The 57,039-nt window shown below is 72.9% G+C and carries 49 protein-coding genes and 1 riboswitch (1 of these 50 running past the window's edge); of the genes, 30 read left to right on the forward strand and 19 right to left on the reverse strand.

Annotated features, from left to right (window positions below; translation table 11 throughout):
- From FXF51_RS00260 to FXF51_RS00310, 11 genes are all read left to right on the forward strand, one after another.
- A protein-coding gene (locus FXF51_RS00260) for a hypothetical protein (protein ID WP_262379217.1) crosses the window boundary here: on the forward strand, positions 1–400 show its 3' portion. 14 nt of this gene lie to the left of the window's left edge; 400 of the gene's 414 nt are visible here — the last part of the coding sequence; the start codon falls outside the window, past its left edge; its stop codon occupies positions 398–400.
- 10 nt (positions 401–410) lie between these two features.
- A complete protein-coding gene (locus tag FXF51_RS00265) occupies positions 411–998 on the forward strand; it encodes a phosphoribosylanthranilate isomerase (protein ID WP_148432153.1) in 588 nt (195 codons plus the stop codon).
- Entirely contained in the window at positions 991–1,938 is a 948-nt protein-coding gene (locus tag FXF51_RS00270; RefSeq protein ID WP_148432154.1) for a GNAT family N-acetyltransferase, read from the forward strand. The genes FXF51_RS00265 and FXF51_RS00270 overlap by 8 nt, the downstream gene beginning before the upstream one ends.
- Before the next feature lie 206 nt (positions 1,939–2,144).
- Positions 2,145–2,726, forward strand: coding sequence for a CDP-alcohol phosphatidyltransferase family protein (locus tag FXF51_RS00275; RefSeq protein ID WP_148432155.1), 582 nt, complete (start codon positions 2,145–2,147; stop codon positions 2,724–2,726).
- Between the two features lie 4 nt (positions 2,727–2,730).
- Positions 2,731–5,247: a mannose-1-phosphate guanyltransferase gene (locus FXF51_RS00280; protein ID WP_148432156.1), complete on the forward strand. Its 2,517-nt coding sequence runs from the start codon at positions 2,731–2,733 to the stop codon at positions 5,245–5,247.
- A 267-nt stretch (positions 5,248–5,514) separates the two neighbouring features.
- Positions 5,515–6,027: an FHA domain-containing protein gene (locus tag FXF51_RS00285; RefSeq protein WP_148432157.1), complete on the forward strand. Its 513-nt coding sequence runs from the start codon at positions 5,515–5,517 to the stop codon at positions 6,025–6,027.
- A 52-nt stretch (positions 6,028–6,079) separates the two neighbouring features.
- Positions 6,080–6,733: a MerR family transcriptional regulator gene (locus FXF51_RS00290; RefSeq protein ID WP_222871055.1), complete on the forward strand. Its 654-nt coding sequence runs from the start codon at positions 6,080–6,082 to the stop codon at positions 6,731–6,733.
- 132 nt (positions 6,734–6,865) lie between these two features.
- Entirely contained in the window at positions 6,866–7,336 is a 471-nt protein-coding gene (locus FXF51_RS00295) for a bifunctional nuclease family protein (RefSeq protein WP_090771501.1), read from the forward strand.
- Positions 7,337–7,483: 147 nt separating this feature from the next.
- Positions 7,484–8,104, forward strand: a complete 621-nt coding sequence (locus tag FXF51_RS00300) for a MerR family transcriptional regulator (RefSeq protein WP_148432158.1) — start codon at positions 7,484–7,486, stop codon at positions 8,102–8,104.
- A gap of 144 nt (positions 8,105–8,248) precedes the next feature.
- Positions 8,249–8,346, forward strand: a riboswitch (glycine riboswitch).
- A 181-nt stretch (positions 8,347–8,527) separates the two neighbouring features.
- On the forward strand, positions 8,528–11,356 hold the full coding sequence (gene gcvP / locus FXF51_RS00305; RefSeq protein ID WP_148432159.1) for an aminomethyl-transferring glycine dehydrogenase: 2,829 nt from the start codon (positions 8,528–8,530) through the stop codon (positions 11,354–11,356).
- A gap of 288 nt (positions 11,357–11,644) precedes the next feature.
- A complete protein-coding gene (locus tag FXF51_RS00310; protein WP_148432160.1) occupies positions 11,645–12,454 on the forward strand; it encodes a tetratricopeptide repeat protein in 810 nt (269 codons plus the stop codon).
- 27 nt (positions 12,455–12,481) lie between these two features.
- Here the strand turns inward: FXF51_RS00310 and FXF51_RS00315 are convergent, their stop codons facing one another.
- Entirely contained in the window at positions 12,482–12,823 is a 342-nt protein-coding gene (locus FXF51_RS00315; protein WP_148432161.1) for a hypothetical protein, read from the reverse strand.
- Between the two features lie 81 nt (positions 12,824–12,904).
- Between FXF51_RS00315 and FXF51_RS00320 the strand changes: the two genes are divergently transcribed.
- Positions 12,905–13,495, forward strand: a complete 591-nt coding sequence (locus FXF51_RS00320; protein WP_148432162.1) for an alpha/beta family hydrolase — start codon at positions 12,905–12,907, stop codon at positions 13,493–13,495.
- 227 nt (positions 13,496–13,722) lie between these two features.
- On the opposite strand, the gene FXF51_RS00325 is transcribed toward FXF51_RS00320, so the two are convergent.
- Together FXF51_RS00325 and FXF51_RS00330 are read right to left on the reverse strand one after the other, a co-directional pair.
- Positions 13,723–13,914, reverse strand: a complete 192-nt coding sequence (locus tag FXF51_RS00325; protein ID WP_148432163.1) for a DUF5999 family protein — start codon at positions 13,912–13,914, stop codon at positions 13,723–13,725.
- Between the two features lie 200 nt (positions 13,915–14,114).
- Entirely contained in the window at positions 14,115–14,675 is a 561-nt protein-coding gene (locus FXF51_RS00330) for a TetR/AcrR family transcriptional regulator C-terminal domain-containing protein (protein ID WP_187414074.1), read from the reverse strand.
- A 136-nt stretch (positions 14,676–14,811) separates the two neighbouring features.
- Between FXF51_RS00330 and FXF51_RS00335 the strand changes: the two genes are divergently transcribed.
- Positions 14,812–15,189: a hypothetical protein gene (locus FXF51_RS00335; RefSeq protein ID WP_262379222.1), complete on the forward strand. Its 378-nt coding sequence runs from the start codon at positions 14,812–14,814 to the stop codon at positions 15,187–15,189.
- A 98-nt stretch (positions 15,190–15,287) separates the two neighbouring features.
- Here FXF51_RS00335 and FXF51_RS00340 read toward each other — a convergent pair whose 3' ends face one another.
- The 3 genes from FXF51_RS00340 to FXF51_RS00350 all read right to left on the reverse strand — a co-directional run bounded on the left by FXF51_RS00340 (position 15,288) and on the right by FXF51_RS00350 (position 18,371).
- Entirely contained in the window at positions 15,288–16,649 is a 1,362-nt protein-coding gene (locus tag FXF51_RS00340; RefSeq protein ID WP_148432166.1) for an RNA polymerase sigma factor, read from the reverse strand.
- 176 nt (positions 16,650–16,825) lie between these two features.
- Positions 16,826–17,179, reverse strand: coding sequence for a hypothetical protein (locus FXF51_RS00345; protein WP_148432167.1), 354 nt, complete (start codon positions 17,177–17,179; stop codon positions 16,826–16,828).
- A 43-nt stretch (positions 17,180–17,222) separates the two neighbouring features.
- Entirely contained in the window at positions 17,223–18,371 is a 1,149-nt protein-coding gene (locus FXF51_RS00350; RefSeq protein ID WP_148432168.1) for an AMP-binding protein, read from the reverse strand.
- A 13-nt stretch (positions 18,372–18,384) separates the two neighbouring features.
- Between FXF51_RS00350 and FXF51_RS00355 the strand changes: the two genes are divergently transcribed.
- Positions 18,385–18,945: a hypothetical protein gene (locus FXF51_RS00355; protein ID WP_187414075.1), complete on the forward strand. Its 561-nt coding sequence runs from the start codon at positions 18,385–18,387 to the stop codon at positions 18,943–18,945.
- A complete protein-coding gene (menD, locus tag FXF51_RS00360) occupies positions 18,942–20,603 on the forward strand; it encodes a 2-succinyl-5-enolpyruvyl-6-hydroxy-3-cyclohexene-1-carboxylic-acid synthase (RefSeq protein ID WP_148432170.1) in 1,662 nt (553 codons plus the stop codon). Before FXF51_RS00355 ends, menD begins: the two co-directional genes overlap by 4 nt.
- 137 nt (positions 20,604–20,740) lie before the next feature.
- Here the strand turns inward: menD and FXF51_RS00365 are convergent, their stop codons facing one another.
- Together FXF51_RS00365 and FXF51_RS00370 are read right to left on the reverse strand one after the other, a co-directional pair.
- Positions 20,741–21,637 (reverse strand): 5'-3' exonuclease H3TH domain-containing protein, encoded by an 897-nt coding sequence (locus FXF51_RS00365; protein WP_148432662.1) that lies wholly within the window; start codon positions 21,635–21,637, stop codon positions 20,741–20,743.
- 58 nt (positions 21,638–21,695) lie between these two features.
- Entirely contained in the window at positions 21,696–22,901 is a 1,206-nt protein-coding gene (locus tag FXF51_RS00370) for a PP2C family protein-serine/threonine phosphatase (RefSeq protein WP_148432171.1), read from the reverse strand.
- A 156-nt stretch (positions 22,902–23,057) separates the two neighbouring features.
- Between FXF51_RS00370 and FXF51_RS00375 the strand changes: the two genes are divergently transcribed.
- The 6 genes from FXF51_RS00375 (at position 23,058) to FXF51_RS00400 (ending at position 30,480) form a co-directional block, all read left to right on the forward strand.
- Positions 23,058–24,170, forward strand: coding sequence for a M24 family metallopeptidase (locus FXF51_RS00375; protein ID WP_222871056.1), 1,113 nt, complete (start codon positions 23,058–23,060; stop codon positions 24,168–24,170).
- Positions 24,171–24,303: 133 nt separating this feature from the next.
- Positions 24,304–25,065, forward strand: coding sequence for a protein phosphatase 2C domain-containing protein (locus FXF51_RS00380; RefSeq protein ID WP_148432172.1), 762 nt, complete (start codon positions 24,304–24,306; stop codon positions 25,063–25,065).
- A gap of 96 nt (positions 25,066–25,161) precedes the next feature.
- Positions 25,162–28,128 (forward strand): helix-turn-helix transcriptional regulator, encoded by a 2,967-nt coding sequence (locus FXF51_RS00385; RefSeq protein WP_187414076.1) that lies wholly within the window; start codon positions 25,162–25,164, stop codon positions 28,126–28,128.
- A gap of 122 nt (positions 28,129–28,250) precedes the next feature.
- Entirely contained in the window at positions 28,251–29,117 is an 867-nt protein-coding gene (locus FXF51_RS00390) for a terpene synthase family protein (protein WP_148432174.1), read from the forward strand.
- Between the two features lie 257 nt (positions 29,118–29,374).
- On the forward strand, positions 29,375–29,968 hold the full coding sequence (locus FXF51_RS00395; protein ID WP_148432175.1) for a GTP-binding protein: 594 nt from the start codon (positions 29,375–29,377) through the stop codon (positions 29,966–29,968).
- Positions 29,969–29,991: 23 nt separating this feature from the next.
- Positions 29,992–30,480, forward strand: a complete 489-nt coding sequence (locus tag FXF51_RS00400; RefSeq protein ID WP_148432176.1) for an Lrp/AsnC family transcriptional regulator — start codon at positions 29,992–29,994, stop codon at positions 30,478–30,480.
- On the opposite strand, the gene FXF51_RS00405 is transcribed toward FXF51_RS00400, so the two are convergent.
- The 3 genes from FXF51_RS00405 to FXF51_RS00415 are packed head-to-tail and all read right to left on the reverse strand — an operon-like array spanning position 30,477 to position 33,932.
- Complete coding sequence (locus FXF51_RS00405) at positions 30,477–31,460, reverse strand: N-acetylglucosamine kinase (protein WP_148432177.1); 984 nt, start codon at positions 31,458–31,460, stop codon at positions 30,477–30,479. The genes FXF51_RS00400 and FXF51_RS00405 overlap by 4 nt on opposite strands.
- On the reverse strand, positions 31,460–32,719 hold the full coding sequence (locus FXF51_RS00410; RefSeq protein ID WP_148432178.1) for a 6-phospho-beta-glucosidase: 1,260 nt from the start codon (positions 32,717–32,719) through the stop codon (positions 31,460–31,462). The genes FXF51_RS00405 and FXF51_RS00410 overlap by 1 nt, the downstream gene beginning before the upstream one ends.
- Before the next feature lie 16 nt (positions 32,720–32,735).
- On the reverse strand, positions 32,736–33,932 hold the full coding sequence (locus FXF51_RS00415; protein WP_148432179.1) for an ROK family transcriptional regulator: 1,197 nt from the start codon (positions 33,930–33,932) through the stop codon (positions 32,736–32,738).
- A gap of 308 nt (positions 33,933–34,240) precedes the next feature.
- Between FXF51_RS00415 and FXF51_RS00420 the strand changes: the two genes are divergently transcribed.
- From FXF51_RS00420 to FXF51_RS00445, 6 genes are all read left to right on the forward strand, one after another.
- Positions 34,241–36,433 carry a HelD family protein gene (locus FXF51_RS00420; protein WP_222871057.1) on the forward strand — a complete coding sequence of 731 codons (2,193 nt, stop codon included), beginning with the start codon at positions 34,241–34,243 and terminating at the stop codon, positions 36,431–36,433.
- Positions 36,434–37,042: 609 nt separating this feature from the next.
- Positions 37,043–38,941 (forward strand): apolipoprotein N-acyltransferase, encoded by a 1,899-nt coding sequence (gene lnt / locus FXF51_RS00425; protein WP_262379223.1) that lies wholly within the window; start codon positions 37,043–37,045, stop codon positions 38,939–38,941.
- Positions 38,938–39,687, forward strand: a complete 750-nt coding sequence (locus FXF51_RS00430; protein ID WP_148432181.1) for a polyprenol monophosphomannose synthase — start codon at positions 38,938–38,940, stop codon at positions 39,685–39,687. The genes lnt and FXF51_RS00430 overlap by 4 nt, the downstream gene beginning before the upstream one ends.
- Before the next feature lie 120 nt (positions 39,688–39,807).
- Positions 39,808–40,338 (forward strand): FxsA family protein, encoded by a 531-nt coding sequence (locus tag FXF51_RS00435; RefSeq protein ID WP_148432182.1) that lies wholly within the window; start codon positions 39,808–39,810, stop codon positions 40,336–40,338.
- A 69-nt stretch (positions 40,339–40,407) separates the two neighbouring features.
- Complete coding sequence (locus FXF51_RS00440; RefSeq protein WP_148432183.1) at positions 40,408–42,927, forward strand: molybdopterin oxidoreductase family protein; 2,520 nt, start codon at positions 40,408–40,410, stop codon at positions 42,925–42,927.
- Positions 42,924–43,406, forward strand: a complete 483-nt coding sequence (locus FXF51_RS00445; protein WP_148432184.1) for a hypothetical protein — start codon at positions 42,924–42,926, stop codon at positions 43,404–43,406. Before FXF51_RS00440 ends, FXF51_RS00445 begins: the two co-directional genes overlap by 4 nt.
- A 69-nt stretch (positions 43,407–43,475) precedes the next feature.
- On the opposite strand, the gene FXF51_RS00450 is transcribed toward FXF51_RS00445, so the two are convergent.
- The 5 genes from FXF51_RS00450 to FXF51_RS00470 form a co-directional block, all read right to left on the reverse strand.
- Positions 43,476–43,820, reverse strand: a complete 345-nt coding sequence (locus FXF51_RS00450; protein ID WP_043625492.1) for an RNA polymerase-binding protein RbpA — start codon at positions 43,818–43,820, stop codon at positions 43,476–43,478.
- A 250-nt stretch (positions 43,821–44,070) separates the two neighbouring features.
- Positions 44,071–44,463: a VOC family protein gene (locus FXF51_RS00455; protein WP_148432185.1), complete on the reverse strand. Its 393-nt coding sequence runs from the start codon at positions 44,461–44,463 to the stop codon at positions 44,071–44,073.
- Complete coding sequence (locus FXF51_RS00460) at positions 44,460–45,227, reverse strand: ArsR family transcriptional regulator (protein ID WP_148432186.1); 768 nt, start codon at positions 45,225–45,227, stop codon at positions 44,460–44,462. Before FXF51_RS00460 ends, FXF51_RS00455 begins: the two co-directional genes overlap by 4 nt.
- Before the next feature lie 34 nt (positions 45,228–45,261).
- On the reverse strand, positions 45,262–45,924 hold the full coding sequence (locus tag FXF51_RS00465; RefSeq protein WP_148432187.1) for a response regulator: 663 nt from the start codon (positions 45,922–45,924) through the stop codon (positions 45,262–45,264).
- A gap of 28 nt (positions 45,925–45,952) precedes the next feature.
- Positions 45,953–47,098, reverse strand: coding sequence for a sensor histidine kinase (locus tag FXF51_RS00470; protein ID WP_148432188.1), 1,146 nt, complete (start codon positions 47,096–47,098; stop codon positions 45,953–45,955).
- A gap of 218 nt (positions 47,099–47,316) precedes the next feature.
- On the opposite strand from FXF51_RS00470, the gene FXF51_RS00475 reads away from it, so the two are divergent.
- Positions 47,317–47,715, forward strand: coding sequence for a DUF6223 family protein (locus tag FXF51_RS00475; RefSeq protein WP_187414077.1), 399 nt, complete (start codon positions 47,317–47,319; stop codon positions 47,713–47,715).
- Positions 47,716–47,765: 50 nt separating this feature from the next.
- Here FXF51_RS00475 and FXF51_RS00480 read toward each other — a convergent pair whose 3' ends face one another.
- Positions 47,766–48,806, reverse strand: a complete 1,041-nt coding sequence (locus FXF51_RS00480; RefSeq protein WP_148432189.1) for a LacI family DNA-binding transcriptional regulator — start codon at positions 48,804–48,806, stop codon at positions 47,766–47,768.
- A gap of 39 nt (positions 48,807–48,845) precedes the next feature.
- On the reverse strand, positions 48,846–50,189 hold the full coding sequence (locus tag FXF51_RS00485) for a DUF1996 domain-containing protein (protein WP_148432190.1): 1,344 nt from the start codon (positions 50,187–50,189) through the stop codon (positions 48,846–48,848).
- A 218-nt stretch (positions 50,190–50,407) separates the two neighbouring features.
- Here FXF51_RS00485 and FXF51_RS00490 point away from each other — a divergent pair, with 218 nt between their 5' ends.
- Together FXF51_RS00490 and FXF51_RS00495 are read left to right on the forward strand one after the other, a co-directional pair.
- Positions 50,408–53,389: a discoidin domain-containing protein gene (locus FXF51_RS00490; protein ID WP_148432191.1), complete on the forward strand. Its 2,982-nt coding sequence runs from the start codon at positions 50,408–50,410 to the stop codon at positions 53,387–53,389.
- Positions 53,390–53,435: 46 nt separating this feature from the next.
- Positions 53,436–54,230, forward strand: a complete 795-nt coding sequence (locus tag FXF51_RS00495; protein WP_222871058.1) for an ATP-binding cassette domain-containing protein — start codon at positions 53,436–53,438, stop codon at positions 54,228–54,230.
- 4 nt (positions 54,231–54,234) lie between these two features.
- Here FXF51_RS00495 and FXF51_RS00500 read toward each other — a convergent pair whose 3' ends face one another.
- Positions 54,235–57,036, reverse strand: coding sequence for an AfsR/SARP family transcriptional regulator (locus FXF51_RS00500; RefSeq protein ID WP_148432193.1), 2,802 nt, complete (start codon positions 57,034–57,036; stop codon positions 54,235–54,237).
- Positions 57,037–57,039 lie beyond the last annotated feature (3 nt).

Genomic DNA, 57,039 nt, shown 5'->3' on the forward strand with positions numbered 1-57,039 from the left:
AACCGTCACCATGCCCCGGCCTGCGGGCCGGGTCTCCTCCGGCCTCCTCTACAGCCTGCGCGTCGCCGTCACCGCCCAGGCGGCGGCGCTGCTCGTCGCCGCCTCCTTCGCCGGCCAGGCGGTCGAGTCCGAGCCGATGATCGAGGCCCACGTCCTGGCCGGCATGGCCGTGCACCTCGTCGCCCTCGTCCAGATCGTGCTGGCCGTCCTGGTCTGGCGCCCGGGACGCGGCGCCGGCTGGCCCGCCCTGGCCAGCGTCGCGCTGTTCGTGGTCGGCATGCTCCAGCACGTCACCTGGCTGTGGCTCGGCGCCCACCTGCCCGCGGGGGTGACCCTGTTCGGGCTGATCACCGCCGTACTGGTCTGGGCATGGTCCCCGGCAGCGGCCCGCCGCCGCTAAGGTCGGAGATGTGTATGTGAAGATCTGCGGGCTGCGCGAGCCCGGGCACGTGGCCACCGCCGTCGAGGCGGGCGCCGACGCGATCGGGTTCGTCATGACCAGGAGCCCGCGCCGCGTCACGCCCGAGCGCGCCGCCGAACTGGCCGCACTCGTCCCGGAGCACGTGCTCACCGTCGGCGTCTTCCGCGGCGAGGACCCGGAGACGGTCCGCGCGGCGGCGCTCGCCTCCGGGGTGCGCGCCGTCCAGCTCCACGGCACCCACCCGCACGGCGACTTCACCGCGCTCAAGGACCTCGGCGTCACCCTCATCCGGGCCGTGGACGCCCAGGCCGACCTGCGCTGCGGCGCCTACGACGAGGACCTGCTCCTGGTCGACGCCCCCCACGCCGGCTCCGGCCAGCCGTGGGACTGGGCCGCCGTGCGCGGCAAGGCGACCGGCCGGTGGCTGCTCGCCGGCGGCCTCGCCCCCGGCAACGTCCGCGAGGCCATCGAGGCCGCCGGCCCGTGGGGGGTCGACGTGTCCAGCGGCCTGGAGAGCGAGCCGGGAGTCAAGGACCCGCGGCTGATCGAGGAGTTCCTCCGGAGCGTCCGTGGATGAACTGGCCAGGTGGCCGGCGCTCGACCGCGGTGGCGCGGCGGCCGACCTGGCGCGCGCCCTCGCCTTCCTGCACGGCTTCGCCCGCCGGCGGGCGCCGGTGGTGGTGCCGGTGCCGGGCGGGTTCGGGGTGCTGGACGATCGCTTTCCCGGCTCGTACGACGACAACAAGCTGATCATCACGACGGACGGCAACGCCCTTGGCGAGGGCACGGCCGGTGAAGGTCCAGGCGGGGCGGCGACCGGCACAGGCCCGGGCGGGGCGGCCGTCGGCGGGAGTCCGGGCGGGGCGGCCGGTGAGGGGCTGGCCGGTGAGGGGCTGGCCGGGGCGATGCCGGCGGGCGAGGAGCAGGCCTGGCGGCTGATGGCGGCGGCCGACGAGGTGCTGGCCGAGCGGCGGCACCGCCTCGTGTGCGTCGACGACGACCGGCTCGGCACGGCCTGCGCGCCCGCGTTCGCCGCCGCCGGCTACGAGCACGAGACGAACCTCGTGATGGTCTTCCGCGGCCAGCTCCCGCACGACCCGCCACCGGCGGAGCGGCTCGATACGGCGGAGCTGGAGCCGGTGCTGCGCCGCGACTGGCGCCGCACGCTGCCGCAGGCCCCCGAGGAGGTGATCGACGGGCTCGCCCGGCGGGTGGAGGCCCGGCTGCGGGGCGCCGACACGGTGGGCTTCCGCGGCGTGCGCACCCCGTCAGGGGAGATCGCCGCCCGCGCCGACCTGTACGCGCACGGCGGGGTCGCCCAGATCGAGAGCGTCTTCACCGGCGAGGAGCACCGGGGCCAGGGGTACGCGCGTTCCCTGATGCGGTCGTTGCTGGCCGAGGCGCGCGACGCCGAGCTGATCTTCCTGCTGGCGGACGCCGGCGACTGGCCGCGCCACTTCTACGAACGTCTGGGCTTCACCGAGGTGGGCCGCACCCACGCCTTCCTCCGCACCTGACCCCCGGGCCGCCTGCGCGCTTCCGCAGGCTGTGCGCCCCACGCGTTGCGCGCCCCGGGCCGCCGCGTGCTGCGAGGCGCACGCCGCGTGCTGCGAGGCGCACGGCCGGGGCGCACGGCGCGTGAAGGCGGCGAGCCGGGTGGCCTGGGAAAGCGGGGGTGGGAGGCGAGCGCTGCCGCGCAGTTCCACGCAGTAGGGTCTGCTGCGTGAGCGAAACTTCCGCCGAGGACCGGATCTGGACGGTTCCTAACCTGCTGAGCTTCCTGCGCCTCCTGGGCGTCCCCGTGTTCCTCTGGCTGGTTCTCGTGCCACAGGCCGACGGCTGGGCCATCGGCGTCCTGGCGGTGGCGGGTTTCACGGACTGGCTCGACGGAAAGATCGCTCGGGCGTTCAACCAGACGAGCAAGCTGGGCCGGCTCATCGATCCGGCGGCGGACAAGCTCTACGTGTTCGCGACGATCTTCGCGTTGCTGGTGCGGGAGGTCATCCCGTGGTGGCTGGTGGTGGTCATCCTCGGGCGTGAACTCTTGGTCGCGAGTTTCTTCCCCGTACTTCGCAAATACGGGTATAAGGCACTTCAGGTGCATTTCCTGGGCAAGGCCGCCATGTTCAACCTCATGTACGCCTTCCCTCTCCTCTTCCTTGCCTCCCACACTGGGTGGTATGCCGAAATAGCCCGGATTGTCGGGTGGGCCTTCGCGCTCTGGGGAACGGGCCTGTACTGGTGGGCGGGGGTGCTGTATGTGGTACAGGTGCGCCAACTCGTAACCGCGGCCAAGAAGGGGTGATCGGGTGAAGGCGGTCGTCATGGCGGGCGGGGAGGGCACTCGGCTGCGTCCCATGACCGCCAACCAGCCCAAACCCCTGCTCCCCGTGGCCAACCGCCCGATCATGGAGCACGTGCTGCGCCTGCTCAAGCGGCACGGCGTCACCGAGACGGTGGTGACGTTGCAGTTCCTGGCCGCGCTGGTGCGCAACTACTTCGGCGACGGCGACGAGCTGGGCATGAGCCTCCAGTACGCCACCGAGGACGTCCCGCTCGGCACCGCCGGCAGCGTGAAGAACGCCGCCGACCGCCTCCGTGATGACCGATTTCTGGTGATCTCCGGAGATGCCCTGACGGATATTGATTTATCCGACATGATCCGTTTTCACCGGGAAAATGGGGCTCTCGTTACCATCGGCCTCAAACGGGTACCGAACCCCCTCGAATTCGGGATCATCATCGTGGACGACGAGGGCCGCGTCCAGCGCTTCCTGGAGAAGCCCACCTGGGGCCAGGTCTTCTCCGACACCGTCAACACCGGCATCTACGTCATGGAACCCGAGGTGCTCGACGCCGTCGCCACCGGCGAGCCCGTCGACTGGTCCTCGGACGTCTTCCCCGCCCTCCTGGAGCGCGGCGCCGCCATCTACGGCTACGTCGCCGACGGCTACTGGGAGGACGTCGGCACCCACGACAGCTACCTCAAGGCCCAGGCCGACGCCCTGTCCGGCAAGGTCGAGCTGGACATCGGCGGCTTCGAGCTCTCCCCGGGCGTCTGGGTCGCCGACTCGGCCTCGGTCGATCCCGACGCGGTGCTCAAGGGCCCGCTGCTCATCGGCGACTACGCCAAGGTCGAGGCGGGGGCCGAGCTGCGCGAGTACACCGTGCTCGGCAACAACGCGGTCGTCCGCGAGGGCGCGTTCCTGCATCGCGCGGTCGTCCACGACAACGTCTACCTCGGCCCCGGCGCCCACCTGCGCGGCTGCGTCATCGGCAAGAGCACCGACGTGATGGCCGGCGCCCGCATCGAGGAGAACGCCGTCATCGGCGACGAATGCGTCATCGAGGCCGAGGCGTACGTCTCCAGCGGCGTGAAGGTCTACCCGTTCAAGACCATCGAGGCCGGCGCGGTCGTCAACACCAGCGTCATCTGGGAGTCGCGCGGCCAGCGCAACCTGTTCGGCCCGCGCGGCGTCAGCGGCCTGGTCAACGTCGAGATCACCGCCGAGCTGTGCGTGCGCCTGGCCAGCGCGTACGCCACCACCCTGCGCAAGGGCGAGTACGTGGTCACCTCCCGCGACTGCTCCCTGGCCGCCAGGGCGCTGAAGCGGGCCGTCATCGGCGCGCTCACCGCGGGCGCCATCAACGTCCTCGACCTGGAGGCCGCCCCGCTGCCCGTCACCCGCTTCCACACCGCGCGCGAGTCGGCCGCGGGCGGCATCGCGCTGCGCACCACCCCCGGCGACCCGCAGAGCGTGGACATCGTCATCATGGACGACCGGGGCGCCGACCTGCCGCCGGTCGCCCAGCGCAAGCTGGAGCGGGTCTTCTCCCGGCAGGAGTTCCGCCGCGCGTTCCCCGGCGAGATCGCCGAGCTGGCCTATCCGGCCAGGGCGTTCGAGGACTACAGCCACGAGCTGCTGCGCAACGTCGGCGTCGGCGGCGTCCGGGACATGAAGGTGGTCGTGGACTGCGCGGGCGGCACCTCCTCGCTGGTGCTGCCCACCCTGCTCGGCCGGGTCGGGGTGGAGGTGCTCACCGTCAACGCCCGCCTCGACGACGTCTCGCCCACCGAGACGCTGGCCGAGCGCCGCCGCGACCTGCAGCGCCTGTCGGAGCTGGTCAGCAGCTCGCGGGCGGCGTTCGGCGTGCGCTTCGACCCGGTCGGCGAGCGCATCGGCCTGGTGGACGAGAAGGGGCAGCTCATCAGCGAGGAACGGGCCCTGCTCGTCGTGCTCGACCTGGTCGCCGCCGAGCGCAGGGGCGGGCAGGTGGCGCTGCCGGTCACCACGACGCGCGTCGCCGAGCAGGTGTGCCGCTTCCACGGCGTGCAGGTGCAGTGGACCTCCACCGCGCTGGACGCCCTCACCTCGGCCGCCGCCGGCCCCGACATGATCTTCGCGGCGGACGGGCGCGGCGGCTTCGTGGTGCCGGAGTTCAGCCCCGCGATCGACGGGATGGCCGCGTTCATCCGCCTGCTCGGCCTGGTCGCCCGCACCCGGCTGTCGCTCAGCCAGATCGACGCCAGGATCCCCGAGGTCAAGCTGCTCAAGCGGACCGTGCCCACGCCGTGGGCGGCCAAGGGCGCCGTCATGCGCTCGGTCATCGAGGCGGCCGAGTCCGAGGTCCAGCAGGGGGAGCGGGGGCATCGCATCGACACCACCGACGGCGTGCGGGTGACCCGCGACGACGGGAGCTGGGTGCTGGTGCTGCCCGCCGCCGCCGAGCCCGTCACCGATCTGTGGGCCGAGGCGGGGGACATGGACGGCGCCCAGGCACTGATCGAACGCTGGGCCCGGATCGTGGAACAGGCCGCGGGGTGATAGCGTCACACGCTGTGATCGGAAAGGGTTTACCGGAGATGTGCCCAGGGAGTGCCGCAAGATCGTAATGTAGAAACGCGCGGCGGCATGGACCACGGGGCGGGGGCGGCGGTAACTTTGTCTGCGTCCAAACCAACGTGCAGCGCCCCGCCTTGACCTTTGCCGCTGATCAGCGTAAGTTGCGGCATTCGCAAACTTGAAAAAGCGAAGCGAGGCGCGCCCTGAGCACCGTCGCCGCGTCTTCGCGGTAGGAGGCCGAGCCGATCGATGCCGAGCGTCTACTGCACGCAGTGCGGGCACGCCAACCCCGAGGATGCCCGTTTCTGTTCCCGCTGTGGGTCACCGCTGACCAGACCCGAGGTCTCCGGGGATACCACATCGACGATCTCCGTCGCGGGAATCGAGGCGTACGAGGCTGAGACAGGCGACATGCTCCTGGCCGAGCGGGCGCTGGTCGAGCAGTTGCCGCCCGGAACGGCGTTGCTCACGGTGACCAGGGGGCCCAACCAGGGGAGCCGCTACCGGCTCGACAAGGACCTGACCACCACCGGCCGCCACCCCGAGAGCGACATCTTCCTCGACGACATCACGGTCTCCCGCCGGCACGTCGAGTTCTACCGCCTGCGCGGCGGCCAGTTCTCCGTGCGCGACGTGGGCAGCCTCAACGGCACCTACGTCAACAGGGAGCGCATCGAGGAGGTCCCCCTGCACTCGGGGGACGAGGTGCAGATCGGTAAGTTCCGCCTCCTGTTCCTGATGCGGGGCAACTCCGGCGTATGAGCGGGTGCGGTGAGCGACTCACGGTGACGGGCGGCCGTCCGCGGGAGGCGGTATGAGTTCTCAGGCTGCGCGCTCGCACATGAGCATCGGGGAGGTGCTCGCCCTGCTGCAGGGCGAGTTCCCCGACGTGACGATCTCCAAGATCAGGTTCTTGGAGGGCGAGGGCCTGATCGAGCCCGAGCGCAGCCCGTCCGGCTACCGCAAGTTCACGCACCTGCACGTGGAGCAGCTCCGCTTCATCCTCACCGAGCAGCGTGACCACTACCTGCCGCTGCGGGTGATCAAGGACAGGATGGCCGAGAGCTTCGGCCGCCCGCGCGCCCTTCAGCAGACGCAGGAGATCAGGCTCAGCCGGGCCGAGCTGCTGGAGGCCGCCGCGATCGACGAGGAGACCCTCGCCGAGCTGGAGGACTACGGCCTGCTGGCGCCGGTGGCCAGGCGTTACGACGAGGAGGCGCTCAAGGTGGCCCGCACCGTGGGCGCCCTGGCCCGTTTCGGCCTGCACGCCCGCCATCTGCGGGCGGTCAAGGCGGCGGCCGAGCGAGAGGCCGGGCTGGTCGAGCAGACGGTCGCGCCCATACTCAAGCGGCGCCGCCCGGGAGCCATCGGCGAGGCCGACGAGGTCGCCAGGGAGCTGTCCACTCTGCTGCTCGACCTGCACGCATCCCTTGTGCGCACGGGTGTCCGATCGGTCCTGGGACGTTGAGACCGTAGCGAGCTGGGAGGCGGAGGCACATTCCAGGCCCCCCGGGTGTTACGTTGAATTGCGAAGCCAAGTCAGCAGAAGCGATGATCGAAGAGCTGTGCCGGGTGACCGGTCAGGAATACGGAGCAGCCCGTGTTGCAGATGGAGGTCGTGGGCGTTCGAGTAGAAATGCCCACTAATCAGCCGATCGTCTTGCTCAAGGAGGCACACGGGGAGCGGTTCCTTCCTATATGGATTGGCATGACCGAGGCCACGGCCATCGCGCTGGCCCAGGCGGAGGAGCCTCCGCCGCGGCCGCTCACCCACGACCTCTTCCGCGACGTGCTGAGCGCGCTGGGCGTCGGCCTGCGCGCCGTCAACATCGTCGCCCTGCGCGACGGGATCTTCTTCGCCGATCTGGTGTTCTCCAACGGCGTGGAGGTGAGCGCTCGTCCCTCCGACTCGATCGCGCTCGCCCTGCGCACGGGGGCCCGCATCTTCGCCAGTGAGGAGGTCGTCCAGGAGGCCGGAGTGATCATCCCGGACGACCAGGAGGACGAGGTGGAGAAGTTCAGGGAGTTCCTTGACACGATCACTCCCGAGGACTTCGGCAGGGCGGGGTAGGTATTTCAGTGCATTTACGCTTCACGACGCGCCGAGCCGGATCGTTGACTGAGCATGGTCACGGTCCTACGGTGCAAGTGAAACCCGTGGTCGCCCTTTATGAACCCCCAGATCAGGCCACGGGATGAGAGAAAGCCGGAGGTCCGCGTGGCGGTCAGCAGCGGCGAGGGAAAGACGGCCGGCCAGGAAGATCCGGTGCGGCGCGAGAGCGCGCGGCAGCGTGCCGGGGAGCAGGGTCTGCTCTTCGACGAGCAGCCGACGGCGCTGCCGGGCGACATCGGATACCGCGGGCCGACGGCCTGCGCCGCGGCCGGCATCACCTACAGGCAGCTCGACTACTGGGCGCGCACGGGCCTGGTTGAGCCCACGATAAGGGCGGCGCACGGGTCGGGCTCCCAGCGGCTCTACAGCTTCCGCGACATCCTGGTGCTCAAGGTCGTCAAGCGGCTCCTCGACACCGGGGTGTCGCTGCAGCAGATCCGCACGGCGGTGCAGCACCTGCGTGACCGCGGAGTCGCCGACCTCGCGCAGATCACGCTGATGAGCGACGGCGTGAGCGTGTACGAGTGCACCTCGGCCGACGAGGTGATCGATCTGCTCCAAGGCGGCCAGGGCGTGTTCGGCATCGCGCTCGGCCGGGTCTGGCGGGAAGTCGAGGGGTCGCTCGCGGAGCTGCCGGGGGAACGCGCGGCGGTCGAGGACACCGTCCCGGCCGACCATCCCGCTGACGAGCTGGCCCGCAGGCGCCGCGCGCGCCGCACCGGCTGACCTCTGCCGCGCTGTACTTCTCCCGTGCTGTACTTCTCCCGTGCTGTACTTCTCCCGTGCGCTCGTGCGGTGTGCCGGTGGCCGGAAGCGGTCCGGTGAGCCGTCGTCCGGGCATGGCGTAGTAATCTAGGACAGCAAGGCTGACGACCCCGTGCGGGAGAGTCCCCGGGCACCTGGTCCCGGGGCGCCGAAGGAGCAACCCTCCCCGGAATCTCTCAGGCATCCAGTACCGCTCGGGTGAGGCAACTCTGGAAAGCAGGCGCACCCGCCAGGCGCGCCTCACCGACGGTGCAAGCCCCACCGGGGGTGAAGCTCTCAGGTCGTGGCGCCGCCGCACATCGCGGGGCCGCGCTGACAGAGGGGGAGATCCGGCACTCGTCCGCGCCCTGGCGCCGGTCTCCATAGCCTCGGGAGGCACACCCCATGACCGATCTGTCAGCTCCGCCCTTCTCGTCCAGGCACATCGGCCCCTCTGAGCCCGACCAGCAGCGCATGCTCGAGGCCGTGGGCTTCGAATCCGTCGCGGACCTGGTGGCGGTGGCCGTCCCCGAGGCGATCAGGGCCAAGGACAAGCTCAAGCTGCCCGCCGCGATCGGCGAGGCCGAGGCCATCGCCGAGCTGCGCGCCCTGGCCGGGCGCAACCGGGTGCTCACCTCCATGATCGGCCTGGGCTACTACGACACCGTCACGCCCGGCGTCATCCGCCGCAACCTGCTGGAGAACCCGGGCTGGTACACCGCCTACACGCCGTACCAGCCGGAGATCTCGCAGGGCCGCCTGGAGGCGCTGCTGAACTTCCAGACGGTCGTCTCCGACCTCACCGGCCTGGCCGTCTCCGGCGCGTCCCTGCTGGACGAGAGCACCGCCGCGGCCGAGGCCATGACGCTGGCCCGCAGGGCCGGCAAGTCGAAGAGCGACGTGTTCGTGGTGGACGCCGACGCGCTGCCCCAGACCAAGGCGGTGCTGGCCACCAGGGCCGAGCCGCTCGGCATCACGCTCGTGGAGCACGACCTGGAGGGCGAGCTGCCCGAGTGCTTCGGGCTGCTCGTGCAGTACCCCGGCGCCTCCGGCCGGCTGCGTGACTTCCGCGCCGTGGCCGCCGCCGCGCACGAGGCCGGCGCGCTCGTCGTGGCCGCCGCCGACCTGCTCGCCCTGACGCTGGTCGCCGCGCCCGGCGAGCTGGGCGCCGACATCGCCATCGGGTCCTCGCAACGCTTCGGGGTGCCGTTCGGGTTCGGCGGGCCGCACGCCGCCTACATGTCCGTACGCGAGGGCCTGCAGCGGCAGCTTCCCGGACGCCTGGTCGGCGTGTCCGTGGACGCCGACGGCGACCCCGCCTACCGCCTGGCCCTACAGACCCGCGAGCAGCACATCCGCCGCGAGAAGGCCACCAGCAACATCTGCACCGCCCAGGTGCTGCTCGCCGTCATCGCGAGCATGTACGCCGTCTACCACGGCCCCGAGGGCCTGCGCGGCATCGCGCACCGCGTGCACCGCCACGCCACCGCCCTGGCCGAGGGCCTGCGCGGCGGCGGCGTGGAGGTCGTGCACGGCGAGTTCTTCGACACCGTCCTGGCCCGCGTGCCCGGCAGGGCCGCCGCCGTCGTGGCCGCCGCCGCCGAGCGGGGCGTGAACCTCTGGCGGGTGGACGACGACCACGTCTCCGTCGCCTGCGACGAGAAGACCGGCGCCGCCGAGGTGGCCGAGGTGTGGGCGGCGTTCGGCGTCAGCGCCGGGATCGCCCCCGAGGACGCCCCCGACGCGCTGCCCGCCGACCTGCTGCGCGAGACCCCGTACCTGACCCACCCGGTCTTCCACAGCCACCGCTCCGAGACCGCGATGCTCCGCTACCTGCGCAGGCTGCAGGACAAGGACATCGCGCTGGACCGCTCGATGATCCCGCTCGGCTCCTGCACGATGAAGCTGAACGCGACCACCGAGATGGAGCCCATCACCTGGCCCGAGTTCGCCGCCGTGCACCCGTACGCGCCCGACGAGCAGGCCGAGGGCTACCGCGAGCTGATCGGCACGCTGGAGGGCTGGCTGGCCGAGGTGACCGGCTACGACGCCGTCTCCATCCAGCCGAACGCCGGCTCCCAGGGCGAGTTCGCCGGGCTGCTGGCCATCCGCGCCTACCACCGCGCCAACGGGCAGGGCGAGCGCGACGTGTGCCTCATCCCGTCCTCCGCCCACGGCACGAACGCCGCCAGCGCCGTCATGGCCGGCATGCGCGTCGTGGTCGTGGCCTGCGACGCCGACGGCAACGTGGACCTGGCCGACCTCGACGCCAAGATCGACAAGCACCGTGACGCGCTGTCGGCGATCATGGTGACGTACCCGTCCACGCACGGCGTGTACGAGGAGACGATCACCGAGGTGTGCGCCAAGGTGCACGACGCCGGCGGGCAGGTGTACGTCGACGGCGCCAACCTCAACGCGCTGGTCGGGCTGGCCAAGCCGGGCGAGTTCGGCGCCGACGTCTCGCACCTCAACCTGCACAAGACGTTCTGCATCCCGCACGGCGGCGGCGGCCCCGGCGTCGGCCCTGTCGCCGTCCGCGCCCACCTGGCCGCCTACCTGCCCGGCCACCCGCTGCACAACGGCACCCCCGTCGGCCCCGTCTCGGCGGCCCCGTACGGCTCGGCGGGCATCCTGCCGATCTCCTGGGCGTACGTCAGGATGATGGGCGCGGAGGGCCTCACCGCCGCCACCGAGCAGGCCATCCTGTCGGCCAACTACCTGGCCAGGCGGCTGGCCCCGCACTACCCCGTGCTCTACACGGGCCGCGGCGGCCTGGTGGCGCACGAGTGCATCGTCGACCTGCGGCAGATCACCAAGGAGACCGGCGTCACCGTGGACGACGTGGCCAAGCGCCTCATCGACTACGGCTTCCACGCGCCGACCATGTCGTTCCCCGTGGCCGGCACCCTGATGATCGAGCCGACCGAGAGCGAGGACCTGAACGAGCTCGACCGGTTCGTCGACGCCATGGTCGCCATCCGCGGCGAGATCGCCAAGGTGGCCTCCGGCGAGTACGACAAGACGGACAACCCGCTGCGCAACGCGCCGCACACGGCCGAGTCCGTCAGCGCCGACGAGTGGCCGCACCCGTACGCGCGCTCCGAGGCCGCCTATCCGCTGCCGTCGCTGCGGGAGAACAAGTACTGGGTGCCGGTGCGCCGCATCGACCAGGCCTACGGCGACCGCAACCTGGTGTGCTCCTGCCCGCCCCTCGAGGCGTACGAGGACTGATCCTCCACTCCTGGGCCGCCCCTTGAGACAGCTCACCCCTTGAGACAGCTCGCCCCTTGAGGCAGCTCGGCTCTTGGGGCAGCTCGGCCCTTGGGGCGGGGCCCGACACGCGCGGGGCGCGGACTGCGCGCCCCGCTTCGCCGGGCTTGTCCGGGAACGCGTTCGAGCAGGTCCGGGACCGCGCACCGGCCGGGGCTCCCGGTGCCGCCAGTCCTTCGACGTCAAGTGAGCAGACATGATCGCCGATAGTCGTTAGGCTCGGTGCGACCGCCGCCACAAGGAGCTCTCTTGACGTCCTCAGAGCTGGAGACCCCGCCCCTCGACACCGCCCGCAGGCTGGCCGAGCACGGCGATCTCGCCGCCGCCGCCCGCATCCTGGGCGAGCTGGCCGCCGACCCCGAGGGGCCCGACAGGGCGCAGGCCGCGGTGGGCCTGGCCGTGGTGCTCGAACAGCGCGGCGACGTCGAGGGCGCCAGGGCCGCCGCCAGGACGGCGCTGGCCACCGGCCACCCGGAATACGCCGCCCAGGCCGCCTGCCACCTCGCCCAGGGCTTCGAACGCGAGGGCCGCGACGAGCAGGCCAGAGCCGCCTGGCAGGCCGTGCTGGGCGTCGGAACCGCCGCGTACGTGCCGCTGGCCCACCTTGCGCTGGGCCGCCTGGCCGTCCGGGGCGAGCAGCTCGACGAGGCGGACAAGGAGTTCCGAGCCGCCATGGACACCGGCGCGGAGCACGGCGAGGAACGCCTGGGCGCGCACGCCGCGGCGGAGCTGGCCGAGCTGATGCTGGAGCACGGGGAACCGGGAGCGGCGGCCGAGGTGCTGCTGGACGCGCTCGACTTCGCCCCCGGGGACGAGGTGCCCGGGCTGCGGGTGCAGCTCGGCATCGCGCACCTGGAGCTGGCCTGCGCCGAGTTCGCCGAGAGCGTCGAGGGCGGGGCCGACGCGCAGACCGGGGCGCTGGCCATCGAGCTGCTCGCCCGCACGCTGCCGCTGCGCGGGCGCGCCGAGGACGCCGACCAGGTGTGGTCGTACGGGCTGGAGCACGAGGACGAGACACTGGCCGCCGAGGTGCGGCTGCGCTACCACCGCGACGCCTGAGCCTCCGCTTGCCCGCCGCGTCCGGCGTCAGGACCTGCGCATGATCGCCACGGCGGCGGCCACGTTGATCAGCACGATCGCCAGCCACGCGACCAGCAGCCCCTCACTCCCGGCGCTGGCCGCGATGGCCGTCAGCGGCACGCCGATGCCCAGCGAGCCCAGCACGATCGGCACCATGGGCGCACTCGGGTGGCGGCGCTTGGCCCGCACCGGGCCGGGATGATCCAGCTCGGCCCGGACGCGCGCGGCGATCGTGGCGTCGAGACGCTCCACGAATGAGTCGATCAGCGCGGTTTCGTACTCAGGGCCCAGATCGCGGCGCGCGTCGAGCGTGGCCTGCAGATCATCCCGGAGGCGTTTGTCTGGCATGAGGAAATCATCCCTGCCACGCGGCGCGCCGTCATCCGCCCTGAGGGCTAGGGGCCACTCCTCCCCAGGTACGGTGCTGCCATGCAGGTGACGACGCCGCGAGGGCCGGCGCTGGTGGAGATCGACGAGGCCGCGGACCCGCGGCTGCTGCTGGTGCTGACCCACGGATCGGCCGGGGGAGTGGACGCTCCCGACCTGCTGGCCGTACGCGACGCCGCCCTCGCGGCCGGGGCCAGCGTGGCCAGGGTGACCCAGGCGTTCAGGCTGGCGGGGGCGCGGGCGCCCGGCTCGCCGGTCAAGCAGGACGAGGCCTGGGAGATCGTCCTGCGCGAGCTGCGCGCCGATCGGCCCGCTCTGCCGCTGGTGCAGGGCGGGCGGAGCAACGGGGCGCGGGTGGCGTGCCGCACGGCCAAGGCGGTCGGCGCGGCGGCCGTGGTGGCGCTGGCCTTCCCGCTGCACCCGCCGGGGCGACCCGAGCGGTCACGGGCGGAGGAGTTGCGCGGGGCCGGGGTGGATGTGCTGGTGGTGAACGGGGATCGTGATCCGTTCGGGATTCCGGACGCGGCGGACGCGGCGCGGCTGGTGGTGTTGCCGGGGGAGAATCACGATCTCAAGCGCGATCCTGCCAAGGTGGGCGCGGTCGTCGCTGAATGGATCATGCGTTACGCGTAGTCGCCCGGCGCGTGGCGAGGCGGCTCGCGCAGAGCGGCGAGGCGGCTCGCGCAGAGCGGCGAGGCTTCTCGCGTGGAGCGTGGCGAGGCTGCTCGCCCTTCGCCTGACGAGGGCTGCTCGCGCGATAGGCGGCGAGAGCGCGGGTTGTGAGGCCGGGGCGAGAGCGCTGTGTACAGGGCCGGGCGAAGGCGCGCGGCCGGGTCGGGCGAGGGTGCTCGCCCTGTCGGTCAGGCGGCCCCGACCACGGGCCGGTGCGGAGCGATGACGGTGCCGCTCGGCAGCAGCTCACCGGTGTCCTCGAACAGGACGACTCCGTTGCAGAGCAAACTCCACCCCTGCTCGGGGTGGCAGGCGAGGGTGCGTGCCGCCTCGCGGTCTGGCGCCTCGGCTTCCGGACAGGCCGGGTCGTGCGGGCACATCGGCGTGCCTCCGATATCTCGTGGGATGCTCCCGTTGTGGAGGGGCGGGAGCCTGCTCGGGTAGTTGTGCTGGCAAGTGTGTTACGTACGTCACCCGTTCCGACATAGCCCTTCGGACTGTTACAGGAGGATCCCCGGATCGTGTGACCTTCGACACAGCGTGCCTTATGCAGGATAACGGTCCAAGCGCGACACGCGCATCACGTTTGCAATCCCTTGAGAAGAGCGTCGAGTCCGCGCTCGAAGTCCACATCGGCTCTTTCGTCCCGCCTGACCCATTCATCGACCTCTGGGTCGGCCCAGCCCGACTGCTGGACCTCGACCGCGACGCTGCCGAACACGAAGGCCCGCAGCGCCCGCACGGCCTCCGCCGCGTCCCCCAGGCCCCCGTCGGAGAGCTGCTCGACCTGCTCCCTGATGGCGATGGCCGTGGCGCCCTTGGGCGGTTTGGTGAGCGCCAGCGCCAGCACGCCGGGATGGTCGCGCAGCAGCTCCCTGCTGGCCCTGCACCACGCCTTGGCCGTCTCCTGCCAGGAGGGGCCCTGCTCGACGTGCACGGCCGTGACGTGCTCGGCCAGGGCGTCCATCAGCGCCTCCTTGCCGCGCGGCAGGTGGTGGTAGATGGCCATCGCCTCCACCTGGAGGGCGTCGCCCAGCCTGCGCATGGTGAGCCGGCGCAGGCCCTGGCTGTCGGCGATGTGGAGCGCGGCCTCGATGATGCGCTCGCGGGAGAGGGGCACGGGCGGTCTCTTGGCGGGCATGGTGATCATCTTACTATGTAAAGGCGCTCGCTCCGGGGCGATTTCCGCCCGTGTCGCGGGACGGCGTACGCTAGGCGGTTGAACCAGTACCGACAGCGTTGAAAGGGCCGGGTCGATGGCGTTTTTCCGTCCGCGGGTGAGCCGGGAGGCAGAGGTCCGCTACCACGCGGACCAGGAGATCTCCAAGAGCTTCCCCGAGCTCCTCGAAAAGGCCAGGCAGGCCGAGCAGACCGTGCGCGACCTGCGGGCCGGCGCGGCCGACGAGCTGGAGCTGATGGCCGCAGGGCGGGCGTTCGACCAGGCCCTGACGGAGGCGCTGAGGGCCGCCGAGGCGGGGCAGCGGGCCACGTTCGGCGTGAAGGCCTACGACGACCGGATCGCGCGGCGCAAGGCCAAGGCGACGCCCGCCGGGGCCATGTGGACGTCGGAGGTGGAGCGGCTGCGCACGCTGCGTGAGGACAACCGGATGTGGGGGATCCCGCGGGTTCCGCGTCCGGTGCCCGCCACCGCCTGAGCGCCCGGCGGGCGAAACGCGAGCCGGAGCCCGGGCGCGCCGATCACGGGCCGCGTACGAAAAAAGAACCCCGGCATGCACATGCCGGGGTTCTCGTGTCAGCTGGCCCAGTCCAGCAGCGGCCGGGTGTTGCTCGGGTGCCGCAGCTTGGACAGCGACTCCTTCTCGAGCTGCCGGATCCGCTCCCGGGTCAGCCCCAGGTGCTTGCCGATCTCGTCCAGTGTGTGCGGCTTGCCGTCGACCAGCCCGAACCGCAGAGCCATGATCTTCGACTCGCGCGGCGACAGGTTGTCGAGCACGCCCCTGAGCTGGTCGCCGAGGAGCTGGCGGTCGACGATCTCGGACGCCTCGGGGGAGTCGACGTCCTCGATGAGGTCGCCGATCGTGGTCTCCCCGTCCTCGCCGATGGTCGCGTTCAGCGAGATCGGCTGGCGGCTGGTGCGCAGCAGCTCCTCGATCTGGTCAGGCGTCTTGTCCAGCTCGACGGCCAGTTCCTCGGGCGTGGGCTCGCGGCCCAGCCGCTGGTGCATGTCGCGCTCGACCCGGGACAGCTTGGAGAGCATCTCCAGCACGTGCACGGGCAGCCGGATCGTGCGGGCCGAGTCGGCGAAGCCGCGCTGTATGGCCTGCCGGATCCACCACATGGCGTAGGTGGAGAACTTGAAGCCCTTGGTGTAGTCGAACTTCTCCACGGCCCTGATGAGGCCCAGGTTGCCCTCCTGGACGACGTCCAGCAGGGACATCCCGCGGTCGGTGTACTTCTTGGCGACCGAGACCACGAGCCGCAGGTTGGCCTCCAGCATGTGGTCCTTGGCCTGCCGGCCGTCCTCGATCACCAGGTGCAGGTCGTCCTGCGCGGCGGGCGACAGGTCGGGCTGGGTCTCCAGCTTGTACTCGGCGTACAGGCCGGCCTCGATCCGCCTGGCCAGCTCGACCTCCTGGGCGGCGGTGAGCAGGGTGCGGCGGCCGATGGACTTGAGGTAGGTGTGCACGGAGTCGCCCATGACGGACTGCGTGTCGTCCAGGTCGAGCGGCTCGTTGTCGAGCTCGGCCTCCTCGTTCATGACGAGGTCGTCGGGCACGTCCTCCTCGTGTTCCGGCTTGGCCTCGGACGGCGTCACGGCCTTGCCGGCGGCGGTCGTCCGGGCGGTCGCGGAAGTTTTTGCCTCGCCGGGCTTGCGGCCGGTAGTCTTTGCCCGCGAGGTCGTCTTCTTGGCGGCAGGCGACTTTCTCTGGGTCTTCTTCGGGGCGGTGGTGCTGAGAGACGGCTCACCTTCGGCGGCCAGGCTCACGCCTGCCTCTGACAGCTCGCGCAGGATCGTGCGGCCTTCAGAGGGGCTGATGCCGGCCTCGGCGAACGCGTCGCGCAGCTCGGCCAGAGAAAGGTGACCCTGGTCTCGCCCTCGTTCAATCAGCTGGTCGAGAGTTGCGGGTGGGGTCGCCACGGCGGTTCTGGGCATGAGGACACCTCCTCCGTACGGAGTGGAAGCGATCAGGCAGGTTGTGGTGGGGCGGTTTCGCGTCCGCACGGCGCACCAGTATCAATAACGCCAATCGCCGTCATTTGTTCCCGTACGCCCCTGCGGGAGGAAAAGGGGCGGATCGCCCCATATGCGAAACCGCCCCAGGGTTCGGTCTATTCCGGATGCCCGTCCGTCTGCCCGGCATCTCCAGGGCGGACTTCGACATCACCGGTGCCGACCTCGAACTGGCCGGGCGTCACCTCGGGCATCGGCATGGGCTCGGCGCCCTCCATGCGCTGGTCCGTCCAGTACTCGATGACCTCGCGGGGGTCGGGGTTGACCTCGGTGGACACCACGATGTCAGGAGTCGGCTCACCGGACGGCGGCGCCTTCTCCACCACGGCCCGGGTCTCCCTCGCGACCTGGTCGAGCTTGCCCGCCGAGGCGGCCGCCGCGACTGAGGCGCCCCCGACGACGATGACGCCGACGACGACCGCGGATGCCCACATCTTGCGGGTCTGGTCCATGAAGGCTCCCTCCTTCTCCCCGATTTGACGCAGCCGCAACTCGTCAGGTTCCTGTCCTCAGCCGTATCAGATCGGTCTTGCCGTTCGGCAGCAGCGGCAGCCGGGAGACGAACCGCAGCTCGCGCGGGGCGGCATGAGGGGGAAGCCTATCGCGGCAATACGCCCTCAATTGCGAAAGCGTGAGGGGTGTGTCGGGGTTGGCGGGGACGACGATGGCGGTGACCAGCTCGCCCCATTCGGGATCCGGCGTGCCGATCACCGCCGCGTCGGCGATCTCCGGATGAGCGCACAACACGTCCGTCACGGCACCGGCCACGACCTTCTCGCCGCCGGTGTTGATCACGTCGTCGGCCCTGCCCAGCACGCGCAGCCGTCCCTCACGCAGCTCGCCCAGGTCGGAGGTGACGAACCAGCCGCCGTCGAACGGGGTGGCGGGCACGCCGAAGCGGTAGCCGGAGAACAGCACCAGGCCCGCGATCCTGATCAGGCCGTCCTCGCCGATCTTGACGTCCACGCCCTGCAACGGCCTGCCGTCGTAGACGCAGCCGCCGCTCGTCTCGCTCGACCCGTACGTCGTCACGATCCGCGCGCCCCGCGCCCTGGCGCGTTCCAGCAGGCCGGGACGGGCCGCGGCGCCGCCCAGCACGATCGTCCTGAACACCGACAGGTCCGCCCCCGCCTCGACCAGCCGGTGGAGCTGCGTGGGCACGAGAGAGACGTGATCGGCGCCCGAACGCAGCACCGCCTCGGGGTCGAACGCGGCGTGGATGATCGGCTCACTGCCCGACAGCAGCGCGCGTACCAGAACCTGAAGACCGGACACGTGCGAGACGGGCAGGCAGCACAGCCAGCGCTCACCCTCCGCCGCCTCCACGCGGCGCAGCGAGGCCGCCGCCGACGCGCGCAGGGCGGCGGCGGACAGCATCACCCCCTTGGGGGCGCCGGTGCTGCCGCTGGTGGCGATCACCACCGCCACGTCGCCTGGGACGCCCTCGCCGCCGTCGCGCGGGACGCCGCCGAGATGCGTGGGACGCAGGGCGGCCAGCGCGGGCTCCGCATGGCCGGGGGACAGCGGGAGGACGGCGGGACCGTCGCCGGACAGGGCGTCGCGCACCGCCGTGAACAGGGCAGGTCCCGGAGGCTGCACAATGGCATGCAGCGGACGGTCCGGATGCGACGGGTTCCTCCACATGCTCGTAAGGTTAATGGCGACAGGTCGGACAGCGGCGCAGGGGAGGGTCGTGACGCGTTCTCCCAGGGCTCCCGGGGCTTCCGTGGTCTTCAGGATTGCGATGCGCACGCGTTTGCGCGGACAGACCGTCAGGGAAGGGGTGCTGCTGCACGGCCCGGCGGGGTGGGGCGAGTTCTCGCCGTTCCCCGGGTACGGCCCGCGCGGCTGCGCCACGGCCAAGGTCCAGGTGGCCGAGTACGGGCAGACGTCCGACGAGCAGCCCTGCGCCAGCGCCGTGGAGACGTCCGTGGGGCCGGCCGCCGGGTTAGCGCCGGCCGCGGCCCTGTCCGCGCTGCCCTGCGCGTGCGGGCCCGGCACGATGCTGCCCTGCGCGGGCGGGCCCGGCACGATGCTGCCCTGCGCGTGCGAGCCCGGCATGATGTCGCTGCTGCCGGGCGACGTCGTCGCGGACCCGCCGGCGCCGGTGGACGGCCGCCTGACCGTCCGGCGGCCCCGAGTTGATGTTCAGCAGTTGTCGGCTTACGAGATCGAATCTCCCCAGTGGCTTCGCCGGATGCAGGAGGCGTCACTTTGAACCCCGCTACCGCGCTGGCCACCGTACTGGTCGACGAGCTGGTGCGCTGCGGCCTGACCGACGTGGTGCTCGCCCCCGGCTCCCGCTCCGCCCCGCTGGCGCTCGCCCTGCACGCCGAGTCCCGGGTGCGGCTGCACGTGCGCGTGGACGAGCGCTCCGCGTCGTTCCTCGCGCTCGGCCTGGCCAAACGCTCGGAACGGCCCGTCGCGCTGATCTGCTCCTCCGGCACCGCCACCGCGAACTTCCACCCGGCCGTCATCGAGGCGAGCGAGTCCGGCGTACCGCTGCTCGTGCTCACCGCCGACCGCCCGCCCGAGCTGCGCGGCACCGGCGCCAACCAGACGATCGACCAGATCAAGCTGTACGGCGCCGCCACCCGCTGGTTCGCCGAGGTCGGCGTGCCCGAGGACCGGCCCGGCCAGGTGGCCTACTGGCGTTCCCTGGCCTGCCGCGCCTACCAGCGCGCGTCCGGCGCGGGAAACCCCGGCCCCGTGCACCTCAACCTGGCCTTCAGGGAGCCGCTCATCCCCGACGGCGACACCTCCTGGTGCGAGCCGCTCGATCTCGGCGCCGGCGCCCCCTGGGTGCGCGCCCGCGTCGCGCCTCCGCCCATCGCCCTGCACATCCCGCCCACCAGGCGCGGCGTGCTCGTCGTCGGCGACGGCGCCGCCAACGTGCGCCGCTACGTGGCCGCCGCCGGGATGGCCGGCTGGCCCGTCCTGTCCGAGCCGAACGGCGGCGCCCGCTACGGCGACCACGCCATCTCCGCCTACCACTACCTGCTGGGCACACCCGAGTTCGCCGACGCGCACCGGCCTGACGTGGTCGTCACGCTGGGCCGGCCCGGGCTGTCCCGGCCGCTGCTGTCGTGGCTGCGGCGGGCCGGCGAGCACATCGTCGTCGCCCCCGACCTCGACCGCTGGCCCGACCCCACCCGCTCGGCCACCCAGGTCGCCCAGGCCGTCGAGATCCCCGTCGCCTCAGGCGACGACTCCTGGCTGCACGCCTGGCGCCAGGCCGACCTGGCCGCCCGCGCCGCCATGGACGAGGTCCTCGACCTGTCGGGCACGAGCGAGCCGCGCCTGGCCAGAGACCTCGTGGACGCCCTGCCCAACGGGGCGCTGCTGTTCTGCGGCTCCTCCATGCCCATCCGCGACCTCGACCAGGCCATGCGGCCGCGCCGTGGCATCCGGCTGATGGCCAACCGGGGGGCGTCCGGGATCGACGGGCTGGTGTCCACGGCCATGGGGGCGGCGCTGGCGCACAACGGGCCCTCGTACGCGCTACTGGGGGACCTTTCCTTCTTGCACGATCAGAACGGGCTCATCCTGGGGCCGCGCGAGCCTCGGCCCGATCTCTGCCTCGTGGTCGTGAACAACGACGGGGGCGGGATCTTCTCGCTGCTGCCGCAGGCCGCCGTGCGGGATCCGTTCGAGCGGGTGTTCGGGACGCCGCACGGGGTGGATCTGGGGTACGTGGCGGCGGCCACGGGGACGCCCTACACGCTGGTGGGGGATGTCGGGGAGCTGCCCAAGGCGTTGCGGGGGGAGGGGCCGCGGGTGGTCGAGGTGCGTACGGATCGGGAGGAGAACGTTCTGGTGCATGGGCGGTTGCGGGATGCGGCTCAGGAGGCTGTGCGGGCCTGCCTCGCGGGGTGACGTCCTGGGCGTGGTTCCGGCCCGCCCTCCCGGCTGAGCGCCGTTCAGGGCGCCGGGCCCCGCCGCACCACACCCCGCCGACGCGGCGCCAGAGGGCGGCCCGCGCTCGTGCCGGTGCGGGTGCGGCGTTGCGGGCTTCAGCGGCCGAGGGCGTCCAGGAGCCGGTTGAGGGGGCTGTCGAGGCCGTAGCGGTCGGCGAGACGGACGAGCGCCTCGGGGTCGCGGGGCTTGGCGGGGAGCGTGAGGTCGGTGGCGGGCAGGGGCGCGTCCGAGGCGACCTCGACCACGGCCGGTGCGGCGCGGAGGTAGTCGCGGGCGGCGGCGAGCCGGTTGCGGCTGCCGGCCGGGAAGCCGTCCGTGACGCCCGCGTCGAGCGCCTCCAGCAGGGCGGGCAGGGAGCCGAAGCGGGTGATCAGCGCGGCGGCGGTCTTCTCGCCGACGCCCGGCACGCCCGGCAGGCCGTCGCTGGGGTCGCCGCGCAGGGTGGCGAAGTCGGCGTAGGAGCGGCCGGGGACGCCGTACTTGGCGGTGACGAACGCCTCGTCCACGATCTGCAGGTTGCGGATGCCGCGCACGGTGTAGAGGACGCGCACCGGCCGGGAGTCGTCGACGAGCTGGAAGAGGTCGCGGTCGCCGGTGACGATGTCCACGGCGCCGTCGCCGGCCTGGTGGGTGAGGGTGCCGATCACGTCGTCAGCCTCGTAGCCGGGTGACTCCAGGCGGGCGATGCCGAGGGCGTCGAGGACGTCCTGGATGACCGCGATCTGCGGGACGAGCGCCTCCGGCACCTCTTCCGTGTCGCCGTGGGCGACCCGGTGCGCCTTGTACGTCGGGATCGCCGCCACCCGGAAGGCGGGCCGCCAGTCGGCGTCCATGGTGGCCGCGAGCGCCGTGGGGGAGTGCTGGCGCACGAGGGTGGCGATCATGTCGATGAGCCCGCGCACCGCGTTGACCGGCGAGCCGTCGGGAGCCTTGATCGACTCCGGGATGCCGTAGAAGGCGCGGAAGTAGAGAGAAGGGGTGTCCAGAAGCATCAGCACCCGTCCATGGTGGCACTTCCCGCAGGCCCGCGCAGGTCCGCGCGGGTCCTGCTCACTCCGCCCCCAGCACGCCCACGGCCAGCAGGCAGGCGTCGTCCTCCGGGTTGGGGCCGCCGATGTCGGCGAGCAGGCGGTCGAGGCTCTCCTCCAGGTCCTGGCAGTCGACCTTGCGGGACGCCGTCATGGCCAGGTCGAGGCCGACGTCGATGTCGCGGGTGCGCCGCTCGACCAGCCCGTCGGTGAACATCAGCAGCAGGTCTCCCGGGTGCAGGCGGGTGGTGGCCAGCTCGTACGGGCTGCCGGACGCGGCCCCCAGCAGCACGCCCCTGGGCTGCGGGAGCTGGCTGGCCACGCCGTCGCGCACCAGGATGGGCGCCAGGTTGCCCGCCTGTCCCCAGGCGAACACCCGGGTCCGCGGGTCGAAGTGCCCGATGATCGCGGTGGCGGTGGTGTCCTTGAGCTGGTGCAGGACGAGCTCGTTCAGCCAGTCGAGCAGCCGGTTGGCCGCCTGCCCCGTCATGGCGAGGCCGACGAGGGCGTGGCGGAGCTGGGCCATGCGGGAGATGGCGGGCAGTCCGTGGCCGGAGACGTCCCCGATGGCCAGGAGCTGGCGGCCGTCGGGGGCGGGTGCGGCCTCGAACCAGTCGCCGCCCAGGTTCGCGGTCTTCTCGGCCGGCACGTACCGGACCGCGATGCGGGTCTGCGGCAGGTCGAGGCAGCCGTCCGGCTCGGGCAGGATCGCCTCGCGCAGGGCGAGCATGACGTGGCGGTCCTCGGCGGCCCGCTCGCGGGCCTCCAGGAGCTGGCGGCGCGACTCCGAGACCATGCGCTCGGCGCGGCGGCGTCCGGTGATGTCCTGGATGACGCCGTGCATGCCGATCGTGCCGCCCGGGCCCGCCAGGGGCTCCAGGATGACGCGCAGGTCGCGCAGGTCGCTGGAGCCGACCCCGCGGCGGATGCGGAACTCGGCCTGCACCGGCTCGTCGCTCTGCACGACCGACCACAGCAGCCGGTCGAGCGTGGCCACGTCGCCTGGCTCGACGTGCTCGGCCAGGTCGGGCAGGGCGATGGGGCCCTCACCGGGGTCGCGGCCGAAGATCACGTAGACCTGCTCCGACCAGATCGTCTCCCCCGTGTGCAGATGCCATTCGGCCCAGCCCATGTTGCCGAGCCGCTGGGCGTGCGCCAGCCGTACGGCGAGCATCTCGGCGTCGCTCTCGTGCCCGAGCAGCTCTGCCGCGCCTATGACGTCGACCATGTGTCTCACTCTCGACGCGGGGTGGAATCCGACAATTGGCCCCACACTACGTGATCGATCGTGAACGGTGTGTAGTGGGGGCTTGGTGCGTGACGAGACCTTTCCGTGGATTTTAGGCGGGTATGTTGGCCGGGCGGCCGGGAGTAGATTGAGCCTGTGACGTCCTCAGACCTGTATCCCGTGTCCCGTCTCGCCGCCGTTCAGGAGGCCACCGCCAAGGCGGGCCTCGACGCGCTGTTGCTCACCCCCGGCCCTGATCTGCGTTACGTCAGCGGCTACGACGCCAAGCCGCTGGAGCGGCTGACGTGCCTGGTGGTGCCCGCGTCGGGGGAGGCGTACATGATGGTGCCCCGCCTGGAGCTGCCCGCCGCGCAGGCGTCGCCCGCCTCGCGGCTGGGGCTGGAGTTCGTGGCGTGGGACGAGACCGACGACCCGTACGCGATCGCGGCGGCGCGGCTCGGCAAGGTCGCGGGCAAGGTGGGGCTCGCCGACCGGATGTGGGCCATGTCCTCGCTGCGCTTCCGCGAGGCGCTGCCCGAGGCCGAGCAGGTGCTGGCCGGCAGCGTGCTGAGGGAGCTGCGGATGCGCAAGTCGCCCGCCGAGACGGCGGCGCTGCGCGAGGCGGGCCAGGCCATCGACTCCGTGCACCGCCAGGTGCCCGGGCTGCTGCGTGCCGGACGCACCGAGCGCGAGGTGGCCAAGGACATCGCCGAGGCGATCCTGGCCTCCGGGCACGCCACCGTCGACTTCGTCATCGTCGCCTCAGGGCCCAACGGCGCCAGCCCCCACCACGACGTGTCCGACCGGGTCATCCAGGCCGGCGAGCCGGTCGTGGTCGACATCGGCGGGCAGTTGCACAACGGCTACTGCTCCGACTCCACGCGCACGTACAGCGTGGGGGAGCCGCCGGCCGAGTTCGCCGCGTACTACGAGGTGCTGCGGCAGGCGCAGGACGCGGCCTGCGCGGCGGTCCGGCCCGGGGTGTCGTGCGAGTCGATCGACGCCGCCGCCCGCGACATCATCGCCGGGGCCGGCTACGGCGAGTACTTCGTGCACCGCACCGGGCACGGCATCGGCATCGAGACGCACGAGGAGCCGTACATCGTCTCCGGCAACGGCGAGCCGCTGGAGCCCGGGTTCGCGTTCTCCGTCGAGCCGGGCATCTACCTGCCGGGCCGCCACGGCGCCAGGATCGAGGACATCGTGGTGTGCACGGAGAGCGGTGGTGAGCGGATGAACGACACGCCGCGCGAGCTGGTGATCGTCTAGCCGAGCGGGTATCGCGCCCGGCCTGTGTGGGTGAACGCGCCGGCCGGGTGGGGCGTGGGGGCGTTCGTGAGCGCTGTCACCGTGGTGTGGCGTGCTGCCTCGCGGGGTGAGCCGCTGTGACACAGTCGCTGTCATGTTCGCGGAGATCACGTACGCCACCCGGCCCGGCTCGGCGCGGCCGAACGAGGACCTGGTGGTCGCCGGGCCGTCCTGGATCGTCGTCCTGGACGGCGCCACGGCCGCGCCGGGGGTGGACAGCGGGTGCGCGCACGACGTCGCCTGGCTGGTGGGGCGGCTCGGAGGGGCGCTGGCCGTCCGGCTGGCCCGCGGGGACGGGGCGCCGCTGGCCGAGGTGCTGGAGTCGGCCATCGAGGAGACCCTGGCGGCGCACTCCGGCGGCTGCGACCTGGACAATCCGGATTCGCCGTCGGCGACGGTGGCCATGGTGCGGGCCGGGGAGCGCCGGGTCGAGTACCTCGTGCTGGGCGACTCCACAGTGGTGCTGTCGGAGGTGGGCGGGCAGGCCAGGGCGGTCAGCGACGACCGGCTGGAACGGCTGCCGGGCGGGCGGCCGTACAGCCTGGAGCTGGTGCGGCGGATGCGTAACGCGCCCGGCGGCTTCTGGGTGGCGGGCGCCCGGCCCGAGGCGGCCCGGCAGAGCGTGACCGGCGAGGCGGACGCCGGCGAGGTGCGCGGGGTCGGGGTGTTCACCGACGGGGTGGCGCGGCTGTGCGACTGGTACGGGTGGAGCTGGGCGTCGGTGCTCGACGTGCTGGCGGGGCGCGGGCCCGGGGCGGTCATCGGGGCCGTCAGGGAGCTGGAGGCGGCGCGCGGGGCGGTGCGGGGCAAACAGCATGACGACGCGACGGCCGCGTGGGGGTCGCTCGGGCGCTGAGGCGTGGGCCGGCGGCAGCGGCAAGCCGCGCTCCGGCGGTGTATCAGGGGCTGTCTGCGCTGCTCTGGAATGGAGAGGGCGGCGGAGGGAGTGCGCATGTTCGTCGGCAGGACGGCGGAGCTCGCCTCACTGCGCGCGGAACTGCGCGCGGCAGGCGGCGGATCCGCCAGGAGGGCGGTGGTCGAGGGGCCCGAGGGCATCGGCAAGACCGCGCTCATCCACCACGCGCTCGACGGGGAGGCGGGCGTGCGGGTGCTGACCGTCAGCGGCGAGGAGAGCGAGCGGGAGCTCCGGCTCGGCGTCGTACGGCAGCTCATGGACGAGGCGGCCCTGCTGAACCACGGGACGGGCGCAGGACCGTGCGGGGTGGCCGCAGAACCGGGCGGGGCGGATCCGTGCGCGGTGGATCCGTGTGCGGCGGGGCAGGCGGTGTGCGAGCTCGTCGCCCGGTTGTCCGCGCTGGAGACGCTCGCGGTGGTCGTCGATGACGCGCAGTGGGTGGACAGGGCCTCGCTGCGGGCACTGAGTTACGTGCTGCGGCGCGTCCGGGTGGGGCGGGTGCTGCTTCTGGTCGCCTGCCGGGACCTGGCCGACCCCTGGCTGCCGGACGGGCTGCGGCGGATGCTCGCCGGCGACGGCACGCTGGTCGTCACGCTCGGGGGGCTGAGCGCGTCCGAGCTGGCCGAGCTGGCCGCCGACCCGGCGCTGGCGGCCGGACGGCGGGAACGCGGCACCTACGCGTCGCCTGCGGACGCGGCGAAAGAGGCGCTGGCGGCGCTGCGCACGGACGCGCCATGCGCGGACGCGCGATCGAATGCGCTGCGGCTCGACGTGCGGGGGCTCGACGTGCGGGGGCTGGACGTGCGGGGGCTCGACGTGCGCGGCCTGGACGTTCCGGCGGGTGAGCGAGGCTCTGCCGTTCCGGCGGGTGAGCGACGCTCTGACGTTCCGGCGGACGAGCGACACCCGGACGTGACCGCGGCGGCGCGGCGGTTGCGCGAGCACACGCTGGGCAACCCGCTGCACGCCCGCGCCCTCCTGACCATCCTGCCCCCCGCCGCCATGGCGGACCCGGGCGTGCGCCTACCGGCTCCCGAGACCTACCGGCGCCCCTTCGCCGCCAGCCTGCACGCGTGCGCCCCCGCCACCCACCGCCTCGTCGCGGCCTGCGCCGTCCTGGGCGGGCGCTGCCCGCTGCACGTGGCGGCGGCGGTGGCCACCGGGATCGACGAGCCGCTGAACACCCTGGAGGAGGCCGTCACGGCAGGCCTGCTGCGCGAGCTGCCCGGCCGCCTGATCGACTTCCCGGAACCGCTGGCCAGAGCCGCCGCCTACGACGGGATAGGCGCGGGCGCGCGGGCCCGGCTGCACCTGGCCGCCGCCAGGCTGGCCGACGACGACGGCGCGGCGCTGCGGCACCGGGCCGCCGCGGCCGACGGGCCGGACGAGGCGCTGGCCGAGGAGCTGGCGAGGTTCGCGGCCAAGGCGGCGCAGCACGGGCTGTGGCAGGAGGCCGCCGCCCACCTGGACCTGGCCGCCGGTCTCACGGAGTCGCCGGCGCGCCGCGACGAGCTGCACACGGCCGTTCTGGAACACGTCCTCATCGGGGGCGACGTGATCCGTGCGGCTGAGCTTGCCGCCGTGCGCAACGCCGACCCGCGTCCGGTGCGCCGGTACGTGCTGGGACGGCTCGCGCTGGCCGCCGGACGCTTCGACGAGGCGTCCGAGCTGCTGGCGGAGGCGTGGCGGCACACGGAGCCCGGGTTCGCCGCGGACGTGGCGGAGCAGCTGTCCTGGCTGCGGCTGGTCACGGGGAACCGCGCCGAGGCGGCGAACTGGGCACGCCTGTCGATCGAACAGCCCATCGCGGGGCCGGTCGCCAGGCCGCACGACGTGCCGGCGCTGGGCGGGGCACCCAGCGCCGGCGCGCCATCCGGCAGCCTCGCCGAAGCCGTGGCGCACCTGGCCCTCGACGAGGCGGGCCAGGCGTGCGCCGTGCTGAAGCGGGCCGTGACCGCCGCGGGCGCGGCGGGGCTGCCGCACCACCGGCTGCTGGCCACGGCGCTGCTGGCCGTCGCCGAGCACGGGCTGGCCCGGTGGGACGAGGCCGTGGCCCATGCTGAGGCCGCTCTCGCGGAGGCGTCCGCGCTGGGGCAGCGCTGGCTGCTGCCGTGGCTGGACGCCGCCTGCGTGGCGCCGCTCGCCGCCAAGGGTGAGCATGACCGGGCTCTCGCGCATGCCGTGGCGGCCGGGACGGCTGCGCGCAGGATGCGGCACGTGGCGGGGGAGCGGCAGGCGGACCTGGCCATGGCGCTGCTCGGGGCGGCCGAGCTTCCGGCTGACGCGTGCGAGGGCGGCCTCGGGTTCGTGCCCGATCCGCGGCCCGCGCGCATCGAGGCGCTGGTCGCCGACGGGCGGCTGGAGGAGGCGGAGCGGGCGCTGGACGCCTGCGACCGGGAGGGGCGGGCCGGTGGCCGGCGCAGGCAGGCCGAGCGGGTCAGGCTCGCGGGGCTGCTGCTGGCCGCGAGGAACGTTCCAACGCAGGCGGAGGAGGCGTTCGGGCGCGCGCTGGAGCTGGCCAGGGCGAGTGGACGCTTGCGGGAGGAGGCCCAAGCCGGTGCGGGCCCGCTCCAGGAGCCCTCCTCGGGCGGATGCCTGCTGGAGGAGGCGCGGGCGCTGCTCGATCTGGGCAGGCTGCTGCGCCGCACAGGCAGACGCAAGGCCGCGGCCGAACGGCTGGGCGCCGCACGCGCCATCTTCGCCCGGCTGGGCGCCCGCCCCCTGGTGGAGCGCTGCGCGCAGGAGCTGGAGGCGTGCGGCCTGGAGCCGCCCGCCACCGTCAGGCTGGGCCTGACCCCTCAGGAGCTCAGCACGGCCACCCTGGTGGCGGGCGGCCTGACGAACCGCCAGATCGCCAGAGAGCTGCTCATCAGCGTCAAAACCGTCGAATACCACATCGGCAAGATCTACACGAAGCTCGGCATCGGCTCCCGGGTGGCGCTGGCCGCCAAGCTGGCCGCGTATGGTCCGGAGGTATCGTTCCCGGCCAGCGAAGCAGGCTGATCAGCCACTCAGCTGATACCTTGATCGGCACTTCATGATCATGAAACAATTACCCCACAGCTGTGTATCCGGGTATGGGGGGACGTCGCCTATGGTCCGCGAGCCGATCGAGCGGCCCTAGGATGCCGGACGACGAGCTGGACACGGCGTTCGAGCTCGGCAGGACGTGCGCACTGGCCGCCGAGTGCGGCAGGGACCTGCGGCGGTGCGCCCAGATGTACGCGGACCTGTTCCCCGACGCGGCCTTCGGCGCCGACTTCTTCAGCTCGCTCTCCCTGGCGACGGCCTTCAGCGCCCCCTGGGCCGGCGCCGACCGGCTGAAGGCCGTGAACAGGGCCGCCCTGTGGGTGACGGCCGTGGAGCGGCTCGTCGACCGCGCCGCGAACACCCGCGAGCAGGTCACCCGCCTGACGAGGGAGTGCCTGTCGGTGGCCGAGGGGGCGGTGCCGCGTTCGGCCGTGACCCGGTTTCTCGCCGACCTGCGCGACGAGCTGGCGACCGTCGCCGACTTCGACGAGCTGCGGGGCATCTGGCGCGACCAGCTCGACCGGACGCTGGCGGGCATGGCCAGGGCCTGGGTGTGGCGTGACACGCACACGGTGCCCACGCTGCCCCGGTACGTGGACAACGCCGACAGCCGGGGCTCGTGCTTCGTCGACCTGTCGCACTGGATCTACACGGCCGACGACTGGTCCAGGGCGCACCTGGAGGAGCTGCGGGTGGTCAGCCGGCAGGTGCAGCGGTACCTGCACCTGCTCGGCGACGTCGCCTCCTACCGCAGGGACCTGAGCTGGGGCGACCTCAACGTGCTCGCGCTGGGCGTGGACGGCGCCGCGGTGGCGGCCGCGATCGCGGATCTGGCGCGGGACGCCGAGAGCCTCATCAGGCCGGTGTGCCGCCACAGCCCGCGCACGGCCTCCTACCTGCGAAGACGGCTGGGTTTTCAGGCAGGTGTCACCGGTATTTCGGACTATCAGCAGGCCACCTAAAGTCACCGTCTGAATGCATGACAGACAAACTTGACTCTTGCCCTGTTAGATCCGCGAAAAACGTGGCGTGAGGCGACAAACCGTGACATTTTGTTTCTTGTAAAAGATTGCGGCTTGAGTGGAAAATGTGGCGTTGCTAGGGTGTCTCGATGCCAGGCATGTGGAACGGCCCTCTCAGGCGAACCTTGACAGGTACCACTGACCGGCACCTCAGGGGCGGGGTCGCGCATGCGCGGGAAATGTACGGGCGGTGCTGGATGGAATTCGGTCGCTCAGACCGTTGGCGGCTGCCGACAGCGATCAAGATTTTGATCGCTGGTGGATTCGGCGCGGGCAAGACCACGATGGTCGGCGCCGTGTCCGAGACCAGGCCTCTTCGCACCGAGGAGGCGCTCACCCAGGTGGGCACCCACATCGACGACCTGTCAGGTGTCGAGCGCAAGCTCACCACCACCGTGGCCATGGACTTCGGCCGCATCACGGTCGCCAACGACTACATGCTCTACCTGTTCGGCACCCCCGGCCAGGAGCGCTTCTTCTTCGTGTGGGACGAGCTGGCCATGGGCGCGCTGGGCGCCGTCGTGCTGGCCGACACCCGGCGGCTGGACGACTGCTTCCCGTCCGTCGACTACTTCGAGAAGCGCGAGCAGCCGTTCGTCGTGGCGCTCAACTGCTTCGACGGCGTCTCGCCCTTCACGGTCGGCGAGGTGCGCTCGGCGATCGGCCTGGAGCCGGACATCCCGATCGTGCGTTGCGACGCCCGGCGCCGCGACTCCGGCAGGGAGGTGCTCATCACCCTGGTCGAGCACGCGATGCGCAGAGGCGCCACCCCGGTCGGGACCATGTCGTGACCATGACCGGCTACCTTTGACCGATGGAGGAGATCGACCGCCGGATCGTCACGCTGCTGGCCCGCGACGGCCGCATGAGCTTCACCGACCTGGCCAGGGAGACCGGGCTCTCCGTCTCGGCGGTGCACCAGCGCGTACGCCGCCTGGAGAAACGGGGAGTGGTGCGCGGCTACGCCGCGATCATCGACCACGACGCGGTGGGGCTGCCGCTGACCGCGTTCGTGTCGATCAAGCCGATCGACCCCGCCGCGCCCGACGACGCGCCCGAGCGGCTGGCCCATCTGGCCGCCATCGAGGCGTGTCACAGCGTGGCAGGCGACGAAAGTTACATCCTCAAGGTGCGGGTGGCCTCGCCGGCCGCGCTGGAGGACCTGCTCCAGCAGATCAGGGCCTCGGCGAACGTCTCCACGCGCACGACGGTCGTGCTGAGCACCCCGTACGAGCACCGCGCCCCCGACGTGGAGCCCGAGGCGGTCAGCGAGCCCGCCACCGGCCCTGGCGGCGCCGCTTAGCCGGAAGATCGGGCTGCGTCCCCGCGATAGCGGGAGCGCAGCCGGGCCAGCGCGGCCTCCCCGGCGCCGAGGTGCTCCAGGCCCAGCAGCGCCGCTCCCGCGATCGGCGGCAGGTCCGCCACCACGAGCCGCGCCAGCGGCGCCCGCCGCCCGCACAGCTCCGCCACCAGCCCCGCCATCAGCGGATCCCCCGCCGTCAGCAGCCCGCCGCCCAGCACCACCTCCGTCGGCGTGCCCAGCAGGCCTAGCCGGCGCAGGCACACCTCGGCCAGCACCGCCACCTCCTCCGCCTGCCGCTCCACCAGCGCCCCGGCCACCGCGTCCCCGTCGCGGGCCGCCGCCAGCACGCCGGGCGACAGCTCGTGCAGGCGTCCCTCGCCGATCCGGCCGAAGTGCAGGCCCAGGACGACCTCCTCGACCGTCGCCGCGCCGAAGTGGGCGGCCACCAGCCCGGCCAGCGCGGTCGGCGCGCCCCGGCCGTCCTCGGCGCGCACCGCGTGCCACAGCGCCTCCTCGCCCAGCCCCTCACCGCCGCCCCAGTCGCCGCTGAGCCGCCCGAGGGCGGGGAAGCGGGCCACCGCGCCGGTGGGGGAGACGCCGACCGCGTTGATGCCCGCACCGCACACCACGGCCACGCCCCACGGCGCCGACGCGCCCGCCCGCAGCACCGCGAACGTGTCGTTGCGCACCACCACGTCGGCGCCCAGCCCCCGGGCGGCGAACTCCCCGGCCAGCGCCTCCTCCTCCACGGGCAGGTCGGCGCCCGCCAGGCAGGCCGACACGTGGTCGAACCCGCCGCGCGGCACCCAGACGGGCAGCGTCGCGAGCGCCGCCGCCACCACGTCCAGGGCCGCCGCGACGCCGTCCCGCTGCGGCACGAACGCCCCCGACCGGCCGGTGGCCAGCACCTCTCCGCGCTCGGACACGACGGCCACGTCGGTCTTGCTGTTGCCGCCGTCCACGGCCAGCATCAGGCGCATCAGCCCGCCACCCACGGCAGGTGCGCCCGCCCGGCCTCCAGCAGCAGGCCCGTCAGCTCCTCGGCCGGCTCGTCCTGCCCGATCAGCGGGTGGGCGAGCAGCGCGTCCCGCACCCGGTCCGCGCCGCCGTGCAGGGCCGCCTCCAGGGCGAGCGTCTCGTACGCCGACACGTGCGCGATCAGCCCCGCGTACAGGGGCTCCACGGGCGGCACCGGCAGCGGCGCCGCCCCGGACGCGGTGATCGAGGCCGGCACCTCGATCACCGCCTCGTCCGGCAGGAACGGCAGCGTGCCCGCGTTGCGCACGTTCACCACCTGGGCGTCGCCCCGGTCGCCGAGCAGCGAGGCGATCAGCGCCACGGCCGCCTCCGAGTAGAACGCGCCGCCCCGCTGCGACAGCAGCTCGGGCTTGGTCACCACGGACGGGTCCGCGTACAGCTCCAGCAGCCGCTCCTCCATCCGCGCCACCTCGGCCGCCCGCGCCGGCTCCGAGCGCTGCTCGCGCACCACCGCGTCGTGGGCGTAGAAGTAGCGCAGGTAGTAGGAGGGGACGGCGCCGAGCCGACGCAGCAGCTCCGGCCGCAGGCCCAGCGTCCCGGCCAGCTCCCGGCCGTGCTCCCGCAGGAGGGCGGGCAGCACGTCGGCGCCGTCGAGGATGACCGAGCGCTCCCACGTCAGGTGGTTGAGCCCGACGTGGCCGAGCGAGACGCGCGCGGGATCGACGCCGAGCCAGGCGGCGAAGCGGCGCTGGAAACCGATGGCCACGTTGCACAGGCCGATGGCGCGGTGCCCGGCGTCCAGCAGCGCCCTGGTGACGATGCCGACGGGGTTGGTGAAGTCGACGATCCAGGCGCGCGGCGCGACCTCGCGTACGGCCGAGGCCAGCTCCAGCACGACCGGGACCGTGCGCAGCGCCTTGGCCAGCCCGCCCGCGCCCGTCGTCTCCTGGCCGACGCAGCCGCACCGCAGCGGCAGCGTCTCGTCCACCTCGCGCGCCGCCTGCCCGCCCACTCTGAGCTGGAACAGCACCGCGCCGGCCCCCGCCGCGCCCTCGGCGACCGAGGAGGTGGCCAGCACCCGCGCCGGATGCCCGGCGTGCGCCAGCATCCGCCGCGACACGCCCGCCACCAGCTTCAGCCGCGCCGCGTCAGGGTCGATCAGCGCCAGCTCCGTCACCGGCAGCTCGTCGCGCAGCCGCGCGATCCCGTCCACCAGCTCGGGCGTGTACGTCGAACCGCCCCCGACCACCGCCAGTCTCACCCGCGCCTCCTGCCGATCACGAGGGAATGCTCGAACCGAACACCTCGTCGCGCACGGCGGCGAGGGCGAGGTCGAGGGCGCCGGCCAGCACCGGGTTGCCCTCGACCGCGGACAGCCTGACGGGCGGCCGTGGGATGGTCAGCGCGTGCAGCTCGTGCTCGACCAGCTCGCGCAGCACCTCGCCGCCCGGCAGCACGGCGCCGCCCGTCAGCACGATCAGCGCCGGGTCCACGACCGCGGTGATGGCGGCCAGGCCCACGGCCAGGCGGGCGGCGATGTCGCGCAGCCCCGCCCTGGCGTCCTCGGCCTTCTGGCCGGTGCCGGACGCCGCGCGCACCGCGTTGGCGACGGCCTGGCCGAAGCCGGGGCCGCGCACGCCGTACGAGCGCAGCAGCTTCAGCACCGCGTGCCCGCCGGTCAGCGCCTGGTAGCCGTGGTCGGCGTAGCGGCCCGACTCGCGGGCCGTGGGCGCGCCGGGCGCGGGCATGTAGCCGACCTCGCCCGCGCCGCCCGTGGCGCCCCGGCGCACCCGCCCGTCCAGGACGATGGCCGAGCCGATGCCCGCGTCGGCCCACAGCAGCACGAAGTCCCGGTGGCCGCGCGCCACGCCGTGCGCCTGCTCGGCGACCGCGACCAGGTTGACGTTGTTCTCCACGTCCACGGGGACGCCCAGCCCGGCGCTGAGCGTGGGCACCAGGCCGGGGATGTGCCAGCCGGGCACGTCCTTGGCGGCGGCGTACCCGAGCCTGCCGGTGGCGGGGTCGATCGCGGCCTGCACGCCGATGACGACGCGGCGCAGCTCGCCGGGCGGCCCCGCGCCGAGCAGGGCGGCGCGCAGCCGGTCCACCAGCTCGTCGTGGGGGCGGCGGGGGGTGGGCAGCGTGTGCTCGCCCACGACCGTGCCGGTGATGTCGGCCACCCTGGCCTCGATGCGGTGCGGGGTGACGTCGAGCGCGCCGACGTAGGCCGCGGCGGGGTTGATCCGGTAGACCTCGGCGGTGCGTCCCGGCAGGCCCTCCCTGATGCCGTCCAGCACCACCAGGCCGGCCTCCTGAAGGCGGGACAGGAGCTGGGAGGCGGTGGGCTTGGACAACCCCGTGAGCGTGCCGATCTGGGGCCGGGTGAGCGGACCCCGTTCGAGGAGGACGCGCAGTGCGGCGCGATCATTGATGGCGCGTAGCAGACTGGGTGTCCCCGGAACCGGAGCGCTCACCGCGGCCTTCCCCCATCTGTTAGTAAAGTTTCCTAACCTGTACGACGGCAAAAAGGTTGCGGTCAAGAGGTGAAATCAAGACGTGACCCGGTAGGGGAAAGGGAAAGTGATGGGAGTGCCTCTACAGGCATGCTAATGTCGTCGTTTGTCGTAACAACAAGCAGAATGGCCCGGAGTGTCCCATTAACCACATTAATGGTCAGGCGGCAACTCGTCAAACGGAGCTCGCCAAGGAGCAGGCGTACGTCACCCGCCTGTACGACCGCCTCGACACGCTGCGCGAGCGCACCCAGCGGCAACTCAAGGAGGTGCTGGCCTCGGGCGCCGTCGGCACGATGCAGAACAGGTCCGAGCGCGACACCTTCGCCGAGATGTACGCCACCCGCCTCGCCCGGCTCTGGGCCGTCGAGCGCGGCCTGGTTTTCGGACGGCTCGATCACCTCGACGAGGGCCGGCTGTACATCGGCAAGCTCGGCATGACCGACGACGAGCAGCTCCGCCTGCTCATCGACTGGCGGGCGCCCGTCGCGCAGCCGTTCTACCGCGCCACCCCGGCCGCCCCGATGGGCGTCACCAGGCGCCGCCACCTGCAGACCAAGGGCCGCACCGTGGCCGGCGTGGACGACGACCTGCTCGACCTCGACTCGCTCACCGACGACGACCGCGCCACCCTCAACGGCGAGGCCGCCCTGCTGGCCGCGCTCGACGAGCGGCGCACCGGCCGCATGCGCGACATCGTCGCCACCATCCAGTCCGAGCAGGACCGCGTCATCCGCAGCGACCTGAACGGCGTGCTCGTCGTGCAGGGCGGGCCCGGCACCGGCAAGACCGTCGTCGCCCTGCACCGCGCCGCCTACCTGCTCTACACCCACCGCGAACGGCTGGAACGCCGCGGCGTGCTCATCCTCGGGCCGAACCTCACGTTCCTGCGCTACATCGAGCAGGTGCTGCCCTCGCTCGGCGAGACAGACGTGCTGCTGTCCACCGTCGGCGAGCTCTACCCCGGCGTGACCGCCACCGCCCGCGACAAGCCCGAGGTGGCCGCGCTCAAGGGCGACCCGCGGATGGCCGAGGTGATCGCCAAGGCCGTGCGCGACCGGCAGCGCGTCCCGCGCCAGCCCGTCGAGCTGACCATCGGCCGGATCACGCTCACCATCGACCGCAACATGCTGGAGGCCGCGAAGAACAAGGCCACCCGCTCGCGCCGCCCGCACAACCAGGCGCGCGCCGTGTTCGTCCGGTCGCTGCTCACCGCCCTGGCCAGGCAGCAGGCCCGCAAGATCGGCAAGGGGCTCATCGACGAGGACGACCTGGCCGACCTGCGGGAGGAGCTGCGCACCGAGCCGGTCGTCAAGTCCGCGCTCAACCGGCTGTGGCCGTACCTGACGCCGCAGCGGCTGCTGCTCGGACTCTACGGCTCGCCCGAGCGCCTCGGCTACGCCGCCTCCGCCCTCACCCCGCAGGAACGGGCGCTGCTGCGCCGCTCCGGCGGCGAGTGGACCGAGTCCGACGTGCCGCTGCTCGACGAGGCCGCCGAGCTGCTCGGCGACATCGACGAGCAGGTGCTGCGCGCCAGCGCCATGCAGGCCGAGGAGGAGCTGGCCGCCGCCAGGCAGGCCGAGGAGAGCCAGCGCGAGGCCGAGCTGGCCTACGCCCGCGAGGTGCTGGAGCTGACCGGGCTGTCCGACGTCATGGAGGCGGAACGGCTGGCCGAGCGCCAGCGCGGCGACGGCCCCTACCTCACCACCGCCGAACGCGCCGCCGCCGACCGCACCTGGGCCTACGGTCACGTGATCGTGGACGAGGCGCAGGAGCTGTCGCCGATGGCCTGGCGGGCCGTCATGCGGCGCTGCCCCACCCGGTCCATGACGATCGTCGGCGACATCGCCCAGACCGGCTCCGCGGCCGGGGCCCGCTCGTGGCAGGAGGTGCTCGACCCGTACGTGGCCGGGCGCTGGCGCCAGGAGCGGCTCACCGTCAACTATCGCACCCCGGTGGAGCTGATGGCGGTGGCCGCCCGCGTCCTGGCCACCATCGACCCGGCCCTGGAGGCGCCCGCGTCCGTCCGCGAGGCCGGCGCGCGCCCGTGGGCGGCGCCGCTGTCGGCCCTGGCCGAGCTGGCCAAGGAGGAGGCGGGCGAAGGCGGCAAGGTCGCCGTCGTGGTGCCCGACTCCTTGCTGCCCGAGCTCGGCACGCGGCTCGCCGCGAACGTCCCCGGCACCGTCGTCGTCGCGCCCGGCGCCGGCCGCGCCCGCGGGGCGGAGGCGCTGGACGCGCCCGTCGCGGTCATGGGGGTGACCGACGCCAAGGGGCTCGAGTTCGACTCCGTCATCGTCGCCGAGCCGGACCTCATCGCCGCTCAGTCGCCACGCGGGCCCAGCGACCTGTATGTTGCTCTCACGCGTGCGACGCAGCGGCTCGGGGTCGTCCACGAGCGGCCGCTTTCGCAGGCGTTGCGGGGCTTGCCGAGCCGTGCTCCGGCGCCCGCAAATGGGCTTTGACCGGCTTTGCGACCACCGGCCGTACATGTCCCACCTGCGGAAACTTGATGTTCCCGCTGATCGGGACACGGTTGACATCTGAGGTGGAGTCGGTAGTTTGCTGCGCAGTCCAGCACGGGACTTGGCCGGTTGGCCGTCTCTGACATCGTCGGATCCTGCGTCCGTGACGGAGCGTGACTTCGTCCACACAGCCAGGTGCAGGGCCGTCGGTCCGTCGAGTCGGGGCACCCCAACCGGGCGGGGGGTTGGACCCGGGACGGGTCCGGGAGCCCAGTAGACAACGGAATTCCGAGCTCGCCGCCGACGAGACGGGTCCGGTCCGAAGGGTTTCCGGGCCCTCTTCCCGCTCCCGTGCCATCGGACCGCCATCGCGCCGGGGTGGTCCCGTTCAGCCGCGGGATCACCCTGCCGCCCTCATTTTTGTGGCGGTGTTCGATCTTCCTCGCGCCTCGCCGGTCCGAGCGCGGTCCGGGGGCGGTAGCGTTTTCGCAAGCAAGCCGTTTGTGAGGTGGCGAGGAGTACCCCGGAGTGGTTCAGGACAGAACGGGCCTACCGGCGGCCGGGGGCGATCCCGGGCGCGCGGGTGTGCCGGCGTCGCCTGGTGACGGTGTGTCGCTCGCGCCTGACGTGGCGATGCCCGAGGCCGTCGCCGGGGGCACGACGGAGGGCGAGCGCGAGGCTGCCGCTGCGGCTGGGCACGAGGTCGCCACTGCCGACGTGACGGGGCCCGCCGACGTGACGGGGCCCGCCGTGACGGGGCCCGCCGTGACGGGGCCCGAGACTGAGGGCACGCCTGCCGCCGCGAGCGAGGCGGCGCGCCCTGGAGGGGCGCCCGCGTCCGAGGGGGAGGCCGAGCGGGGTGCGGGGTCCGGGGCTGAGGAGCCGCGGACGGCCGAGGCCGGAGCCGGGCCGGAGCCCCGGTGGAGGCTGCTGGGCAGGGTCGTGGCGGCTGTCGTCGGCGGGGTGGCGCTGTTCGCCGCGTTCCCGCCCCTGAGCTGGTGGCTGTGCGCCCCCCTGGGCATCGCCCTGATCGTCGCCTCGATCCACGGCGTCAGGCCGAGGAGGGCCGCCTGGATCGGCTACCTGGCAGCCGTGGCGTTCCTGCTGCCGGCGCTGGCCTGGGTGCGCAGCATCGGCGACGACGTCTGGTTCATGCTGGTCGGGGTCGAGAGCCTGTTCTACGCCGCGCTGGCCGCCCTGGCGGCGCTGGTGTTCAGGCTGCCCGCCTGGCCGCTGTGGTTCGGCGGGTTGTGGGTGCTCATGGAGTGGGCCCGCAGCCTGGTGCCGATCGGCGGCTTCCCGTGGGCGCGGGCCGCCTTCAGCCAGGGTGAGTCGCTGTTCACCCCGTACGCCGCGCTGGGCGGCGTCCCGCTGGTGTCGTTCGCCGTCGCGCTGTGCGGCGCGCTGCTGGCCCAGGCGGCCCTCGGCAGGCGCCCCGAGCGGGCGGGGCGGACCGAGGCGGCCCCCGGCGGGCCCACCGCCAGGGCCCGGCCCGGGCGTGACGTGCTCGTGCGCCACGCCGCCCCCCTGGCCCTCGCCCTGGTCGTGCCGCTGCTGGGCCTGGCCGTGCCCAGGCCGGGCGACGAGGGCCGTACCGTCAACATCGGCATCGTCCAGGGCAACGTCCCCGGCGAGGGCATGTACGCCCTCGGCGACGAGCCCGCCGTCGTGCTGCGCAACCACGCCAACGAGACCAAGCGCCTGGCCCAGGCCGTACGCGACGGCAAGCTCCCCAAGCCCGACCTGGTCGTCCTGCCGGAGAACTCCACCGACATCGACCCCTACCGCGACGAGTACGCCCGCCAGATCATCCAGGACTCCGTGCGGGACGTCGGCGTGCCCACCCTGGTGGGAGCCGTGGTGGCGATCGGCGACGAGCACCGCGCCACCCGCAGCCTCGTCTGGGACCCGGTGACCGGGCCCGGCGCCTACTACGACAAGCAGCGCCTGGTGCCGTTCGGCGAGTACACCCCGTTCGAGGACCTGGTGCTGGCGCTGTGGGAGCGGGCCAACCTGGTCGGCAGGCAGTCGGTCCCCGGCGGCAAGCCGGGCGACCTGAAGCTGGGGCCGGTCACGATCGGCGCGGTCAACTGCTACGAGGTCGCCTACGACGACACGGTGCGCGAGACGGTCCGCGCCGGCGGCACCCCGATCGTCGTGCAGACCAACAATGCCTCCTACGCCCTGTCCAACCTGCCGCCCCAGCAGCTCGCCATGTCCCAGTTGCGGGCCGTCGAGCACAACAGAGCCGTGGTGACCGCCGCGACCACCGGGATCTCGGCATATGTCACACCTGACGGTAAGGTCTCCTGGCAGACCCGCGAGCGTGTCGCCGACATGAACGTGGTCGCGGTGCCCGTCCGCACGGAGAAAACGCTTGCCACCAGGGTGGGCGCACTTCCCGAATGGGCATTGATGTTGATGGGAGCCGCGGCGGCCGCAGTCGCCGCGTGGCGTGTCAGGCGGCGAGGCGATCGGATGAGCGATCGGATGAGGAACGACGGATGATGGAGACTCTCGGCAGGGTGCTCGTCGTCGTACCGACCTACAACGAGCGCGACAACCTGCCGGCGATCGTCGAGCGGTTGCGAACCTCCGTCCCTGACGCCCACGTACTGGTGGCCGACGACAACAGCCCCGACGGCACCGGGGAGGTCGCCGACGGTCTCGCCGCCGACGACGACCACGTGCACGTCCTGCACAGGCCTGGAAAGCAGGGGCTCGGCGCGGCCTACATCGCCGGGTTCCGCTGGGGCCTGGAGGAGGGGTACGACGTCCTGGTCGAGATGGACGCCGACGGCTCCCACCAGCCCGAGGAGCTGCCGAAGCTGCTGGAGGCGCTGGCCGGCGGCGCCGACCTGGCCATCGGCTCGCGCTACGTGCAGGGCGGCAAGGTCGTCAACTGGCCGCAGCGGCGCGAGCTGCTGTCGAAGGGCGCCAACATCTACACCCGCGTCATGCTCGGCCTTCCCGTCCGCGACGCGACCGCAGGTTTCCGCGCCTACCGGGCCGCCACGCTGGAGAAGGTCGGCCTGTCCGGGGTGGAGTCGCAGGGCTACTGCTTCCAGGTCGATCTGACGCTGCGCACGTCCAGGCACGGGCTGCGGGTGGTGGAGGTGCCGATCACGTTCGTGGAGCGTACGGTCGGCAAGAGCAAGATGAGCGGCAAGGTCATGTCCGAGGCGCTGTGGCGGATCGGCATGTGGGGCGTGACGGGGCTGCCCAAGCGGCTCAAGGGCCCCTCCCGCGACTGAGGGCCGCCCGCGACTAAGGGGCGCCTCCGGGACATCCCTGATTTGCCGCCCGTCCTGGAACGCCCGGCGGCCCCCCAGCGTTGTTCCTGCTGTAACGCGCGTGTGCGAATCGAGGAAACGATGCGGCTCCTGCTCTTCCTGGCCTTCCTGGTCGTGCCCGTCCTGGAGATCTGGCTGCTCATCCAGGTCGGGTCGGTGATCGGCGGGCCCGCGACCGTCGCCCTGCTCATCGCCGACAGTCTCCTGGGCGCCTGGCTGGTGCGCCGTGAGGGCCGCCGCGCCTGGAAGGCGCTGCGGACGGCGCTGGAGTCGGGCCGCATGCCCGACAAGGAGCTGGCCGACGGCGGCATCATCCTGGTGGGCGGCACGCTGCTGCTGACGCCCGGCTTCTTCACGGACGTGTTCGGCTTCCTGTGCCTGATCCCGTTCACCCGGCCGATGATGCGGCGGCTGGGCTCGTGGTTCTTCGAGCGCCGGATCAAGAGGCTGGCCGCCGCGTCGCCGTACGCGAACCTGTTCCCGCCGTCGTCAGGCTTCCCGGGCGCGGGCGCGCCGCCGTCCGGCTCCCCTGGCGCCGGGACGGGCGCGCCGCAGGGTGGCGGCGGCCGGGTGGTGCACGGCGAGGTCATCCGCGAGGACCGCGACTCCTAGCAGCCCGCTCACGTATGGCCTCGGTGTTCCCGGGCATGCGTCTCCCATCCGACTACCCCGGGAGGACGCATGCCGTACGCGGACAGGATCGCCGAGCCGTGGGGGGAGCGCACACCGTACGGACCGGGCGAACCCTGGCCCGTACGGGTGGACGCCTTCCTGGAGCCCGGCCTGAGCGAGCAGGACGTGGACCGCTGGGTGCAGAGCGCGAGCCTGCTGCACAGCAACGGCGACGGCATGGACATCGCGGTCAAGGACGGCCGCATCGCGGGGGTGCGGGGCCGCGCGAACGACCGCGTGAACCACGGACGGCTGGGCCCCAAGGACCTGTACGGCTGGCAGGCCGCCAACGCGCCCGACCGGCTGCGCCGCCCTCTCGTCCGCGAGCACGGCCGCCTGGTCGAGGCGAGCTGGGACACCGCGATGGAACGCGTCACCGGCGCCGCCCGGCGGCTGCTGGACGAGCAGGGGCCCAGCGCGCTCGGCTTCTACACCACCGGCCAGCTCTTCCTGGAGGAGTACTACACCCTCGCCCTGATCGCGCACGGCGGCATCGGCACCAACCACGTGGACGGCAACACCCGCCTGTGCACGGCGACGGCCGCGGCGGCGCTGAAGGAGTCGTTCGGCTGCGACGGGCAGCCCGGCTCCTACGCCGACGTGGACCACGCCGACGTCATCGCCCTGTACGGCCACAACGTGGCCGAGACGCAGACCGTGTTGTGGAGCCGGATCCTCGACCGGCTCGCCGGGCCGAACCCGCCCGCGCTGGTCTGCGTGGACCCCCGCGAGACCGAGGTGGCCCGCGCCGCCGCCGTCCACCTGGCCAACCGGCCGGGCACCAACCTCGCCCTGATGAACGGCCTGCTCCACGAGATCATCGAGAACGGCTGGATCGACGAGGTCTACCTCGCCGAGCACACCGTCGGCTTCGAGGAGCTGCGCAAGCGGGTGCACGACTTCCCCGCCGAGGAGGCCGCCAGGATCTGCGACGTGCCGGTGGCGGACCTGCGCGAGGCCGCCCGTCTCATCGGCACCGCCGGGCGGCTGCTGTCCACCGTGCTGCAGGGCTTCTACCAGTCGCACCAGGCCACCGCCGCCGCCGTCCAGGTCAACAACGTGCACCTGGTACGCGGCATGCTCGGCCGGCCCGGCTGCGGCGTCCTGCAGATGAACGGCCAGCCCACCGCCCAGAACACCCGCGAGTGCGGCGCCGACGGCGACCTGCCCGGCTTCCGCAACTGGTCGAACGACGCGCACGTGCGCGACCTGGCCCGGGTGTGGAACGTCGATCCTCTCGACATCCCGCACTACGCGCCGCCCACGCACGCGATGCAGATGATCCGCTACGCCGAGGAGGGGTCGATCCGGTTCCTGTACGTGATCGGCACCAACCCCGCCGTGTCGCTGCCCGAACTGTCCCGCGTCAGGTCGATCCTGGCGCGGGAGGGCCTGTTCCTCGTCGTCCAGGACGTCTTCCTCAGCGAGACCGCCCAGCTCGCAGACGTGGTGCTCCCGGCGGCCACGTGGGGCGAGAAGACGGGCACGTTCACCAACGCCGACCGCACCGTCCACCTGTCGGACAAGGCGGTGGAGCCGCCCGGCGAGGCCCGCCCGGACCTCGACATCTTCCTCGACTTCGCCCGCCGCATGGAGCTGACGGACAAGGACGGGGCGCCGCTGGTGAAGTGGAGCGACGCGGAGGGCGCGTTCGAGGGCTGGAAGGAGTGCTCGCGCGGCCGGCCGTGCGACTACACCGGCCTGTCGTACGAGCGGCTGCGCGGCTCCGGCGGCATCCAGTGGCCCTGCGACGACGCTCGTCCTGACGGCACCGAGCGGCTTTACGAGGAGGGCCGCTTCTGGAGCGCGCCCGACCGGTGCGAGGACTACGGGCGCGACCTGGTCACCGGGGCGCCGCTGTCACAGACCGAGTACCGGGCGCTGAACCCGGACGGCAAGGCCGTCATCAAGGCCGCCGAGTACGTCCCGCCGCACGAGGAGCCCGGCGGTGAGTTCCCCCTCTGGCTCATCACCGGCCGCACCGTCTACCACTTCCACACCAGGACGAAGACCGCCAGGGCGCCCCAGCTCCAGGAGGCGGCGCCCGAGGTGTGGGCCGAGATGTCGCCGGGGGACGCGGGGCCGCTCGGGCTCGCGGAGGGCGATCTGGTGGAGATCGCGACCCCGCGGGGTGGCGTGCGGGCCCGGCTGCGGGTGACCGGCATGCGGGACGGGGTGGTCTTCCTGCCGTTCCACTACGGCTACTGGGACGCGTCCGGCGGGCACGAGCCCGGCGACGGGACGGCCACGGCGGCGAACGAACTGACGATCACGGACTGGGATCCGGCGTCCAAGCAGCCGATCTTCAAGACCGCGGCGGCGCGGGTCACGCTCGTGGAGCGCGGTGATCGGCCGTCCGCCGCCCCGACGACCGGCGCCGCCCGGCCGGTCACGCCGGGGGTACCGGCGACGAGGGGCGGGGAGGCGGCCCATGCCACCGTGTCATACGGCCCCGCCGCGTCGGACGCCGCGTCGGGTGCCGCGTCTCGTTCCGCGTCTCGTTCCGCGTCCGGAGGGGGTGCGCGATGAAGTTCGATCTGGTTCTGCGGGAGCTGCACCGGTCGGAGAGTGAGCTGGCCGAGGTTCTGCTGCGCCTGTCCGACCGGCACAAGGCGGACCATGAGACGTTCCACGTCGCCCGTGACCTGGCCGGCTGGTGCCGCGATCACCTGCGCGACCTGGCGGAAGCGGCCCGCGACCACGGCCTCGACCTCGACCCTGAGCCGCCCGCCGACCCCGGTGCGGTGGAGCGGGCGCTGGAGCGGGCGGGCGCCTGGCTGGGCCCCGGCCCAGGCCCCGGGCTGGTGCTGCTGGCCGACTTCCGGCATCTCTACCGGGTGGCGTCCGGCGTCTCCCTCGACTGGGAGCTGCTCGCTCAGGCGGCCCAGGGCGCCAGGCGGGCCGATCTGCTGGAGCTCGCCGAGCGCTGCCACCCGCAGACGCTGCGGCAGCTGCGCTGGGCCAACGCCCGGCTGAAGGAATCGGCCACCCAGCCGCTGGTCAGCTAGCGCCCAGGAAACGTCCCCGACATGAAGAACCCCCGGGCCGTGGCCCGGGGGTTTCACCGTGAGAGGAGGCTAAGCGCTCTTACGACGCTGTGCCCGCAAAACCGCGAGCCGCTCGTTGAGCACCTCCTCAAGGTCTTCGATGGACCGCCGCTCCAGAAGCATGTCCCAATGTGTCCGTGGGGGCTTGGTCTTCTTGGACTCCGGCTGCTCGCCGTCCACCCGCACCGCGGTCGCGCCGCACATGCGGCACTCCCAAGTGGCGGGGATCTCAGCCTCGGCAGCAAGCGGAACCTCGAAGCGATGGCCCTTAGGACAGGTGTAGGACACCTCCTGGCGCGGGGCCAGATCCGTGTTACGGTCGTTCTCGTAGCTGGTTGCCCCGAGCCGGGTGCCACGAAGCGCGCGCTCGCCCATGTCTAAATGCCTCCTACAGGGCCCCCTTGCGTGGGGGGTCTGTCTCCCACGGTGTCTAACGCTTGGTACCGTGATGGGATTCCCACCCTCGGGGTGATCCAATCGCGCTTGAGGCCTCAGTTCTTCACATGATCGGCGATCAGGCCCGCGTCCTGCGATGATGCGCGATTTTGGGCACGGGCGCGTATGCGGTGGGCCAAATTTCCTTTCACGTCGTCTCCTGGAACCGGCCTCCGGCGGCCGCCGGACGTCACGCCGTGGCGGGAACGCGGGCGGGCTGGAACAGCTCGACGAGGTTGCCGGCGGGGTCCGTGAGCAGGATCTGCCGGCCGCCCGGCCCCGATATCGCGTCGCCGAGGAAGGACAGCCCGGCGCCGCGCAGCCGGTCGATCTCGGCGTCCAGGTCGTCCACGATGAGGTGGATGCGGTTGCGGCCGGCGCTGGTCCCGGCGGGTGTGGCGCGGGCGCCGGAGCTGGCAGGGCCCGACAGGAGCAGGCGCAGCGGCCCGCGTACGACGTCGGCGAAGGCGGGCGCGGCGTCCATGCGCACGGTGAAGCCGAGGTGGGTGGTGTAGAAGCGGACGGCGGCGGCCACGTCGTCGACGAGGTAACGCACGCCGGCGTACTGGTCGGATGCGGTCATGGCGGGGCCTCCTGTGAGGTCAGGACGGGCAGCAGGTAGTGGATGCGGCTGTCGATCTCCGCAGCGGTGCGGACCAGGCCGGCGGCGTCCGCCGTGGCCGGGTCGGGGATGCTCCAGTGGAGCCGGAGGGGGCGGCCGGGGAAGCCGGGGAAGACCTCGCGGACCTTGTCGCACAGGCTGATCACGTAGTCGAAGCGGTGGCCGGACACGGTGTCGAGGTGCCTGGGGCGCCGGTCGCGCACGTCGAGGCCGTAGTGCTCGCGCAGGACGGTCACGGCGCCGGGGTGCAGCCGGTCGCGGGGATGGCTGCCCGCGCTGGCCGTCTCGACGTGGCCGCCGGCGCGGTGGCGCAGCAGGGCCTCGGCGATGGGGGAGCGGGCGCTGTTTCCCGTACAGGCGAACAGGACGCGCGGCCGGCGCGCGGGTGGTCGCAGAGGTGCGGGGTGCGGGGGCGTGTAGGGCGGCGTGAGATGAAGGGCGGGATGCAGGGCGGCGCCGGTGGCGGCCAGGGCGTGCGCGCAGCGTTCCAGGTCGAGGTGGTAGTAGCTGTCGCGGGCGTCGAACGTGCTGCGCCTGGCCGTGACCAGGCCGCCGTCGCGCAGCAGCCGCAGGTGGTAGGAGACGAGGTTCTGCGGCTCGCCGACCAGCTCCACCAGCTCGCGGACGCGGTAGTCGCTCTTGGCCAGCTCGCTCAGCAGCCGCCACCGCAGCGGGTGGGCGGCCAGCCGGAGGAACGCCGGGGTGGTCGCGAGCGAACTCACCATGCCCCGATAATACATCAAACCGATTTGATGTATCTCAGGAGCCCCCCGGGGTCACCAGCCCCGCTTCGTAGGCCGCGATGACGAGCTGGGCGCGGTCGCGGGCGTGCAGCTTGGTCATCGCCCGGTTGACGTGGGTCTTCGCGGTCAGCGGGCTGATCACCATGTGGCCGGCGATCTCGTCGTTGGACAGGCCGCGCGCGACCAGCGCCACGGCCTCGCGCTCGCGGTTGGTCAGCTCCTCCAGGCCCCTGCCGGCGCCGGTGCCCGGCGGCTGGGAGACGTACCTGTCGATGAGCCTGCGGGTGATCGACGGGGCGAGCAGCGCGTCGCCGCGGGCGGCCACGCGCACGGCGTGCAGCAGGTCCTCGGGGACGATGTCCTTGACCAGGAACCCGGCCGCGCCGGCCCGCAATGCCTCGAAGACGTACTCGTCGAAGCCGTAGTTGGTCAGGATGACGACGCGCACGCCGGACAGGGCCGGGTCCGCGGCGATGCGGCGGGTGGCCTCGATGCCGTCCACCACCGGCATCTGGACGTCGATCAGCGCGATGTCGGGCAGGTGCAGCCTGGCCAGGGCCAGACCCTCCAGGCCGTCGCCCGCCTCGGCCACCACCTCGATGTCGTCCTCCAGGTCGAGCAGCGCGCGGAACCCGCTGCGCAGCAGCGGCTGGTCGTCCACCAGCAGGACACGGATCATGACCGGCCGTCGATCGGCAGGGCGCGGATCATGACGCCCCGCCGACAGGTGACGCCCCGCCGACCGGCAGTTCGGCCTGGACGGTGAAGCCGCCCTCGCCGCGCGGCTCCGCGCGTAACCGGCCGCCGAGCGCGGTGACCCGCTCGCGCATCCCGGTCAGCCCGACGCCGGGCACCGGGGCGGCGTCCGGCGTCGCCTTGCCGTCGTCGTCCACGCGAATGGCCAGGACGCCGGGGCGGCGCTCGATCCGCACCGCCACGGACACGGCGGCGGCGTGCCTGGCGACGTTCGTGAGCGACTCCTGGACGATCCGGTACACGGTTCTGCTCACCGCGGCGGGCACCGGCTCCCGCTGCCCCTCGATGGTCAGCGTCGCGTCCAGGCCGGTCGCGCGAGCGCGTTCCACCAGCTCGGCCACGTGGTCGAGGCCGAGCGGCGGGCTCGTGTCGTCCTCGCGCAGCGCCTCCAGGGTCGCGCGCAGCTCCCGTGTCGCCTCGCGCCCGGCCTGCTGGATGGCCAGCAGCGCCTCCGGGACCTGCTCGCCGCGCCTGCGCGCCACGTGCACGGCCACCTCGGCCTGCACCTTGATGATCGAGATCTGGTGGGTGAGCGAGTCGTGCAGCTCACGCGCGATGCGCAGCCGCTCCTCGTCCGCGCGGCGCCGCGCGGTCTCCTCGCGCGTGCGCTCGGCCTCCTCCGCGCGCCGCTCGGCCTGCCGCAGCGCCTCGCCCGCCGCGCCGGCCGCCACCAGCCAGGCCAGCTCCAGCGCGCCTCTGGCCTGTGCGAACGCCTCTCCCGTGTCGTGCAGGCCCGACGCCATGGCCGCCAGGGGCAGCGCGGCCAGCACGACCACGCTCGCCACCACGGCGGCCGCGCGATGCCCTGCCCGTACGGCGGCGTACACGGCGAACAGGTACGCGACCGCGGGCACGTCGAACCCCGCCGCCTGGTAGCCGGCCGCGCACAGCCCCGTGACGGCCAGCACGACGATCGGGGCCCGCCGCCGGGCGGCGAGCGCCAGCCCGCCGCCCGCCAGCAGCACCGGGCCGAGCAGGCCGGAGCCCGTCGTGGCGACCCCTCCTGACAGGCCGGTGACCAGCAGCGCCGCCGCCACGCAGACGGCGATCGCCCAGTCGATGACATCGGCCCGCGCCAGGAACCGTCCCGCACTCATGCGCGCACCCTAGCCGGATGCGGGGGCGGGCGACTCCTGCGGGGGGACGATCGGCCCGCTACCGCGGGCGCGGTATTCGCGCCGATCCTGCGGCGGGCGCGGTAGCGGGCTGCTGCGCGTGCGGCAGGGCGAAATGCCTGCCTGTGCAGGACGACGTGCGGGCGGGGTGGCGGACATCATCGAGGTCACGTTCAGCCGGAGCACACAGGGAGCAGCTCATGTCGGTTCGATTCTTGCTCGACGCGGCGGTGGCCGGTGTCCACGGCCCGGTGCAGTCGGCCCCGGTGGGTGCCTACGACCTCACCTCCGGGCGGCTGTGGTCCTTGGTGGCGGCGCTGGCCGGGGTGGCCGGCGTGGTGATCGGCGCGCTGGCCCTGGCCCGCTCCGCCCGTCGTCCGGGGCGGACGTGCGCTGTCGTGGCGCTGGTGGCGGGGCTGGCCGGTGCGGTGGGCGGCGGCCTGGTGGTGGCCGCGGCCGAGGGCGGGCCCGGCACCGGTTACGGCATCGTCGGAGGCTACATCGCGGCGGTGGTGGGGGTGGCCGCGATGGCGCTCGGCGGGCTCGCCCTGGCCCGCCTCCGCCGTACCGGCGCGGCGGAGACGGCTGCCCGCAGGTGATCGTGCAGCCGCCGCGACGAGTCACGCGTCCCGGGGGAGCCGGGCGGATGTCACGACGAGTCGCGGATCACCAGGGTGGGGTCGAAGATGATCGAGGTGGGCCGGTGGCCGGGCTGCTCGATGTGCTCCAGCAGCAGCCGGGCCATCTCGGCCGCCATGTCCTCCACGGGATGGCGCACGGTCGTGAGCGGCGGCCGGCAGGCGGTGGCCGCGCTGCTGTCGTCGAAGCCCACCACGGCCACGTCGCCGGGCACCGCGCGGCCGTGGTGCCGCAGCACGAGCAGGGCGCCCTGCGCCATCAGGTCGTTGGCCACGAAGACGCCGTCGAGGCCGGGGTGCTCGGCGAGCAGGCGTTCCATGGCCTGCTCGCCGCTGTGGTAGGTGAAGCCGCCCTCGGCGCACGGCACGAACGGGTGGCCGTGCGCGGCCATCGCGTCGCGGAAGCCGGCCAGGCGGGCCTGGCTCGCGGGCACGTCCAGGGGGCCGGAGATCGTCACGACGTGCTTCCTGCCCCGGGCGACGAGGTGGTCGGCGGCGAGCCTGGCCCCGGCCCGGTGGTCGACGTCCACGTAGCTGATCGGCACGGGATCGGCGGGCCTGGCGAAGAGCACGGCGGGCAGTTTCGCCTCGGCGAGGAGCCTGGGCAGCGGGTCCTCGGCGTGGGTGGAGACCAGGACGGCCCCGTCGGCGTCGCCCTGCCGCAGCGCGGTGAGCACCTGGGCGCGGGTCTCGGGGGTCTCGGCGAACATGAGGACCGGGTGGATGCCGCGCGGCCGCAGGAAGCCGACGATGCCGCCCACGACCCGGCCGAAGAACGGGTCGGTGAACACCTGGGAGGGGAAGAAACCGCTTTCCTCGCCCGCGCCGGAGACGACCAGGGCGACGCTGCCCGTGCGGCGGGTGACGAGCGAGCGGGCGGCGCGGTTGGGCACGTACCCGGTGGCGGTGATGGCCCGCCGGACCGCCTCCTGGATGGCGGAGTCGACGTTGCGGACGCCGTTGACGACCCGGGAGACGGTGGCCCTGGACACCCCCGCCGCCCTGGCGACGTCCTCCAGGGTGGGGGACGGCGGCGGGGGATCTTGCCTCATGGCGTCTTTATAGCACACCGGCGGGAGAGCGCTCTCCGATCAGGGGCGGGGGAGCTGGAAGTCCGGCGTGAGCGCGGCGCCGCGGTGCGGTTTGTACAGGTCGTAGCCGCGTGGGTCGCACTGGAGCCCGCCGTTGATGCAGTGGGTCACCAGCGCGTCCAGGACGGCGGGGTCGTTCCAGGCGTTGAAGAAGTCGTAGTGCCAGGAGTAGCCCCGGCCGCTGGACAGCCGCGCCTGTGACAGGTCGCCGTCCGCCGGGAAGGCGATCTTGAACTCCAGCATCGGCACCGCCACCGGATGGCTCGCCGGGCAGTAGCCGCCGGTCGGGTAGGCCATGTGGCTCTTGTGGTCGGCGCTGTCGAGGCGCACGCCGTCCCAGCAGCTCGGCGCCTGATAGCGGACGTTGACCTGGGAGCCCGCCACGCACGAGGCCGGGATGTCCCAGCTCCGGGACAGGTCGCCGCACTCGAAGCCCTCGACGGCGCCGGGGGAGTCGCGGAACTGCTCCAGCGTCGCGCTCGGGCTGCCTGCGACGAAGCGCAGGCCCTGCGGGAACGGCTGCACCCGCCAGTACTCCAGGATGCCCGACTTGTAGTAGACGACCTGGTTGCCGGTCGGCTCGACGAGCCGGTCACCCTTGTGGAAGCTGGGGAACCAGTAGGCGGACCTGTCGTGCGGGTTGGTGCACGAGGTGCCGCCGGCCAGCAGCGAGGCGGTCGTGCTGTGCGCGTTGGTGGTCCGGTTGCCGATGAAGGTGTGCAGGTGGGAGGCGCCCGGCAGGCCCGGGTAGACGATGGGGTCGTCCGGCCGGTTCGCCGTCACCGAGCAGTTGGCCTGGAACTCGTGGTGCGTCACCTCGTCGGTGAAGGTCGGCCGGGGGCGCGGGGTGGTGGTGGAGCCGCCGGTGCCGTAGACCTGGAACTCCCACAGGGAGTAGCCGTAGCCGGTGGCGCGGACGGTGCCGTACATGCGGACGTACCGGCCGGTGCCGCGCACGTCGAGGCTCTGGACGCCGCCGGCGCCGGTGGTGGTGGAGTAGACGTCGGTCCAGGCGGCGGCGTCGTCCGAGACCTGGATCTTGAACGCTCTGCCGTACGCGGCCTCCCATTCGAGCACGACGCGGGAGACGGTCGCGGAGGCGCCGAGGTCGACCCACAGCCACTGCGGGTCGGCGGCGGCGCTGGACCAGCGGGTGGTGCGGGTGCCGTCGAAGGCGGCTCCCGCGCTGTGGCCGCCGCCCTCGGTGGACGAGGCGGTCGCGGGCCGGCCCTCGGAGATCAGCGCGTCGGCGGCGAACGCGGGTGAGACGGCGGCGACGCAGGCCGCCAGGACGGCGGCCAGTGCGATGACGACCGGCCACAGGGGTCTTCTGGACGGGTGCATGGGGACCTCTCCTTCGCGGGGGGACAGTCGGAGAGCGCTCTCCGAGGTTGACCCGTACGCCGCGCGGCTGTCAAGAGAGCGAGGCGAATCTGTTTCGCGCGCATGAGCAGTGCGTTTCGGGCCAGTGCGGAGATGGGCCTTGACGCGACCCGGCGGCCGGAGGACTCTCAGGACTCGGAGAGCGCTCTCCCTTTCGGTACCGGTAGCTAGGAGAGGCCGTGCATCCAACTCGCAGCTCAGGCAGGCTCAGGCGAAGCGCGGTCGCGGTCGCCGTCGCGCTGGCGGGCCTGGTCCTGTCCGGCCTGACGCCCGCCGCCCCCGCCCGGGCGGCGGACGTCCTGCTCTCGCAGGGCAGACCCGCGACGGCCTCCTCGTCCGAGGGGGCCGCGTGGAGCGCCGCCGCGGCCGTGGACGGCGACCGCACCGGCACCCGCTGGTCCAGCTCGTTCAGCGACCCCCAATGGCTCCAGGTCGACCTCGGCGCCCCCGCGACCATCTCCCGCGTCGTGCTCGACTGGGAGGCCGCGTACGCCACATCCTTCAAGATCCAGACCTCCGGCGACGCGGCCACCTGGACCGACGCCTACGCCACCAGCACCGGCACCGGCGGCGCCCAGACCATCGACCTCACCGCGACCGGCCGGTACGTCCGCATGTACGGCACCGCCCGCGCCACCGGCTACGGCTACTCCCTGTGGGAGTTCCAGGTGTACGGGAACACCGGCGACTCCTGGACCGAGCTGTGGTCCGACGACTTCACCGGCCCGGCCGGCGCCTCCCCGTCGTCCGCGAACTGGATCCCGCGCACCGGCACCTCCTACCCGGGCGGCCCGGCGAACTGGGGCACCGGCGAGGTCGAGACCATGACCGCGGCCACCGCGAACCTCTCCCTGGACGGCGAGGGCCACCTCACCATCAAGGCGATCAAGGACGGCGCGGGCAACTGGACCTCCGCCCGCGTCGAGACCCAGCGCGCCGACTTCGAGCCGAGACCCGGCGAGCTGCTGCGGTTCAGCGCCCGGCTCAAGCAGCCCGGCGTCGCCAACCCCCTCGGCTACTGGCCGGGCTTCCGCGCCACCGGCGCCGCCTACCGCGGCGACCACACCAACTGGCCGGGCGTCGGCGAGAGCGACATCATGACCGCCGTCAACGGCCGCGACCAGTACTCCGCCACCCTGCACTGCGGCACCGCCCCCGGCGGCGTGTGCAACGAGTACGACGGGCGTGGCAGCGGCCTGGCCACCTGCGCCGGATGCCAGAGCGGCTACCACGAGTACACCCAGATCATCGACCGCACCAGAACCGACGAGGAGATCCGCTTCTACCTCGACGGCAGGCAGACCTGGGTGGTGCGCGAGAGCCAGGTCGGCGTCGCCGCCTGGAAGGCCGCCGTGCACCACGGCTTCTACCTCCGCCTCGACCTGGCGATCGGCGGCTCGCTGCCGAACGCCGTCGCCGGGCTCACCACCCCCGTCGCCGGCACCACGTCGGGCGGCGCGCTGAGCGTGGACTGGGTCAGGGTCTCCCGGCAGGCGGGCACCGTCCCGGCCGCCATGACCGACCCGCCCGTCCCCGCCGGGCCGAGCGTCGTGCGCGTGGCCGGCACGCAGGGCAACTGGCGCTTGACGGTGAACGGCGCGCCGTTCGAGGTCAAGGGGCTGACGTACGGGCCGCCGCAGGCCGCGACCGACGGGTACATGCGCGACCTGGCGGCCATGGGCGTCAACACCATCCGGATCTGGGGCGTGGACGACACCCACACGCCGGCGCTGCTCGACACCGCCGCCAGGCACGGCATCAAGGTCATCGTCGGCCACTGGCTCAACCAGGGCGCCGACTACGTGAACGACAGCGCGTACAAGACCAGCGTGAAGAACGAGATCGTGGCCCGCGTCAACGCGCTGAAGAACCGGCAGGGCGTGCTCATGTGGGACATCGGCAACGAGGTCATCCTCACCATGCAGGACCACGGGCTGCCCGCCGACGTGGTGGAACAGCGGCGGGTGGCGTACGCCGAGTTCGTCGACGAGGTGGCGCGGGCCGTGCACGCCGCCGACCCGAACCACCCGGTCACCTCCACCGACGCCTACACGCACGCCTGGACCTACTACAAGGCCCACGCCCCCGCGCTCGACCTGCTCGCCGTCAACTCCTACGGCGCCATCGAGACCGTCAGGAACGACTGGGTCAACGGCGGCCACACCAAGCCGTACATCGTCACCGAGGCGGGCCCCGACGGCGAGTGGGAGGTGCCGGACGACGTCAACGGCGTCCCCGACGAGCCGGGCGACCTGGCCAAACGGGACATGTACACGGCGAGCTGGAACGCCGTGCACGGCCACACGGGCGTCGCGCTCGGCGCCACCGAGTTCCACTACGGCCTGGAGAACGACTTCGGCGGCGTCTGGCTCAACACCACGCCGGGAGGCTGGCGCAGGCACGGCTACCACGCGCTCAGGAAGGCCTACACCGGGCAGGACTCCCCGAACACGCCCCCGGAGATCACCTCCATGACGGTGGCGTCGCGCACCGCCGTCCCGGCGGGCTCGGCGTTCGCCGTCGCGGTGGCCGCCACCGACCGCGACGGCGACCTGATCCGGTACAACGTCATGCAGGGCGACAAGCACATCACCGGCAACCGCGGCCTGTCGCACGCCACGTTCACCCAGACGGGGCCGGGCACGTTCGCGGTGACGGCGCCGCAGCGCCTCGGCGTGTGGAAGGTGTACGTCTACGCCTACGACGGCCACGGCAACGTCGGCATCGAGCAGCGCTCGTTCCGCGTGGTGCCGCCGGTCGTGGCGGGCACGAACGTGGCGCTCGGCAAACCGGCCACCGCCTCCACCTCACAGGCGACCGGCGACGGCGGCCCGTTCACGCCAGGCCGGGCCACCGACGGCAGCTTCACCACCCGGTGGGCCAGCGAGTGGGCCGACCCGCAGTGGCTGCGGGTGGACCTCGGCGGGCCGACCGCGATCAAGCACGTCCAGCTCGGCTGGGAGTCCGCGTACGCCAGGGCGTACCAGGTGCAGACCTCGCCCAACGGCACGGACTGGACCACCGTCCACGCCACCACCAGCGGCGACGGCGGCTTCGACGAGATCGGCCTGAACACCTCCGCCCGCTACGTCCGGCTGAACCTCACCCAGCGCGGCACCGCCTACGGCTACTCGCTCTGGGAGTTCGGCGTCTACAGCTGATCGATCTTGCCCGGTAGAGTCCTTGGAATGCGCTTACCCACCCGAGGTGGCTCCCTGGGCTTCCTCGCTCTGGCCGGCTGGGGGCAAGCGCATCACCCTGACCGGCGTGGACTTCTCCTACGGCGGGCCGCCCGTGCTGCGCGGCATCGACCTGCACCTGCCGGCCGGGGCCACGGTGGCCCTGGCCGGCGACCACGGCAGCGGCAAGACCACGCTGGTCAAGCTGCTGTGCGGGTTCCACCGGCCGACCGGCGGCACCCTCACCGTGGACGGGACGCCGCTCGCCGACCTCGACTCCGAGGCCTGGCGGGAGCGCGTGACCTCGGCGTTCCAGGACTTCAGCCGCTTCCCTTTCCTGGCCCGCGAGGCCGTCGGCGTGGGAGACCTGCCCAGGATCGGCGAGATCGGGCGGGCAGCCGAGAAGGGCGGCGCCGCCCAGGTCTTCGCCCGGCTGCCCGAGGGCGGCGAGACCCGCCTCGGCAAGGCGCTCGGCGACGGCGTCGAGCTGTCCGGCGGCCAGTGGCAGAAGATCGCCCTGTCGCGGGCGTTCATGCGCCCCGCGCCGCTGCTCGCCGTGCTCGACGAGCCGACCGCCGCGCTGGACGCCGCCAGCGAGTACGAGGTCTACCAGCGGTACGCGGAGGCGGCCCGTGAGTGGCAGCGGGCGACCGGCGGGATCACGCTGCTGGTCTCGCACCGCTTCGCCACCATCAGGATGGCCGACCTGATCGTCGTGCTCGACGGCGGCCGGATCATCGAGTGCGGCACCCACGCCGAGCTCGTCGCCCTCGACGGCCGCTACGCCCGCCTGTACGACCTCCAGGCCTCCGCCTACCGGTGAGCGCTCAGAGCTGGTTCCTGATCGGCTCCGGCGTGTCAGGTACGGGCTGCGCGAGGTAGGCCGCCACTTCGGCGGCGGTCAGCAGGCGGGCCTCACGCAGGAGGTCGAGCGACACCCGCCAGGAGGCCCGCGCCTCCTCCGCCCGCCCGAGATCGTGCAGCGCCTGGCCGAGCCACCAGGAGGACACGGCGGTGTAGAGCGTGAAGCCCGTCTCACGCTGGAGCTCGACGGCGCGGCGGTAATGCTCCACGGCCTCCTCCAGCAGGCCGCCCGCCCGGCAGGCGTCGCCCAGGGTGTCGTGGGCGACGCCGAGGCTGCCGGCGTCGTCCAGCTCCTCCGTCATGGTCAGGACGAGCCGGGCCTCCTCGACGGCTTCCTCGAATCTTCCCTGACGGTAGTAGACGTGCACCCGGTTGTTGCGGACGAAGGACTGGTGGTCCTTGCGGCCGGTGCGCTCGGTGATCGTGAGTGCGTGTGCCAGCGCGGTAAGAGCGTCGTCGTGGCGGCCTGTCACGGCGCAGAGGGTCCCGAGGTCGTTGTACAGCCCCGCCTTGCGGTCCGGCCGCCCGGCCAGGTCCCAGGCGGCGAGCCCTTCCTCGATGTGGCGTTCCGCCTGCGCGAACCGCCCGAGCTGATGGTGGGCCGAGGAGAGCCCCTGGCACAGGTACGCCTTGCCCTCCCAGTCCTGCCTCTCGTCGGTGCCGCGCAAGGCCAGCTCGCCCATCTCGAGCATTTCGGAGAACCAGCCTCGCCGGTCGAACAGCCACTGGGCGACGTTCGCGAGCACGGCCGCCGTCTGGTCGGTGGTCTCACCGGCCGCCTGGCGGACCGCGGCCAGCAGATTGTCCCGTTCACGCTCGATCCACTCGTTGGCGGCAGCCACGGTGGGGAGCTCCTCGCCGGGCTGCTCGGCGGGGAAGTAGCCGAAGTCCGAGCTGCCGCCGCCCACCATGTCGTCGGCCCGCGTGGCCGTGGCGAGGTAGTGGTGCAGCGCGCGGCGGATCGCGGCCGCCCGCTCCTGCCCGGGAAGCTCCTGCTCACGGGCGTAGAGGCGGACCAGGTCGTGGAACTGGTACCGGCCAGGACCGGCGGGTTCGAGCAGCCGGGCGTCCATGAGCCGCTCCAGGGCGGTCTCGGTGCGGTGCTCCGGCCAGCCGGCCAGGGCGGCGGTGGCCGCGGTGGTGTGCGCGGGCAGTTCGAGCAGGCCGAGCAGGGTCAGCAGGTGGGCGGCGTCCCGTCCGGACGGCTCCTCGCGCAGGTGCTGGTGACTGACCGCGATGCCGGCGCGTACGGCCAGGTCGGCGTACTCCAGCAGGTCCAGGCGGCGGGTGGCGTCGGCGAGCCGCACCGCCAGGCCGGCGATGGCCCGGCCGGGGCGGGCGGCCAGCCGGGCGCCGGCGATCCGCAGCGCGAGCGGGAAGCCCCCGCAGAGCCGGACGATCTCCGCCGTCGCCTCCGGCTCCGCGTCCACCCTGCCGGCGCCGACGAGGCGGGTGAGCAGCGCGGTCGCGTCGGCGTCGGCGAGCGCGCCCAGGTGCAGGTGGCGGGCGTTGTCCAGGACGGCGAGCGGGTCGCGGCCGGTGACGACGACCCGGCAGCGCGCCCCGGCCGGGATGAGCGGGCGGACCTGGCGCACGTCGCGCGCGTTGTCGAGGATCACCAGCAGGTCGCACGATGCGGTGAGCGAGCGGTAGCGGGCGGCGGCCTCTCCCAGGTCGGCGGGCACGGCGGCGCCGTCGAGGCCCAGCGAGCGCAGCAGGTGGCGGAGGGCTTCGAGGGGCGTCAGCGGAGCCAGCCCGGCGGTGGCGCCGTGCAGGTTGACGTAGACGACGCCGTCGGCGAACCGGTCGCTGACGGCGTGCGCGGCGTGCACGGCGAGCGCCGACTTGCCGATGCCGCCGGGACCGTCGATCACCGTGATCATGGGGCCGTCGGCGGAGACGAGGTCGGCGCGCAGCCGTTCGACCTCGGCGGCGCGGGCGGTGAACGCCTGCGTGCCGGCGGGCAGCTCGGCGGGCACGACCGAGGTGACGCTCTGCGCGGGGGCGGTGCGGTCGAGCGCCGGGTCGCGGGCGAGGACGGCCTGGTGGAGGCGGCGCAGCTCGGGGCCGGGCTCGATGCCCAGCTCCGTCACCATGACCCGGCGGATCTCCTGGTAGACGGCCAGCGCCTCGACGGATCGGGTGTCGCGGTACAGAGCGAGCATGAGCTGGGCGGCGGGCCGCTCGCGCAGCGGGTGCGCCTTGACGTGCTCGGCCAGCTCGGCGGCCACGGCGTGCTGGTCGCCGGCGGCCAGCCGCAGCTCGACGTGCTCCTCCAGGACGGACAGCCGCTCCTCTTCCAGCCGGCCGGCCGCGATCCGCGCCCACGGCGCGTCCAGCTCGGCCAGCGCCGGCCCGCGCCAGAGCCCGAGCGCCTGGCGGAACAGCGCGTCGGCGGCCGCCGACGCATTGCCGGCGCGGGCGGCGCGTGCCTGCCGGGCCAGCCGGGTGAACAGGTGCGCGTCGACGCGGTCCTGGTCGAGGGTGAGGCGGTAGGCGCCGGGCAGGGTCTCGATGAGGTCCTCACCGCAGTGGGAGACCAGCGTGTCCCTGAGCTTGGAGATCACGATGTGCAGCTGTTTGGCCGCGGTCGCCGCCGAGCTGTGCGCCCACACGTCGCCGAGGAGCCGGTCGGCCGTCACGGGGCGGCCCGCGTCCAGGGCGAGCCTGGCCAGAACCCCGATCCGCCGCTGCCCGGCCAGCCTGATCACCTGATCGTCCATCGTGACCTGCCACGGACCGAGAAACGTGATGTCCAGACCCATGCG

It is taken from the genome of Nonomuraea sp. PA05 (genome assembly GCF_008086045.1).
Taxonomy (GTDB): domain Bacteria; phylum Actinomycetota; class Actinomycetes; order Streptosporangiales; family Streptosporangiaceae; genus Nonomuraea; species Nonomuraea monospora.

Excerpts from the sequence above, each read along its gene's own strand:
- FXF51_RS00285 (WP_148432157.1), top strand. The coding sequence starts at position 5,515 with ATGCCGAGCGTCTACTGCACGCAGTGCGGGCACGCCAACCCCGAGGAT.
- FXF51_RS00290 (WP_222871055.1), top strand. The coding sequence starts at position 6,080 with ATGAGTTCTCAGGCTGCGCGCTCGCACATGAGCATCGGGGAGGTGCTC.
- gcvP (WP_148432159.1), top strand. The coding sequence starts at position 8,528 with ATGACCGATCTGTCAGCTCCGCCCTTCTCGTCCAGGCACATCGGCCCC.
- FXF51_RS00315 (WP_148432161.1), bottom strand. The coding sequence starts at position 12,823 with ATGCCAGACAAACGCCTCCGGGATGATCTGCAGGCCACGCTCGACGCG.
- FXF51_RS00320 (WP_148432162.1), top strand. The coding sequence starts at position 12,905 with ATGCAGGTGACGACGCCGCGAGGGCCGGCGCTGGTGGAGATCGACGAG.
- FXF51_RS00325 (WP_148432163.1), bottom strand. The coding sequence starts at position 13,914 with ATGTGCCCGCACGACCCGGCCTGTCCGGAAGCCGAGGCGCCAGACCGC.
- FXF51_RS00330 (WP_187414074.1), bottom strand. The coding sequence starts at position 14,675 with ATGCCCGCCAAGAGACCGCCCGTGCCCCTCTCCCGCGAGCGCATCATC.
- FXF51_RS00340 (WP_148432166.1), bottom strand. The coding sequence starts at position 16,649 with ATGCCCAGAACCGCCGTGGCGACCCCACCCGCAACTCTCGACCAGCTG.
- FXF51_RS00345 (WP_148432167.1), bottom strand. The coding sequence starts at position 17,179 with ATGGACCAGACCCGCAAGATGTGGGCATCCGCGGTCGTCGTCGGCGTC.
- FXF51_RS00350 (WP_148432168.1), bottom strand. The coding sequence starts at position 18,371 with ATGTGGAGGAACCCGTCGCATCCGGACCGTCCGCTGCATGCCATTGTG.
- FXF51_RS00355 (WP_187414075.1), top strand. The coding sequence starts at position 18,385 with ATGGCGACAGGTCGGACAGCGGCGCAGGGGAGGGTCGTGACGCGTTCT.
- FXF51_RS00365 (WP_148432662.1), bottom strand. The coding sequence starts at position 21,637 with ATGCTTCTGGACACCCCTTCTCTCTACTTCCGCGCCTTCTACGGCATC.
- FXF51_RS00370 (WP_148432171.1), bottom strand. The coding sequence starts at position 22,901 with ATGGTCGACGTCATAGGCGCGGCAGAGCTGCTCGGGCACGAGAGCGAC.
- FXF51_RS00380 (WP_148432172.1), top strand. The coding sequence starts at position 24,304 with ATGTTCGCGGAGATCACGTACGCCACCCGGCCCGGCTCGGCGCGGCCG.
- FXF51_RS00385 (WP_187414076.1), top strand. The coding sequence starts at position 25,162 with ATGTTCGTCGGCAGGACGGCGGAGCTCGCCTCACTGCGCGCGGAACTG.
- FXF51_RS00390 (WP_148432174.1), top strand. The coding sequence starts at position 28,251 with ATGCCGGACGACGAGCTGGACACGGCGTTCGAGCTCGGCAGGACGTGC.
- FXF51_RS00395 (WP_148432175.1), top strand. The coding sequence starts at position 29,375 with ATGGAATTCGGTCGCTCAGACCGTTGGCGGCTGCCGACAGCGATCAAG.
- FXF51_RS00400 (WP_148432176.1), top strand. The coding sequence starts at position 29,992 with ATGGAGGAGATCGACCGCCGGATCGTCACGCTGCTGGCCCGCGACGGC.
- FXF51_RS00405 (WP_148432177.1), bottom strand. The coding sequence starts at position 31,460 with ATGCGCCTGATGCTGGCCGTGGACGGCGGCAACAGCAAGACCGACGTG.
- FXF51_RS00430 (WP_148432181.1), top strand. The coding sequence starts at position 38,938 with ATGATGGAGACTCTCGGCAGGGTGCTCGTCGTCGTACCGACCTACAAC.
- FXF51_RS00435 (WP_148432182.1), top strand. The coding sequence starts at position 39,808 with ATGCGGCTCCTGCTCTTCCTGGCCTTCCTGGTCGTGCCCGTCCTGGAG.
- FXF51_RS00440 (WP_148432183.1), top strand. The coding sequence starts at position 40,408 with ATGCCGTACGCGGACAGGATCGCCGAGCCGTGGGGGGAGCGCACACCG.
- FXF51_RS00445 (WP_148432184.1), top strand. The coding sequence starts at position 42,924 with ATGAAGTTCGATCTGGTTCTGCGGGAGCTGCACCGGTCGGAGAGTGAG.
- FXF51_RS00450 (WP_043625492.1), bottom strand. The coding sequence starts at position 43,820 with ATGGGCGAGCGCGCGCTTCGTGGCACCCGGCTCGGGGCAACCAGCTAC.
- FXF51_RS00455 (WP_148432185.1), bottom strand. The coding sequence starts at position 44,463 with ATGACCGCATCCGACCAGTACGCCGGCGTGCGTTACCTCGTCGACGAC.
- FXF51_RS00460 (WP_148432186.1), bottom strand. The coding sequence starts at position 45,227 with ATGGTGAGTTCGCTCGCGACCACCCCGGCGTTCCTCCGGCTGGCCGCC.
- FXF51_RS00465 (WP_148432187.1), bottom strand. The coding sequence starts at position 45,924 with ATGATCCGTGTCCTGCTGGTGGACGACCAGCCGCTGCTGCGCAGCGGG.
- FXF51_RS00470 (WP_148432188.1), bottom strand. The coding sequence starts at position 47,098 with ATGAGTGCGGGACGGTTCCTGGCGCGGGCCGATGTCATCGACTGGGCG.
- FXF51_RS00475 (WP_187414077.1), top strand. The coding sequence starts at position 47,317 with ATGTCGGTTCGATTCTTGCTCGACGCGGCGGTGGCCGGTGTCCACGGC.
- FXF51_RS00480 (WP_148432189.1), bottom strand. The coding sequence starts at position 48,806 with ATGAGGCAAGATCCCCCGCCGCCGTCCCCCACCCTGGAGGACGTCGCC.
- FXF51_RS00485 (WP_148432190.1), bottom strand. The coding sequence starts at position 50,189 with ATGCACCCGTCCAGAAGACCCCTGTGGCCGGTCGTCATCGCACTGGCC.
- FXF51_RS00500 (WP_148432193.1), bottom strand. The coding sequence starts at position 57,036 with ATGGGTCTGGACATCACGTTTCTCGGTCCGTGGCAGGTCACGATGGAC.